We start from the raw sequence: 40,839 nt of genomic DNA, 5'->3' as shown, positions 1-40,839 counted from the left end.
ATAAATTTTCTTTTGAATCTTTGTCTAACTTTTTGGGGTCAGTTCAGTCAATGCAGAGTGCTTTTATTTTATATCATATTTTCAAGGAAAGCCACTGTCTTTGGATCGTATGTAAGATCCTGCGCTTCCATATCCTCGTCAAGCTGCCACAGCTTTGTTACTGCGAAAACTGACGATACAAAAAACGGCTGGCTGTTCAGATAGCCGAGGGTTATCTTTGCCGGAGTGTCCCCCGTCTGCTCGCTGAGCTGTTTTACCTTTGCAAGTCTTGCAAGATTAGCAGGACCTGCATACTGTCCCTCAGGGAGATTGTTTGCAGCGTCGCCCTTTGCAAGCTTTGCAAAAAAGCCCTTTGCCTGCGGAGAGAATGCCATAACAGGAAAATCATGCTTCTTGTACCAGCGGAACTCCTTTGTATCCATACAAACAAGAGTATTGTCGCCAAAAGTTTCAACGCTTGAATGTGCAAGGCTGTAGTTTATCTGACTGATCCTGATAGGCTCCATACCGTTTTCCTTTGCAAACTTATTTGCTTCCTCTATCCTCTGAGTTGTCCAGTTTGAAACGCCTATAAAATGTATCTTTCCGCTCTCATAAAAATCATTGAGAACCGGCATTATCTCTTCCACAGGTATCTTTGGATCGTCACGATGAAGAAAATAAATATCCACATAGTCAACGCCCAGCACTCTCAGGCTTGCTTCAAGATCCTTCGTAAGCTCTTCCCTGCTAAGACGGCTTTCGTCCATATGACCCATTTCAGGGTGACCGCCCTTTGTGGCAATACAAATTTTATCACGATTGTTTCTGGCTTTGAGCCATCTGCCTATTACGCCCTCGCTGGAATCGTGACCATTCTCCAGCCAGTCGCAGTAAACTCTTGCGGTATCGATACACCAGCCGCCAAGCTCTACATATTTGTCGAGAAACTCAAAATACACATCGTCACAATCGTTTCTCTCAAAACCTGCCGCACCAAAAGTCAGGGCAGGGACTTTCATTTCATATCTGTCGTTTTTCAACACATAGCTTATCATATACTCTTCCCCCTTGGCATACAATTTCCTATACTATTTATAATCACTATGTCTGTCAATTAATAATTATACCATATAAAAAGGACTTTTTCCACAGAATTTTGTTAAATTTTATTTTTTCATAAAAACCCCTTGACAAGTCGGTAAACTTGATATATAATTGTAAAGGTTTATGACTTTACAGAAATCCATTAGGAGGTAAGCGGTATGAGTAAAAATTTGCAAAACAGCGTTTTGCTCGACTTGTATGGCTGCCTGCTCACTGATAAACAAAACGAGATCATGGATCTTTATTACAATGACGATCTGTCGTTGGGAGAGATCGCCGCTCAGCTAGATATCTCAAGACAGGGCGTTCATGACGCTATAAAAAAATGTGAAACTGCAATGGCTGATTATGAAGAAAAGCTGGGTCTGCTAAAACAGCAGGAGGCTTATCTGGCAGAGCTTAAAGAGTTCAAGGCTCAGGCTATGGACGTTTTTAACGAGTGTAAAAAAAAGAATTATGCGAGAGATATCGCCGAAAAGGTGATAGTGCTTCTTGAAAATCTCGATTCTAAGCTTGATGAATTTGACAACGCAGAATATACCGAAGAAGAATAGATATAGATAAAAAAATTATACGGAGGACAGCTTATGGCGTTTGAAGGACTTTCAGAAAAACTAAACGGCGTGTTCAAGCGTCTTAAATCAAGAGGTAAACTTAGCGAAGCCGATGTAAAAGAGGCAATGCGTGAAGTTAAAATGGCTCTGCTTGAGGCTGACGTTAGCTACAAGGTAGTAAAGGATTTTATTGCCAAGGTAACAGAGAGAAGCGTTGGCGAGGAAGTGCTGAAGAGCCTTACTCCCGGTCAGCAGGTCATAAAGATAGTTAATGACGAGCTTATAAAGCTCATGGGCGAGGCTAACTCGAAGATAAACTTCCCTAACAAGCCGCCTTGCATCATAATGATGTGCGGTCTTCAGGGTTCAGGTAAAACAACACACGCTGCAAAGCTTGCGAAGATGTTCAAGAAAGAGGGCAAACGTCCTCTGCTTATAGCAGCCGACGTTTACAGACCTGCGGCTATTGAACAGCTGAAGGTTGTGGGAGAGAGAGCCGAAGTCGCAGTATTTGAAATGGGTCAGATAGACCCACGAAAGATAGTAAAAGAGGGTATCAAGCACGCCAAGGATTACGGCAATGACCTTGTTATCATAGATACGGCAGGACGTCTTCACATTGATGAGGAGCTTATGAACGAGCTTAAAGACATCAAGAAGATCGCTGAACCGAACGAGATAATGCTCGTTGTTGACGCTATGATCGGTCAGGACGCTGTAAAGGTTGCTTCAAGCTTTGACGAGGCTCTTGGTATCGACAGCGTTATCCTTACAAAGCTCGACTCTGACACAAGAGGCGGTGCGGCGCTTTCAGTGCTTGCTGTAACAGGTAAGCCTATCAAGTTCGTTGGTATGGGCGAAAAGCTTGACGAGTTTGAGGCTTTCCACCCTGAGAGAATGGCTTCAAGAATACTTGGCATGGGCGATATGCTCACACTTATCGAAAAGGCTACTCAGACAGTTGACGAAAAGGACGCCAAAAAGCTTGCAGAAAAAATGCAGGAAAAGGGCTTTGACCTTAACGACTTGCTTGAGCAGATGAAGCAGATACAGAAAATGGGTTCCATGAAGTCTATTATCAGAATGCTTCCAGGCGCAAACAAGGTAACGGACGAGCAGGTGGAGCAGGGCGAGGTTCAGCTGAAAAAAACTGAGGCTATGATAAATTCAATGACAAGGGCTGAAAGAGAAAAGCCTGCGATCATTGACCCTAAGAGAAAAAGACGTATCGCTGCCGGAAGCGGCACACAGGTATCTGACGTAAATCAGCTTCTTAAGCAGTTTGAACAGATGCAGAAAATGATGAAGCAGTTCGGTATCGGCGGAAATCTTCACGGAAAGAAATCCAGAAGAAACAGAGCGGCACTTCTCAAAGGACTTGGCGGCGGAATGCCGCAATAGTTGATAAGCTATCAGCAATCAAGTGATTGATTTGATATATGAAGTTTTTTATGGAGGTGAAAATACAATGGCAGTAAAGATCAGACTCAGAAGAATGGGTGCTAAGAAGGCTCCTTTCTACAGAATCGTAGTTGCTGATTCAAGATATCCAAGAGACGGACGTTTCATCGAAGAGCTGGGCTACTATGACCCAACTAAGGAACCTTCTGTACTCAAAGTTGACGACGAAAAGGCAAAGTCTTGGATCGCTAACGGTGCACAGCCAACTGATACAGTTAAGGCTCTTCTCAAGAAGAACGGCACTATCTAATAGCTGACAAGACAATTCAGACGGTGAGCTGCTTATCCCACCACTTCGCTTGCCGTTTTCGGCGGGGAAAACGCTTCCCTGCCGCATTTTCGTGGGAGAATGGAGATATTTTTATGAAAGAATTACTCGAAACTATAGTTTCTGAGCTTGTTGAAAACAAGGACGCTGTTGAGGTCGTTGTTGACGAGCCTAACGCAGAGGGTATCGTGGTTTATCATCTTCACGTTGCTCCGGACGATATGGGCAGAGTTATCGGCAAGCAGGGCAGGATCGCAAAGGCTATCAGAGTCGTAATGCGTGCCGGTGCTTCCCGTGTGGATCAGAAAATAATGGTAGAGATAGACTGATAGTTCAGTGAATAAATCATCACCCCGTACAGATAATAGTATGGGGTGATTTTTTTGCGTATAAATAAAAAATACTTCAATGCGCTCACAGGTATAGCCGTGGGGATATGCAACGGATTTTTCGGCTCGGGCGGAGGGATGATAGCAGTGCCTATGCTTGAAAAAGGCGGCAGTGAGCCAAAAAAAGCTCACGCCACGTCCATTGCCATAACGCTGCCGCTGTCTGTCATAAGCGGACTTGTATATTTCAAGGGCGGAAGCCTTGACTTTTCGCAGGCAGTGAAATTCATACCACTTGGGATAGTTGGTGCGGCAGTGGGTGCAATGCTCATGAAAAAGCTTTCAAACAGCCTGCTAAAACGTATTTTCGGCGCACTTATGATAATTGCAGGCGTGAGGATATTTATGAAATAGGGTGATATTACGGCTTGGTATACCATATGTGCGGTGGCTTTTCTCACCGGTATCTTTGCTTCCATGGGTCTTGGGGGCGGAATGGTGCTTATAGTTTATCTGACGGTCTTTGCAGGCTTTTCGCAACTAGCGGCGCAGGGGATAAACCTTGTGTTTTTTATCCCTATCGCAATAATAAGCCTTGTGCTTCACACGAAAAACAAGCTTGTGGAATGGAAAAAAGCCGTTCCCGCAGTTTTGTGGGGAACGGCTGCTGTTATTATATCAGCATGGCTTGCAAACAGGATAGAGCAAAGCCTGCTTTCAAAAACTTTCGGTATTTTCCTTATCCTAATGGGAATGAAAGAGTTATTTTTCAAGAGTGAAAAGCACGAGTTCAAAAGGGTCTGAGAAACGCTGTGTCCATCCACTATTACCTACTCCTCTTGACACCACAAGGGTCGTATCGTTCACGCTGTAAGTGCCGTCGGTGTATTTCGGGAACAGACCCTGACCAGGTGCATAAAGACCATTCACAAAGGGAAGCCTTATAAGTCCGCCATGTGCATGACCTGTGAAGTCGATATCAATATGCGTACCATACTGCACTGCCGTTTTGCTGAAATAGTTGCAATCCTCAGGATAGTGGTTTAGCAGTATGACAAAATCCTCTGTGACCTGAGAAAAAGCCTCGCTGTCATTTTCCATATTGTCAAAGCCCAGCAGACTTACAGTATCACCATTTCGTGTGAGTGTGGTATGCTCGTTATAGAGGACGTTTACACCATAGCTTTCACAGCCTGCAACAAACTTTTCCCTTTCCTCCTGAGAAAGATTATATTCGTGGTTGCCCATAACAAGATAGACAGGACATATGTCAGGGAGCTTTTTCATAAACTCAAGGGAACGGTCAACATCGGGGTAGATCTGATCTACGCTGTCCCCTGTAACAAAGATATAGTCAGGCTCGCAGTCTTTGACCTTTTCCGTCAGCCTATCTATATAGCCTTTGCCCCACTCATTGTGGAAGTCTGATATCTGAACTATCTTACAGCCCTCGAAGCCCTCAGGTAAGTTATCAAAATGCGCTGACAGCTTTTTGACCTCGATATAGGTATTAGACCACACAAAATCGGCTAATATCATTACTGCAAGCACTATTATCACTATGATGATATTTCTTTTCTGCTTTTTAGTCAGCCTGCTTTGCTTTTTTTCTTCTGTATTCAAGATAGCCCTCCAAAATTATCGTTGCGGCAACTGTATCTACAACAGCCTTTCTTGCCTTTCCCCTGACGTTTGTTTCGTTAAGGATATTGTGTGCTGTGACAGTTGTGGAACGCTCGTCCCACATTCTCACCGGCAGGTCGGTACGCTCTTTCAAAAGCTCGGCAAACGCCCTGCACTTCTCTGCTCTTGGGCCTTCCGTGCCGTTCATGTTTATAGGCAGACCTACTATTATCTCACCTGCACCGTATTCAGCCGCTGTCTGAGCCGCCTTATCTGCAAGCCTTTCGGCGTTTCTCTCAGGAACAGTGCCGATAGGAGAAGCAAGAAACTCAGAGCGGTCGCTTATTGCGAAGCCTGTTCTTGCGTCACCATAATCTATTGCCATTATTTTCATTTTGCGCACCTCTATATCAAGACTTTTCTTATCATTATATCATAACACTGTCTGTAAAACAAGTCCTAAAGCAGGATTTTGGGAATTAAACTGCAAAAAGCACAATGCAGAAGAGCTCTCTGCATACCATTTGCTTAAAAAAGTAAAATAGTTCCTTAAATACTGTGATTATTTGTGCATTATGGTTATTGATTTTTATTTTTTATTATGTTATAATGCTTTATTATCAGAGGGTATGCACAAATATCAGGGTTAAGTTTTGTGCAAAATTATATTATATAAGAATTTGAAAGGAAAAAGAAAAATGAAGAAATTTTTATCAGTAGCAATGTCTGCTATCATCGCCTGCGCTTCAATATTCTCATGCACACTGACAGCTTTTGCAGAAAACGCAGAAACAGAAGACGTTACTATCGACTGCTCTTCCGCAGAGACTTGTAGCAATTGGAAACAGTCTATCACTGTCGATCAGGCAACTTTCAACGCAACAAGGCTTACAAAGGATTCAGAGATAATCGTTACATTCAAGAGCGAGGAAATAAACGAAAAGGCAGGAAACAAATTCAATGCTGAGCTTATTTTCCAGAGCTGGGACAACACCACTACATCAGCCGCTCAGGACGGTGCGGTATGGGCAAAGGTAGCACCTGTGAAGTTTGACGATTCATCAGCTACATATGATTTTGAATCTATCGCAACTGCATACGGCACGGACGATTTCAGTCAGGTATACAACATCATAATCGGCGCAACTGACAGAGCGAAGATAACAGTAACAGGCATAACGGTAACGAACTGCAAGACAAAGACTTATGCAGAAAAGGAAGAAAAAGACTCAAAGGGAACAAACCCTATTATCATAGTTATTGCGATCATCGCAGGAATTGCTATCGCAGTTGTGGTAATTGTGATAATCATGAACAAGAAGTCAAGCGAAGCCTTTGACGTAAGCACCGGCAAGTTCGTTGACAAGAAAAATCTTTTTGATGAGCCTAAGAACGGTGAGGACGAGAAGAAATAAAAAATAACGCTATCAGCAGGAGGACGAGCAGTTCGTTCTCCTGCTTTTTTTATACCAGAAATATTGACTTATAGACGGAGTTATGGTATTATATTAAAAGGTATATTTAATAATTGGAGGCTATATAAAATGTCAATATTTAAACTTGATCCAGCATTTAAGGACTACATCTGGGGCGGTACCAGACTTAGAGATGAGTACGGCAAAAAGTGCGATTATGATAAGGTCGCAGAAAGCTGGGAGCTTTCTTGTCATAAGGACGGTCCAAGCGTTGTGGCTGACGGCGAATACAAGGGTCTGACACTCAACGAGTATATCGAAAAGGCAGGCAAGGGCGTTCTTGGCAAGAACTGCGAAAGATTTGAGAACTTCCCTATTCTTATTAAGCTCATTGACGCTAAGGACAATCTTTCTGTACAGGTACACCCTGACAACGAGTACGCAATGAGAGTTGAAGGCGAATACGGCAAGACAGAAATGTGGTATGTTGTTGACTGTGACGAGGGTGCAACTCTTCTCTACGGTTTCAAGCACGAGATAACAAAGGAAGAATTTGCAAGAAGGATCGCTAACAACACGCTTCTTGAAGTAACAAACGCTGTACCTGTTAAGAAGGGCGACGTTTTCTTCATCAAGTCAGGCACGCTCCATGCTATCGGCAAGGGTATCCTTATTGCTGAGATACAGCAGAACTCAAACACTACATACAGAATTTATGACTATGGCAGAGTTGGCAAGGACGGCAAGCCTAGAGAGCTTCACGTTGACAAGGCTCTTGACGTAACAAAGCTTGCTCCTGCTGAGCAGTATCCTGAGACACCTGTTGAGAAGAAGGACGGCTATGACATAAAGCTTCTTTCAAAATGCGAATACTTCACAACATACAGGGTGAACGTTGAAACAAAGGCTGAGCTTGACGCTGACGAAAACAGCTTCAACAGTATTCTTGTTCTCGAGGGCGAGCCTGTTATCAGCGGTGGCGAAACTGTTTCTGCAAAGAAGGGCGAAAGCGTATTCATTTCAGCAGGCACAGGCAAGTATACTGTTGAGGGCAAATGCACATTCGTACTCACAAAGATAGACTAAGGTGAGATAAATGCTTAAACTTGACCTGAAAAAGGAGATAGGTGAGCTTGGCGCACTTGTGATCGCTCTTATTATCGGATTTGTGGCAAGCTCATTTTGGATAGGTCTTATCAGCTTTGTAGTGCTGGAGCTTGTGTATCTTCTGGTATATGACGCCATAGCAAAAAAGGCTGAGGCCCAAAAGCCAAAAGAGGAAAAGGAAGAGATAAACTTTCACGAATATGACGATGACACTGAGAGCGATAACGCTCAGTAAGCTCAGAAAATAAAAGGGAGAAATTATTATGAAGTATTACATTGGTATTGATCTTGGCGGAACTAACATCAAAGCAGGTGTTGTAAATGAAGAATTTGAGATAATCGCAAAGGCTACCTGCAAGACCAATCTGCCAAGACCTGCAGAGGAGATCTGCGAGGATATGGCTAAGGTCGCTTTGGAAGCTGTAAAGAACGCAGGGCTGGAGATAGAGCAGATAGAGTCTGTAGGTATCGGCACACCTGGCACTGCAAATTCTGACACGGGTGTTATCGAGTATTCAAACAACCTTGGTTTTCTTAACTTCCACGTTGTTGACCTTATGAAGAAGTTTATCGACAAGCCTTGCTATGTTGAGAACGACGCTAACGCTGCGGCATACGGCGAGTATGTTGCAGGTGCAGCAAAGGGTGCGAACGACGCTGTTTGCATCACTCTCGGCACAGGCGTTGGCGGAGGAATAATCATTAACGGAAAGATATATTCAGGCTTCAACTTTGCAGGTGCTGAGATAGGTCACACTGTTATCGACCCTAACGGTCCGCAGTGTACTTGCGGCAGACACGGCTGCTTTGAGGTATTCTCTTCTGCAACAGGTCTTGTAAGAATGACAAAAGAGGCTATGTTTGAGGACAAGGACTCTATCATGTGGAAAATGAACGAAGAGGATGGCAAGGTATCTGCAAGAACTGCGTTCAACGCCATGAGAGCAGGCGATAAGGCCGGCAAGGAAGTTGTTGACAAATACATAAAGTATCTTGCTTGCGGAATCACAAACACAATAAACATCTTCCAGCCTGATATTCTCTGTATCGGCGGTGGCGTATGCAACGAGGGCGACCCTCTGCTTTTGCCACTGAAAGAGCTTGTGGCTAAGGAAGTCTACACAAAGAACTCAGAAAAGAACACTGAGATAGTTATTGCAAAGCTTGGAAATGACGCAGGCATAATCGGTGCGGCATTCCTTGGACTTTCACACAAAAAGTAATAAAAACATAAAGGGGTATTCAAAATGGGATTTTTCGACAAGATATTAAAAGGTGCTGTAGACGCTATCGACAACGCTGCGGCAAAAAACGGCAACGGTCCGACAGGACTTAAAGACCTGTTCAATCAGGCTATGGACAAGAAAAACGAGGCTATAAACGGCTCTTCAAGCACTTCCACTGCTTCAAGCACAAGTTCAAGCAAGAGAAGCAATTGTGCTTATACAAGACCGACATACTCCACACCGCAGGAAGTTCTTGACACAGCAAGTATCCCTGCAAAGCCGTCAAGAGAGATAACCTATGAGATATTCGACGGCAAGGACGCAGAAATAAGGGTGAAAGTATCATTTGACCTGAGCGGTGATTTCATCGAAACAGAATGTGACTTTGATTATGGCGCAATGTATCTGCCAAACTGTGATGATGATTTTGATGACAATTACTCTGACAGCAATACACCTTATTTTGAAATGGTAAGTGCGCCTGATGACGAGATATACTATATGATAGATAAATGTCGAAATGGCGGCACGCCTGACAATGCAATGATGTTCCTGCGTGTTGATGACATGGGGTCTAGGATACAGTTCAAAGCCAAGGTGAAAAACAGGTTTGGCAAGATAGAGTATTTTTATAACTGTCAATTCCATGATGAGTTCAACCCCCAAAGCTACATCGGCGTATGTTACAATGCTGATGTTGTTGGTACTCCACTTGAGAAAAAGCTTATGGCTGCTGTTGACGAAGCGGCACGCACATTCCGCAGAGAAGTAGTTGAAATAGAGGACAGACCATTCCGCTAAGGAGGACAAAACAAAATGAAGTTCAGTATAATAGGATTTATACCTACTTTGCTTTTGCTGATACCTGCGGTGATAGCCTGCTTCAAGACACCTGCCGACAAGCCTGAGCTTGAGGACGAGAACATTATCGTTTTCATTGCAAAGTGTGTGGGCAGATTTGGCTGCATAGGCTATATGTGCCTTGCTATCGGAGATTACGAGGTAGGCTTTTCAAGCAAGCTGCTTTTCATAATATGGGCTGTTGTTGCACTGCTCGTTATCGCACTTTATTGGGTGCTTTGGATAAGGCATTATAAAAAAGGCAATCATTTTGAAGATATTTACGGCACTGGGATCCCGCTTTTCATTATCCCTGCGGCATTCGTGCTTGTAACAGGTATCTTCTCAATGAATTTTATGCTTATCATATTCTCAGTGCTGGATATCGTTTGCGAATACTGCTCTGCATACGGTGTAAGAAAGCGTCTGCACCCTGCAAAGACAGAGGAAAGCTCAGACGAGGCTGAAACAAAAGAAAATGAGGACGGAGAATAATACCGCTCTCAGTAATATATTTTTCAAAAGAGGTAATAAAAATGGCGTGTAATTATTTTTGTGATGGAGTAGACAAAGCTCCACAGAGATCACTTTTCAATGCTCTTGGCATGACAAAGGAAGAAATGGACAGACCTCTCGTTGGTATCGTATCTTCATATAATGAGATAGTTCCCGGTCACATGAACATTGATAAGATAGTTGAAGCTGTTAAAATGGGCGTTGCAATGGCAGGCGGAACACCTGTTGTATTCCCTGCTATCGCTGTTTGCGACGGTATCGCTATGGGTCACATGGGAATGAAGTATTCTCTCGTTACCCGTGACCTTATTGCAGACTCAACAGAGTGCATGGCTTTGGCTCATCACTTTGACGCTCTTGTTATGATACCAAACTGCGACAAGAACGTTCCCGGTCTGCTCATGGCAGCCGCAAGAGTAAACGTTCCTACTATTTTCGTATCAGGCGGTCCAATGCTGGCTGGTCACGTTAAAGGCAAAAAGACTTCCCTTTCAAGTATGTTCGAAGCTGTTGGTACTTACAACGCAGGCAAGTTTACTCTTGATGACGTTGAGGAATTTGAGAACAAAGCCTGTCCGACCTGCGGAAGCTGTTCAGGTATGTACACTGCAAACTCTATGAACTGCCTTACAGAAGTTCTTGGCATGGGTCTTAGAGGAAACGGCACTATCCCTGCTGTATATTCTGAAAGACTCAAGCTTGCAAAGCACGCAGGTATGCAGGTAATGGAGCTTTACAAGAAGAACATCAGACCAAGAGATATCATGACAAAGGACGCTTTCATCAACGCTATCACAGCTGATATGGCGCTTGGCTGTTCAACAAACTCAATGCTTCACCTCCCTGCTATCGCTCACGAGTGCGGAGTAGAGCTTGACCTTGACTTTGTAAACGAGATATCAAAGAGAACGCCAAACCTCTGTCACCTTGCTCCTGCCGGTCACACATACATGGAAGATCTCAACGAAGCAGGCGGAGTTTATGCAGTTCTCAGTGAGCTTAACAAGAAAAACCTTATCAACACAGACTGCATGACTTGCACAGGCAAAACTGTCGGTGAGAACATCAGCGGCGTTGTAAACAAGAACCCTGAGCTTATCAGACCAATAGACAATCCATACTCACAGACAGGCGGAATCGCAGTTCTCAGAGGCAATCTTGCTCCTGACACCTGCGTTGTAAAGCGTTCAGCCGTTGCACCTGAAATGCTTGCCCACGAGGGTCCTGCAAGAGTATTTGACTGCGAGGAGGACGCTATCGCTGCTATCAGAGGCGGCAAGATAGTTGAGGGCGACGTTGTCGTTATCCGTTACGAGGGACCAAAGGGCGGTCCTGGAATGAGAGAGATGCTCAATCCTACATCTGCTATCGCAGGCATGGGTCTTGGCTCAACTGTTGCACTTATCACTGACGGACGTTTCAGCGGTGCTTCAAGAGGTGCTTCTATCGGTCACGTTTCACCTGAGGCAGCTGTAGGCGGCCCTATCGCTCTGGTTGAAGAAGGCGATATGATAGCAATAGATATTGACAACTGCTCTATCACACTTAAAGTATCTGACGAGGAGCTTGCTGAAAGAAGAAAGAACTGGAAACCAAGACAGCCAAAGGTAACAACAGGCTATCTTGCAAGATACGCTTCACTTGTAACTTCGGCAAACAGAGGTGCTATACTTCAGATAAAGGACTAATATCCGACACAAAATAGTAAGGGAGAAAGGCGGAATAATATGAAAAAATTCATTTCAGGCTTGCTTGGAATACTCTTTGTAGTTCTTGTAGTAGTAGGTGTTTTCATCTGCACATATGTATTCAATCAGCCGTCAAGATCAGGCGATTCAAGAGAGCTTATCTCTGGAACATGGACAGATAAGGACGCAAACATCACTTTTGAGTTCTCTGACGAGGGCGATTTCACTATCACTCACGCTGATGACAAATCAGTTATCGCAAAGGGCTGGTTTAAAATTCAGGAGGACGGGGGAAGCGGAAAGATACAGCTTCTTGTAAATCCGTCTGACAGAGATACAACTGTTGATATCGGTCTGAGAATGAAGTTCTTCTCGACTATTTCCTACAAAAACCTTTCTGTACCGTCTGAGGACGAGGGCGACAAGGTCGCTACCTGCAAGTTCATCTTCCAGAACTCTGACGGAGTTTACTCTTGCGAGAGAAAAGACTCTGACGGCTCATTCTATGACGGCAAATAACGAATTTTCAAGGGCTACGGCTGAACGATATGTTTAGCCGCAGCTTTTGTGCAGTAAAGACTTGATTAAGATAAAAAAGGAGTAAAAATGGAGCTACTGATCAAAAATATCCGTGCCTGCGACCCGCAGACAGGGCTTGACGGTATAACGGACATAGGCATTGACGGAGGAAAGATAGTCAGCCTTGGAAAAACTGACGAGCATGCTCAGAGAGTTATCGACGCAAAGGGCAAGCTTTGTGCATTGCCTGGGCTTTTCGATATGCACGTTCACTTTCGTGACCCAGGTCTTACCTACAAGGAGGACATCATCACAGGTGCGAACGCCGCAAAGGCTGGCGGTTTCACGGGCGTCGCTTGTATGCCGAACACAAAGCCGCCTATCGACTCCCCTGAGGGCGTGAAATACGTTTTTGAAAAGGCAAAGAAAACAGGTATCGACGTTTTCCCTATTGCCTGCGTTACAAAGGGCATGAAAGGTCAGGAGCTTTGCGACTATGACGCACTCAAAGCCGCAGGAGTTACCGCCATTTCAGATGACGGCAGACCTGTTGAGAACGCTGAGCTTATGCGTCAGGCTATCGAAAAGACTAACGAGAACGGTCTTATCGTGACTTCTCACTGCGAGGACTTGAAGATAATAAACGGTGGTATCATCAATAAGGGCGAGATATCCGAAAAGCTTGGAGTAAAGGGCATGGACAGAGCCTCTGAGGACTATATCACAGCCCGTGAGATATGCCTTGCAATGAGCTGCAATGCGAGAGTTCACATATGCCACGTTTCCACCAAAGGCTCTGTGAACATCATAAGAGCGGCGAAAAAGGACGGCGTTAAGGTCACCTGCGAAACTGCTCCACACTATTTCACATTCACAGATGAAAAGCTTTTAGCCCGTGACGCAGATTTCAGAATGTCGCCTCCACTTAGAACTGAGGAGGACAGGGCGGCTGTTGAGGAAGCTGTTCTTGACGGCACTATCGATTGCATCATCACCGACCACGCTCCACACTCCGCAGAAGAAAAGGCTGACTTTGAGAAAGCTCCAAACGGTGTTGTGGGACTTGAAACTTCCCTTGCAGCTACGCTTACAAAGCTTTATCACAGCGGCAAATGCGGTCTTGACAAGATAGCAGAGATAATGTCGGTAAATCCGAGAAAGATAATGGGACTTGAGCCTATCAAGATAGCAGTTGGCGAAAGATGCGACCTTTGTATCTTTGACCCTGACTATGAATGGGAAGTTATCCCTGCGGAGCTTAATTCAAAGAGCAAAAACAGCGTGTTCAAAGGCACAAGGCTCAAAGGCAAGGTAATGTACACAATATGCAGAGGAAAGCTCGTTTTTGAGCTTTAATATAAAAATATCCGAAAGGAAGATAAAAATGGCATTTGACAGACTTATTGAAAATATCGTAAAGACACAGAACCCGTCAGTAGTGGGGCTTGACCCAAAGCTTGACTATGTTCCTGAATACATCAAGGAAAAGAAGTTCAAGAAATACGGCAAGACGCTCAAGGGTGCGGCAAAGGCTATATGGGAGTTCAACAAGACTATAATCGACGAGATACACGATATCTGCCCTGCTATCAAGCCACAGGCTGCATACTATGAAATGTATGGCTACGAGGGTGTAAAGACCCTTTACAAGACTATACAGTATGCAAAGGAAAAAGGTATGTTCGTCATGACAGACGGAAAGAGAAACGATATCGGCGCAACTATGGAAGCTTACGCAACCGCACATCTTGGTCTTACAGATGTTGGCGGTGAGCTTGTGGAGGCTTTCGGAGCAGATGCTCTCACTGTAAACGGTTATCTCGGCTCAGACGGTATAAACCCGCTTCTTGACCAGTGCAGAAAATATGACAAGGGCATTTTCGTTCTTGTAAAGACTTCAAACAAGTCAAGCGGCGAACTTCAGGATCTTATGATAGGCAACAAGACAGTTTATGCCACAATGGGCTCAATGTGCGAGCTGTGGGGCAAGGACGTTATGGGCAAGTATGGCTACAGCGGTGTTGGCGCAGTTGTGGGTGCGACTTATCCTGAGCAGCTTGCTGAAATGAGAAAGGCTCTGCCGCACACATTCTTCCTTGTACCGGGCTACGGCGCACAGGGCGGCGGTGCTGAGGGCGTATCAAAGGCATTTGACGATCACGGACTTGGTGCTATAGTGAACTCCTCCCGTGGCGTAATGTGTGCTTACAAGAAAGAGGATAACTGTGACGAGCATGATTTTGCAAAGGCTGCAAGACGTGAAGTTATCAGAATGAAAGAGGATATAATCTCATATCTGCCAAAGATCACACTTGAATAAACACTAAAGGAGTGACTGAGTATGACAGCAAAGGGCGTTATATTGTTTACAGCGACGGTGGGAGCATTGCTTTTATGCTCCTGCGCAAAGAACGAGGATACAAGCTCTTTGACGGAAAGTCAGCAGGAGCAAAGCGATTTTCCAAGATGTATCGTAGGCGAGTGGAAATGCCAAGAAACGCCCCTTGACAACAGCGAGCTTTATTCGGGCTATCTCAGCCTTATTATCCGTTCAGACGGCAACTATCTCATGTATGACGCAGAAGCAGGCAATCCCTGCTTAAAAGGCACTATCGAAATGGACGGCGACGATCTTGATCTTATCTTTGTTGACGACAGCGGAGTGGATTTTGCGCCGCCTGCCGGTTGGGAGAATATGTCCAAAAGGCAGGAGATAGGCTATTTTGCTGACTCTTACACGCTAAAGCTTACTTATACTGATAATGATAACTCGGTCACTCTCGTTTTTGATGCGGTGAACGCTCCGAATGAAGTAAAGAACTAATACAGGGAGGATTTTTAATGTACAAGCAGGGTAAATACCCAATAGTTTCAAAAAAGACCCTTGCAAAAGGAATTTTTGACATTGAGATATGCTGTCCGCACATTGCAAAGGCGGCAAAGGCAGGACAGTTTGCACAGGTGCAGGCAGAGGGCTTTTTCCTCCGCAGACCTATCTCTATTTGCGATATCAACAAGGACAAGGGTACTATCCGCCTTGTTTTTGAGGTAAGAGGTCACGGCACTGACAAGATAAGCGAGCTTAACAAGGGCGACCTTGTTGACATTATTGCTCCGCTGGGTAACGGCTTCAAGGTGCTTGAAAAGGGCAAAAAAGCTGTCTGTATCGGCGGCGGCATCGGCACGCCTCCAATGGTGGGCATTGCAAAGGAATACGGCGAGAACGCCACTGCTATAAGCGGTTTCAGAAACGCTGCGGCGGTCATTTTGCAGGAGGACTTCAAGGCCATGGGCTGTGACGTCAAGCTTTGCACTGACGACGGCTCGGCAGGAAGAAAGGGCTTTGTGACTGACGCACTTCTTGACGTGCTTAAAAGCGAAAAGCCTGATATCGTTTATGCCTGCGGTCCAATGATAATGCTGAAAAATATCACAAAGATATGTGAAGAAAACGGCATTTACTGTCAGGTATCTCTTGAGCAGAGAATGGCTTGCGGCGTGGGTGCGTGTCTTGTATGCGTATGCCGCACTGTCAAGGACGGTCAGGAGTTCAATTCTCACGTCTGCAAGGACGGCCCTGTATTCGACAGCGAGGAGGTAGTGTTTGATGAATAGGATAAATGTGAATTTCTGCGGAGTTGAGTTCAAAAACCCTGTTATCCCTGCAAGTGGCACGTTCGGCTACGGCAGAGAATACGAGCAGTTCTATCCACTTTCAAAGCTGGGCGGAATATCCGTAAAAGGCACTACGCTTCACCGCCGTGAGGGCAACCCCGGTCCGAGAGTTGCGGAAACTCCAAGCGGTATGCTCAATTCTGTTGGACTTCAAAACGGCGGCGTTGACAAGTTCATAAACTACGAGCTTCCAAACCTTGTAACAAAAGACACAAGGATAATAGCAAACATAGCAGGCTCAACTATTGAAGAATGTGCAGAGCTTGCAGAAAAGCTCAACGGCACGGCTGTTGACATGATAGAGCTTAACATATCCTGCCCGAACGTAAAGCAGGGCGGAGCGGCTTTCGGCACTGACTGCAACGTTGCAGGTGCGGTCACAAAGGCTGTAAAGGACGTTACGGAAAAGCCTCTTATGGTAAAGCTTTCACCGAACGTTACAAGCATTGTGGACATTGCAAAGTCTGTTGAGGCAAACGGTGCTGACGCTGTTTCCCTTATAAACACGCTTCTTGGTATGCGTATCGACATAAAGACACGCCGTCCGATACTTAAAAACAACGTGGGCGGACTTTCCGGTCCTGCGGTGTTCCCTGTTGCCGTAAGAATGGTATGGCAGGTTGCAAACGCTGTTAAAATACCTGTTATGGGCATGGGCGGTATCGCCACATGGGAAGACGCCATTGAAATGATGATGGCAGGCGCAGGTGCTGTTCAGGTAGGTGCGGCAATATTTGCTGACCCTTATGCACCTGTGAAGATAGCCGAGGGTATGCAGAAATTCTGCGAAGACAACGGTATAAACAACATCTCTGAGATAGTCGGCACTGTTAAGCCTTGGTAATAACATAGTAAAATATCCGCCTTTTTACAGGGCGGATATTTTTATGGTATTTTTTCTTATGAATTTCTTAAATCCATTGAAAACAGCTTGCAAAAGTGCTATAATTTAAGTCGTCAGGAAAGGCTGACAGAGAAAGGGGAAAGATATGTTTCTTAGAATACTTTGCGTGATAACATCTGCACTTACAGTTCTTACCACGCTTTCAATGACATCATGCGGAGCAGACAACGCCATTTCGTCTGAGGCTTCCGAAAGTGCTGTTACATCTACGGCAGACAGCGGTAAAACTGCAAAGGATATCCTTTCGGCAATAGAGGGCGACCACATGGACGCTTCGACTTTTTACGGTGAGGACAGCTTCACAAAGAATACCGAAAAGCTTTATGGTATAGAAGCCGACAAGCTCAGCGACGGAGGAATACTTTACTCTTCTGACGGCAATTATGCTGACGAGATATCAATGCTCAAAATGGCTGACGGAAGCAGTGCAAAAAGCCAGCTTTCAGACAGGCTGAGCTACAGACTTAATCAATATGAAAACTACAAGCCTGAAGAAACAAAGAAAATACAGGCGGCAAAGATATTTCAGGCCGGAGATTACTGGGTGCTTGTTATCTCTGACAATGCTGACGAAATATCTGACGAGATAACAGACATGATAAATTAAAAAACGGAGGAAAGAAAATGACAACAGCGAAAAAAATACTTACCCTTGCACTTTGTCTGACCTGCCTTACAGCGGGTATGACAGGCTGTGCAAAAGATAAAAGCAGTTCTGATACTAAAATTGCTAAAAGCACATCATCACAATCAGAAAGCAGCGACAGCGAGAAGATAAAAGAGCTTAGCGACAAGCTTGAAAAGCTGGAAAAAACTCTTTCTAACATTCTGGGTGAGGATATATTTGATCCCGCAGACGGTGACGGCAACGTAAACGGTGAGATACACCCTATCTATGATGATACGGCAGTGGTTGAAGCTTACAAGTCGGGTGACGATTCAAAGCTTACTGACGATAAAGACAAATACATACTCAAAGAGCTTAAAAAGGCTGTAGGTGAGATAATCAAAGACGGCATGAGCGAATATGACAAGGAAAAGGCTGTTTATGATTATGTGTTCTCTCAAACCCACTTTAATGACGATTCTCTTGTGGCGATATCTGATGAAAGTGAAGATGACGAGTCATACAATCCTTACGGATTTTTTCATGACCACTCTACTATCTGTGTAGGAAACGCAACAACAATAAAGCTGTTTTTTGACGTTCTGGGTATCGACAGCAAGATAATACACTCAACAGAAAACGGCGAACACGCTTGGAACGTTGTGAAGATAGATGGCAAATGGTATCACCTTGATGTGACATTTGACGGCGGCAATGAAGCTCCTGACTACGCATACTTCAACGTACCTGACACTGCAAAGGACGACGGCTCTTATCCTTGGAACAAAGAGGACTTCCCTGAATGCACTGCCACTGACGATTGCTACATATGCAAGAATGCCAAGAAGCTTGACAGCGTTTATGATATACCAGAGCGCATAAAGGAAGCAATGTCAGACAAAGAAAAAACTGTATATATGTCACTGGACGTACCGGATGGTGCAGGCAGCACTGCTGTTGCGGAGCAGGTCACAAACATAATATCAAACTTTTACATTGACGATTACAACATCTCTTCCACGCCTGTTATTGACGCAGGGGACAAGGTTTGCTTTGGAATTTCTGTAAACTCGGCAGATGATGACGATTCGGATAATTCTTATGACACAGACAATGCACTCGGCATTGATTACGACAAGCTTTCAAAGGCATTCTCAGATGCTCTCGGAATAGATTATGAGTATGAGCCTGATCATTCTGATAATAACATAATGGGTTAAAGCTTATAAGGGGATTCTTTAATAAAAGCCGCAGGGCATACAGCGTAAAAACTGTATGCCCTGCGGCTTTTTATATCGGATTTGATCGAAGAAAGCTTGTTCATTGGGTCACACGTCAGCTTGCCTGACTGTCTGCCCTTTTCCGATTTTATATGTTTGAGAAATCAGTTCTCGAAAAGTGCTGTTGAAAGATATCTCTCACCTGTATCAGGGAGAAGTGCAACAATAGTCTTGCCCTTGTTCTCGGGTCTCTTTGAAAGTATCTCGGCTGCTTTAAGTGCTGCACCTGATGAAATACCAACGAGGATACCCTCTGTTTTAGCGAACTTGTTGCCTGTCTTGAAAGCGTCCTCATTCTCGATAGGGAGGATCTCGTCATAAACCTTTGTATCGAGGACGTCAGGAACAAAGCCTGCGCCGATACCCTGAATTTTGTGTGGACCTGATTTGCCCTGTGAAAGAACAGGTGAAGTTGCAGGCTCTACTGCAACTATCTTAACGTCAGGGTTCTTAGACTTGAGATACTGACCAACGCCTGTTACTGTTCCGCCTGTGCCAACGCCTGCAATAAAGATGTCTACCTTGCCGTCTGTATCTTCCCAGATCTCAGGACCTGTTGTTGCAAAGTGAGCGGCTGGGTTTGCCGGGTTTACGAACTGACCGAGAATAACTGAGTTCTCGATCTCGCCCTTAAGCTCGTCAGCCTTCTTGATAGCACCTGTCATGCCCTTTGCGCCTTCTGTGAGAACTATCCGAGCGCCATATGCCTTAAGAAGATTTCTTCTTTCGATACTCATTGTTTCAGGCATTGTAAGAATTACTTTGTAGCCCTTTGATACGCCCACAGCCGCAAGACCGATACCTGTGTTTCCTGATGTAGGCTCTATAATAGTTGCACCCTTTTTGAGAACGCCCTTCTTCTCAGCTTCCTCGATCATTGCAAGTGCAACTCTGTCCTTAACGCTTCCTGCCGGGTTGAAATATTCAAGCTTTGCAAGGATAGTTGCGTCAGCCTCTACTGCCTTTTCAAAATTAACTGCTTCGATTATTGGAGTTTTTCCGATAAGCTCCGAAACGCCCTTATAGATCTTTGACATTTTAATCTACCTCCGATATGAAAATTATTTTATGCGGTTTTCTGTACCGCTTATGTTTGCTATGGTTATACTATATCACTTTATTCCTACTATGTCAATAGGATTAATATGCTTTCTGCGTTTTATACAACAAAGTCAGCTTATTGCGAGTTTCGATTTGTGCATTATGACCTATAATCATACTCAGTAATGCAATATGGCTTATTATTTTCATCGCAAAGCTCCACAAATTTTCTGCCCTCATCGGTATAAACAAGAGCCTTTATTGCTTTACCACGCTTCAAGGGATTTTTATATTCCACACGGATACGCTTCACAGCAGACTCGTTTTCCACAAACTCGTCTGTTATGTCAAGATATCTCGCATTATTGACGTGTTCGTTCATGTCGATATAGCATTTCAGCACCGGGATATCCTCATACACCTGTGGCTCAGTATCAGGCAGGGCTATCTTTCTTGGAAGATACTCCATATCAAGCTTTGGATAGAGCTTCACCCTATCAACAAGCTCCTGTGGAACTTTTATAGGCCGCTGAGAGGTCTTGTCCATGAAAGCGCCAGAAGCTATAGACTTCACGCAGATATAACCGTTTTCGTTATATATAACTGTGTTTCTGTAGCCATACATTCTTTTTAGCTCATAGGTCCATGTTTTGACGGTGAGCTTTTCGTTCTGCTCAGGTCTGCGGACGATATCAAGCTGTCTTGACACAAGAAACATGACGCAGTTTTCTTTCTCAAAAAAAGGCGACATAACAGGGTGAGTGTCAAGGTGGATAACAGAGCAATCCTGCAAAAGGTCAACAAGGCAACTATTTCTTATTATGCCATGCGAACCTATCTGGCTGCAATTTACAGTGCGTTTCATTTCATACATATTGCTTTCCTCCATTCTGCTATATGATAATTATACAACTTATTGTCGCTTTTTTCAACAGCGAAACAGTTAAAAATGTTAGCAAGCATAATATTACTGCAAGTCTGAGTATGTTGTTATTGATGTTTCGGAGAATTAAATAGCAGGACAAAGCAAAAGGGTCAGCGAAAATGCTGACCCTTTAGTCTGTATCAGGGCTTTGAATGCTTTTCTATCGTGATTTTTTTCCAAAATGTTCATCTGCCTTTCGGGCGTTCGCTGTGTCGAAAAACGCTGTGTATAAAAGTTTAGCACAATGTTTACCCGTAGTCAAGCACCGAACTATTGACAAATCGCACTTGTGGATATATAATTTACCATGAAACTACACTTTGAAAAGGAGGTGCGGCAGTGACAAAGGTCATATATCCTGTTATCGGCAGGCAGACTACCCTGCCCTTTTATCTCACCGGAATAGGCATTTCCGACCCTGAATTTCACGTCACAAGGGACAAAGGGCTTGTTTCACATCAGCTTCTTTTTACCTCAGGGGGCGAGGGCAGACTAATTGTCGGGGGAGAAGAATTTGTGCAGACAAAAGGCTCGGCATTTTATCTGCCCCCTAGCGTTCCGCATGAATATTATCCTGCAAATGGGAATTGGATAACAAACTGGATAGTTTTCCGTGGTGAATTTGCGGGGCAAATGCTTGCAAACCTTGGCTTTGACAGCTTTAGATTCTCCCCTGAGATAAACACCCAAAAACCTGCTCAGCTTTTTGAGCGAATTTTAGTTGCCGCTGCCGACCCTGTGAATTGTGGCGAAAAAACTTCCGCACTTGTGTATGAATATATCCTTGCCATGAGGACTGCAATGCTTTTCCCTGACAGCCGAAACAACGTGGGAAGCATTACAAGGCAGGCACTTTTGTATATTGACAGCCGATACATGGAGGATATTACCGCAGAAACACTTGCAGGACTTTCGGGGGTGTCAGTACAACATTTTTGCCGTGTTTTTAAAGCAGAAACTTCAATGCGTCCCCTTGAATATATTGCAAAACGACGTATCTCTCAGGCAAAATCTCTGCTTCTTAACACCGACTCTGACATAGGCGACATAGGCAAGCAGGTGGGCTATGAGGACAGAAACTATTTCAGCATCGTTTTTAAAAAGCTGGAGGGCGTTTCGCCAAGAGAATACCGTCGTTCAAGAGGAACAGGTTTGTAATAATATTTTAAGCTTTATTAGAATTTTCTTAGCATATTTCAAAGCAAAATGTTCGTATCTTAATAATATGCAAAATATTTCAGATTGACCATACACTCCTTTAAGCTTATAATTGTCATAAGAAAACAAGAAGCCATGCTTTATGCAAGGAGGATAATTTATGACGATACTAAAAAGGAGTGCGTCAATGGTGTCAGCATTGGTCATGATGATATCTAGCGCAGGCGCTTACAATTGCAGTGCGGAGGGAACAACGGTGAACGATAGCAATACAAATAATACAAGAGAGATAGTTATTGACGGAACTACGGCTCAGCTCAAAGAAAATATGCGCTACAGGGGTGCAGGCATGGTGAGCGCAAACAACTCATCAAGGCTTCTGTTGGATTACAAGGCTGAACACCCTGAGGCATATAAACAGATAATGGAGTATATGTTTGGCAAAGAGGGTATCGGCATTACTCACCTTAAGTTGGAAATGGGTGCGGATATAAACTCATCATCAGGCACAGAACCGTCTGTAATGAGAACAGAGGACGAAAAGGCTGACGTCACAAGAGGTGCGGCATACCAGCTTGCCGCTGACGCAAAGAAGATAAATCCTGACCTCACATTGGATATGCTTTGGTGGAGCGAACCAAAGTGGGTATCTGACGCTTCAGACGTTTATGCCGCAAGATACAAATGGTATAAAAGCACCCTTGACGCCGCTTATGAAACATATGGACTTGAATTTGACTATGTAAGTGCAGTACAGAACGAACGTGGTGCTGACCCTGAATGGGTAAAATATCTTTCCTCACATCTCAAAAGTGAAAAAGGCACCCCTTATGACTACTCAAAGATAAAGATAGTCGGTGGAGAAGAGGTCTGCACATGGGGCTTTGCTGACAGAATGTATGAGGACAGCGAACTTATGAACGTTGTTGACGTGGTGGGAAGCCATTACACAAGCGAGTCCACCGAGAACGCACAGAAGCTTGCATATGAAGAAAACAAAGAGCTTTGGTTCAGCGAAGCAAGCTCGCCAATGGCATATGCTCAGGGCACATACAGATATGACGGCTCAGGTCTGACAGGCATAAACGGCACCCTTGATATTGCAAACAGAATAATCGGAATGTATCCAAACGGCAAAATGACACTATATGAGTATCAGCCTGTTGTATCGGCATACTATGACGGCGCTTGCTACTGTCAGAAACAGCTTATCTCAGCCTGCGACCCTTGGAGCGGTTATTATATGCTTGACAGCGGATTTTATATGTCTCTGCATTTTTCGCAGTTCATTGAAAAAGGCTGGGCGTTTGTTGACAGCGGCTGCTACAGCGACGGCAAAAAAGGCGGTGACGGCCACGCTATCGTCGACGCAGTTTACAGCTATATGACCGCCACAGACACAGAAACAGGCGATTACAGCACTGTTATCACAAACACTACAAGCGAGCCTATACAGTATGACCTCAAGGTATCAGGACTTGACAAGGCGTCAAGCAACGTGAGCGTATGGGAAACAAGAGGTCCTGACAGCATTGGTGGCAGCTATGATGATAATTATTTCAAGAAAACTGAGGATATAACCCCTACAGAGAACGTCGGAGCTTATACATACTCTGTGACAGTGAAGCCAAATTCTATTGTGACAATTTCTACTGTTACGCCTAAGCGCACAGAATACAAAAACGCTGACGAGAGCGAACGCACTATTTTGAAGCTTCCATATACGGACGATTTTGAGTATGCAGGCTATCCTGAGAATTATCTTTCATCAAGGGGCAATGCGCCAAGATACACAACAGATCAGGGCGGTGCTTTCGAGGTGGAAAAGACCGACAAGGGCAATATGCTAGTTCAGCAGATAACGGCTGACATGAAAGCCAACGAGTGGGGCTACACCCCAGAACCTGTGACTACATTTGGTGACGACAGGTGGTATAACTACTCTGTGAACGTTGACGCTGCTTTTGCGGCTTCGCAGGACGCAGGATCAAACTATGTGGGTGTTGGTCTGAGATACACGCTTGGCTGCAATTCATACAGTGGCTATTGGATAAAGCTTTATGAGAACGGAAGCTGGGAGCTTAAAGCAAATGACAGCACTCTTAGCAGCGGAAGCATAGACGGCTTTGACGGCACTGCTTCTCACAAGCTTAAAGTCGAGGTTGTAAACAACGTTATCCGTGGATATATTGACGAAAACATGGTGGCTGAATACACTGTGAACGAGGGCGAATCCCTTATCAGCGCAGGCAGAGCGGCACTTTTCAGCTCATACAACAAAAACAGCTTTGACAACTTCTCTGCTGAACCTGTAGAGGGCAGTGACACATATGTGACACGCTATGATGAAACAGACTCTTGCTTCACTTTTGAGGGCAACTGGGAACACAACCTTATGAGCAGTTTCAAAAATTACAAACGCACCTCATCAAAAGGCGCAGAAGGCGACTCCTTCACAGTAAGCTTTGAGGGAACAGGCTTTGCGCTTTCAGGTGAAACAAGAGAAAACGCTATACTTGGGGTATCAATAGACGGAGGCGATGAACAGCTTGTGACAGTTTCAAGGACAGGTCAGCGTGAGATATCATGTCATTTTGAAGGCTTGTCTGAGGGCGCTCACACCGCAAAGGTAACCATAAAATCAGGTAAATATACAATTGACGCTATGCAGATAACAGGCGGAAATATACCATTTGAGCAAGAAAAGCCTGCGAAATCTGAAAGCACTAAGTCAGGCAAAAGCAAGCTTCCTATAGCCGTAGGCGCAGGCGTTTGCGCTGCTGCGGCAGTTGGTGCGGTAATATACGGCATAGTGAGAAAGAAGCGTAAGGAAAATAATGACTAAAATAAGCAGAACAACAGACATGACACAAGGCAGTGAAATGCGGCACATAATAATGTTTTCACTGCCACTGCTTGCAGGAAATCTTTTGCAGCAGACATACAATATAGTGGACACTATGGTGGTGGGGCGTTATCTTGGCGATGACGCCCTTGCCGCTGTTGGTGCTACAGGCTCTATCACTTATCTTTTTTACACCCTTTGCATAGGGCTGTCGGTGGGTGCAGGAATAATTGTCGCACAGTATTTCGGTGCAGGCAAGAAAAAAGCCCTGCGGTCGGCAGTGTTCAATTCGGCGCTTGTTACGGCTATATTCGGCATTGTAATAAGCCTTTTATCCGTGCCTGCCGCAAGACCTATACTGGAGCTTTTGAAAGTTCCTGACAAGCTTATCGGAGATTCTGCGGCGTATATGCAGATAGCCTGCGGCGGAACGATAGCGGTGGCAGCATACAACTGGATAAACGCCATAATGAGGGCTTTGGGCGACTCAAAAACACCGCTGATATTCTTAGGTGCAGCAAGCTTGCTAAACGCCCTCCTTGACCTGCTTTTCGTGGTGGTATTCAAATTTGGCATAGCAGGTGCGGCATGGGCGACAGTACTTACACAGGCACTTTCCGCCATTTCTTGTATTGTGTACTGCTTTGCAGTGAGCGGAGAGATAAAGCTCACCGCCGACGATCTGCACGCCGACAAGGACATGATGAGCCGCTGTGTGAAAACAGGCGTGCCTATCGCCATACAAAACGGACTTATCTCGGTATCAATGGTGGCTCTCCAGCGTGTGACAAACGGCTTTGGCGAAACGGTCATGGCGGCATACACAGTTTCAATGCGTATCGAACAGTTCGTTCAACAGCCTTTTTCTTCACTTAATGCGGCGGTTTCAACATTCACAGGACAGAATATCGGTGCAGGAAAAGAAAAACGTGCGCAGAAAGGTCTTGCTTGTGCAATAAAAATATCGGTGATATTCTCGGCAGTGGTGCTTGTGCTGTTCACACTGTTCGGTGGAGCGATAACATCTTGGTTTGTCAAGGGCAAGACTGTTATAAGCATATCGGCAAAAGCGCTTATCATAACCTCACTTTTCTACTGGTCGCTGGGTATTATCCACACCACAAGGGGCTTTTTGAACGGCGCAGGCGACACAAACTATGCACTTGTAAACGGCATGGCGGAGGTAATATGCAGGATAGGTCTTTCACTTATCCTCACAAGGATAGCTTTCATAGGCTATTGGGGCATATGGTACACCACCGCCGCAACGTGGTTTGTGACCGCTATGGTGAGCCTTTTAAGATACAAGGGCGGAAAATGGAAGCTTCATGCCATAGTGAAATAGATTTTCATAACTGCTGTACCGATTGGGTGCGGCAGTTTTTTTTAGTTGAAACAGTTTCACATTATATATGAAATATTCATATGAAACCACATTGATTTTTCATAGTGCTGTGGTATAATAAAATAAAAGGAGTGACGAGAAATGAACATTACCGAATTTGCAAAAGCCGCAGGAGTATCAAAATCTGCTGTGAGCAGATATTTCAACGACGGCTATGTGAGCGAAGAAAAGCGCAGGCTTATTGAAGCCGCCATAGAAGCCACAGGCTATGCCCCAAGCGTTCAGGCGCAGAACGTGAGAACAAGGGTGACAAAGCTTGTGGGAGTTATTATACCGAAGCTTTCAAGCGAGAGCTGTGCAAGAGAGGTGGAGGGAATAAGTCAGGTACTCAGTGAGCAGGGCTATCAGCTTTTGCTTGTGAACTCTGCCAACGACCCAAAGAAAGAAGTGGAATATCTGGAGCTTTTCCGAAGCAATCGTGTTGACGGAGTTATCTTTTTGGCTTCTGTTTTCACTCCGCTCCATGATGCTGTGCTGAAAAAAATGCGTGTGCCGGTGGTAATTGTGGGACAGGAATACAAGGGTGCAAACTGCGTTTGTCATGACGATTACAAAGCCGCCTATACCGCAGAGAAGCTTATGCTTGACAAAGGCTGCAAAAAGCCCGCTTTTATCGGTGTTACCGAGCAGGACAAGGCGGCAGGTCAGGCAAGAAAAGACGGGTTTCTCCACGCCCTTTCTGATAACGGCATCAACATTGAAAAGTCTGATATGCAAACGGCTGAATTTAAAATGGACTCAGGCTACAAAAAAGCTTTGACATTACTGAGAAGTGGCAGAAGGTACGACCACATTTTCTGTGCCACCGACAATCTTGCCGCAGGCGCGCTCCTTGCCTGCCGTGAGCAGGGATTGAAAGTACCGGAGGATATACTGATAGCAGGTATTGGCGACTCTCAGCTTTGTAATGTCACGTCCACTCCCCTGACATCTGTGCATTTTCATTATCGCACCGCAGGCATAGAAGCGGCACAAATGCTGCTCAATTCTCTAAAGCGAGAAAGCTCTATACCAAGAACGCTGACGCTTGATTTCGAGCTGGAAGAACGTGAGTCCACAGAAAAATAATGTGAAACTGTGTGAAACATTATAATACCGCCTTGTAAGTTTATATTATTTGTCAATAGACAAATGCACTGCCATGGGTTATAATATAGTTAATGAAATCGGTATCACATAAATGATGAAACTGATAAAATAACATAGTTCGGACAAAATAATAATAATAAACAAGCAAAGGACGGGATATTATGGATCACAGAAGTTCAGCTCGTGAGATACTTTCTGCTATAGGCGGAAAGGAAAATCTGGTCAGTGCCGCACACTGCGCCACAAGATTAAGACTTATAATCGCAGACAACTCAAAGATACAGAAGGATACCCTGGAGAACATTGATGTTGTAAAGGGCGTTTTTGAAGCTTCTGGACAGCTTCAGATCATCATAGGCACTGGAACGGTAAACAAGGTCTATGATGAATTTATCGCAGAGGCAGGCGTGGAAGCCTCTTCAAAGGACGAAGTCAAGGCTCAGGTGGCTCAGAAGCAGAACTGGTTCAAAAGACTTATCAAAACTCTCGGCGACGTATTCGTACCTATAATCCCTGCTATCGTTGCAGGCGGTCTTATCATGGGAATAATGGAAGCCTTGAATTTCATGGCTTCAAACGGCTTTATATCTCTTGACACAAATGGATATGTTTTCACAATATTCAAACTGCTTTCAAATGCAGCGTTCACGTTCCTGCCCATACTTATTGGCTATTCTGCAACTAAGGTGTTCGGCGGCAACCCTTACCTTGGTGCGGTAATAGGAATGTTCCTTATCCACCCCGACCTGCAAAACGCTTGGACAGTTTCCACAAACGGATATGAGCAGACGTTCTCCATATTCGGTCTGTTCAACGTTCACATGGTAGGCTATCAGGGTCATGTAATTCCTATCATCATCGCTTCATTCATTCTTGCGACTATGGAGAAAAAGCTTCACAAGAAAGTGCCTGACATAATCGACCTTTTCGTTACACCTCTTGTGAGCCTTACAGTAACAGCTTTCCTCGTTTACACCTTTATCGGTCCTGTATTTGTTGCCCTTGAAAATGGCATTATCACAGGCGTTCAGAAGCTCATCACTATCCCATTCGGCATTGGTTCGTTCATAATGGGCGGTTTCTATTCAACAACAGTTGTTGGCGGTATACATCATATGTACACTGTTATCGACATTGGTCAGCTTGCTAAATACGGTGCGACCTATTGGCTGCCTCTGGCATCTGCCGCAAACATGGCTCAGGGAGCTGCCTGCCTTGCAGTGGCAGTAAGAAGCAAGAACAATAAGATAAGATCAATGGCTTATCCTTCTGCACTGTCTTGTATGCTTGGCATCACAGAGCCTGCAATATTCGGTGTAAACCTTAGATTTGTAAAGCCTTTCATATTCGGCTCTATCGGCGGCGCTTGTGGAGCAATGGTCGCTTCTATCCTCCACCTTGGCGCAACTGCAACAGGTGTAACAGGAATATTTGCAATACTTCTTACACTCAACCACCCAGTAAAGTATATAATCTCAATGGCTGTAGCAATGGGCGTTGCATTCACTCTTACTTGGCTTTTCGGCACGAACAACGAGCAGATAAAAAACGAGAACAAGCCTTCCGAAAACAAGACAGAAAAGGCTGAACAGCCTGCACAGGCTATCGAAACAAAGGCTGAAAATGCAGACGTAGCAGATGACGGCATTATCACAGCTCCGCTTAGCGGCAAGGCTGTAAAGCTTGAAAACGTTCCTGACCAGACCTTTGCGCAGGGCATACTTGGTCTTGGTGCGGCAATAGAACCTACCGAGGGCAAGATCGTTGCACCTGGCGACGGCAAGGTTGAAACGCTTTTTGACACTTTCCATGCAGTTGGTTTGACACTTGACAACGGCAAGGAACTTCTTATCCACGTTGGAATAAACACTGTTGAGCTTAAAGGCGAGGGCTTCAAGGCTTACGTTTCTGAGGGCGACAGAGTAACAAAGGGACAGACGCTTATCACTTTCGATATGGACTTTATAAAGAGCAAGGGCTATCAGACTATCACACCTGTTCTTGTGGGCAATTCAGACGAATTTACATCTGTTGAGGAGCTTGCAGAAGAAGGCACAGAAGTGACTATAGGAGATAAGCTAATAAAGGTAAACGCATAAAGCACAGAAAAACTGTCAATAATCATAATCAACGCATTAAAAGGAGAGGATATAAATGGATAACAAAGAAAAACTGGAAAACAGAGAAAGAATAAAGAACGCAAAATGGCGTCAGAGATTTCATATCGAACCGCCTGACGGCTGGCTAAATGACCCGAACGGTCTGAGCTTTTACAAGGGCGAATATCATGTTTATTTTCAGTACAGCCCAATAGCCGCTGACGGTCACACACCGAGAGGCTGGGGACATTATCACGGCAGCGACCTTATGCACATGACTTATGACAGAGCAGTTATGATGCCTGACATTCCTGAGGACAGCCATGGCGTTTACTCAGGAAGTGCCATTGAAAATGACGGTGTTCTGCATATTTTCTACACAGGTAATGTGAAGATGATAGGCGATTATGATTATGTCAAAGCCGGCAGAGGTGCGAACGTTATCCACGTCACCACCACAGACGGAAGCAAAATGAGTGAAAAGCAGGTACTTCTCAGAAACAGCGACTACCCTGATTTCTGCTCATGCCATGTGAGAGATCCAAAGGTGTGGAAAGAGGGCGACGCATGGAAAATGGTGCTGGGTGCAAGAACTTTTGACGACGAGGGCTGTGTGCTTGTATACGAATCTGACGATCTTATAAACTGGAAATACACCGGCAAGGTATACAAAGAGGGCTACGGCTATATGTGGGAATGCCCTGACTATTTCGAGATAGACGGCAAGGGTTTTTTAAGCACCTGCCCGCAGGGTATGCCTCACTATGAAACAAAGTGGCAGAACCTTAACGAATCAGGCTACTTCCCTGTTCAGGGCAAGCTTGAGGACAGCGTTCTAGGCGATTTCACCGAATGGGACATGGGCTTTGACTTCTATGCGCCGCAGACATTTCTTGACCCACAGGGCAGGAGAATACTCATAGGTTGGCTTGGCATGGATAACAAGGCATACGGCAATGCCACAACTGAGCTTGGCTGGCAGCACTGCCTTACCATACCGAGGGTCGTAACAGTTGCACCCAACGGCAAGCTCAGACAGCAGCCTATAGCTGAATTTGACGAGCTTAAAAGCAACGCACGCCGTCAAAGCAGCGGTCAATCTGCAGAATATCCTCTGCCATTTGAGCTTGACGGTGAGCCTGCGGACAGTTTCAGCATATTCCTTGACGGCAAGCTGGAACTTGGCTTTGATAAAGAGAAAAAGCTCTTTACAATGAAATTTACTGACGAAAAATACGGCTGCGGCAGAACGGTAAGAAACGCAGAGATAGACAACGTGAGAAACATAAGAGTTATCGCAGATATGTCAAGCATTGAGGTATATATCAATGACGGCGAAACTGTGATGTCAACAAGAATATATCCCGATAATGACAGCGTAAAGCTTAAAGTAAACGGCTTTGAGGCACAGGTCTGGGACATCTGAGAGGAGGAACTGCAATGGGAAACACACTTTTTGCCATAGGCGAAGCACTGATAGATTTTATCCCTGCACAGACAGGCTGTGCTTTTGAGGAGGTAACGGCTTTCAGCCCTAAAAGCGGCGGAGCACCTGCAAACGTCTGCGGAGCGTTCACTATCCTTGGCGGAAGCTCGAAATTTATCACTCAGCTTGGTGATGACCCATTCGGAAGAAAGATAGCAGGCGACCTTGCAAGGGCTGGAATCGACACTTCCCTTGTGAGCTTCACCGACAAGGCGAACACAGCTTTGGCTTTTGTGAGCCTTGAAAATGACGGCAACAGGACGTTCTCATTCTACAGAAAGCCCTCCGCAGATATGCTTTTTTCAGCGGAGCAGGTAAAAGAAGAATGGTTTGAGGACGCATACGCACTGCATTTTTGCAGTGTTTCCCTTGGAGATTTTCCGATGAAAGACGCACACAAAAAGGCTATCGCCTATGCACGTCAAAAAGGTGCAATGATAAGCTTTGACCCTAATCTGCGTTTTCCTCTTTGGAACGACAAGAAAGCTCTGCATGATACTGTGAATGAGTTTATACCAATGGCTGACATTGTGAAGATATCAGACGAAGAGCTTGGATTTATCACAGGTGAAAACGACATCAAAGCCGCTCTGCCAAAACTTTTCACGGGCAATGTGAAGCTTGTGATATACACCTGCGGCTCAGAGGGAGCATATGCTTTCACAAAGAACGCTCAGGCATTTGCAGAGAGCGAAAAAGTGAAAGCCGTTGACACAACAGGTGCAGGAGACGGATTTATAGGCTCGTTCCTATATGCACTGAAAACTCTCAGCGTGACCGCCGAAGGTCTTTGTGACCTTGACAATGCACAGCTAGAACGCTGTATAGCGTTTTCAAATAAATTCTGCGGTGAAAGCGTTAAACATCAGGGCGCTATCGACTCCTACAGAAAAATAGAATTTGTATAAATATAAATTTGTATAATAGTTATCCTTCCTATAATCAATTTCCTTATGACAAAGCCTTCCCCTATGGGGAGGGTTTTTGTTTTCGGCAAATTTTCACAAAACATTTTGCAGTATATGTAGGGGACGGCGCCCTCGACGTCCCGCTTTTGCGTTTTTGAAAGGCTTGTTTTTTAACACGTTTTAGCATAGTAATATGATACTTTGTGAAAATTTGACAAAAGATAAGATATACTATATAATAGAGATTGTATGACTATTTTTACAGGAGAATTATTATGAACGAAAATAAAAACAGAGCAACCTTTCAATCCCGATTGGGATTTATACTTGTGTCCGCAGGGTGTGCCATTGGTCTTGGCAACGTGTGGAAGTTTCCATACATCTGCGGACAAAACGGCGGCGGAGCTTTTCTGTTCCTATACATTATCTGCCTTGTGCTGTTGGGACTGCCAATACTCATATGCGAATTTGCCATAGGCAGAGGAAGCAGCCGAAGCCTTTCTCAGGCTTTCAACCGACTTGAAAAGCCCGGTAGCCGATATCACTGCACAAAATACACGAGCATTGCAGGAAACTATCTGCTCATGATGTTTTACACCATGGTCACAGGCTGGATGTTATACTATGCTTTTAAATACGCCACTGGCTCGTTGGACGCTTCAAGCACAGCGGCAACGGCTGAGGCTTTTAAGGATATGCAGGCTTCACCGTGGCTTATGCTCATATTCTCGGCTATCGTTATCATACTTTGTATCGGTGTTTGCGCACTGGGATTGCAAAACGGCATTGAAAAGGTAACGAAATTTATGATGATACTGCTTATGGCGCTCATGGTGGTACTGGCGGTGAACTCTATCAGGCTGAAAGGCGCTTCTGAGGGGCTTAAATTCTTTCTTGTGCCGGACTTTGACGTCTTTAAGGAAAAAGGCTTCACATCAGTGCTTTTCGCCGCAATGACTCAGGCGTTTTTCACACTAAGCATAGGCATAGGCACAATGGAGATATTCGGAAGCTATTTGAAAAAGGACCGCACTCTTGTAGGCGAGTCTGTGAACGTTATCGTTCTTGACACTGCCGTGGCTGTCGTTGCGGGACTTATCATAATCCCTGCCTGCTTTGCATACGGCATCGAGCCTGACTCAGGTCCGTCACTGCTGTTCATTACTCTGCCTAACGTTTTCCACCATATGGCTTCAAGCCGCTTGTGGGGAATATTCTTCTTCATCTTCATGTCATTTGCGGCGCTTTCCACCGTTATCGCAGTGTTTGAGAACATTATCACAATGTCGGTGGAACTGTGGGATTGGAGCAGAAAAAAATCACTTATTGTAAACCTTGTGATGATACTTGTGCTTACAATGCCTGCTGTGTTTGGTTTTAACCTGCTGAAAAATATCCAGCCAATGGGCGCAGGCTCGACTATCATGGACCTTGAAGACTTCTTGGTGTCGTCGAATCTTCTGCCACTTGGCTCTCTTGTGGGAGTGCTTTTCTGCGTTCGCAAAAACGGCTGGGGCTGGGAGAACTTCATCAAGGAAGCCAACACCGGCAAGGGCAAGCATATTCCAAACGGCCTTCGCAGCTACATGGCCTACGTTGTGCCTGCACTTATCTGTTTCATCTACCTCAAAGGATACTATGACACATTCTCAAACAGAAGTCTGCCTGTTCTTATTGGTTGGATGTGCTTTGCGGTGATACTTCTTGTGCTGATATTCTGGGCAGCTTTCTCAAAAAGCAAAAAAAATTTGGAAAATCCTATTGACAAATAGAAAGTTTGGTTATATAATAAACCTTGCGTGATGTTTCACAAAAATTCGTATAATGATAAACGCTATAAAAATAAACTGAAAGGTGGTGGGTGAAATGAGAAATATTCTTTTCGATCTTCTAAAGACTAACGAGAATATAGGCCTTGCAAATAATGTAAGTTCAATATGCCTTTCAGATGTCATTTTGCCTGCCCTTATTACCAAAAGCTAATGAGATTTTTATCAGCTTTCTGGATATTATACTGCAGAACTATTGCGACCTCTGATATCAGGTATCAGAGGTCTTTTTTTGACCTGTTATAGGCAGTTACATTATGCGAATTTACAGAATTATATCGGAAGAATATGAAATTTATCCCGAAAAGGAGGGAATACATGAAGTTTTTTGACGTTTTGCCACAGCTTGCAGAAAACGAACTGCTAAAGCGTGGAGTTATGACTGACGAGCTGCTTTACTGCGTAAAAGCTGACCTTGACGGTGAGGGCGGATATGTGGACGTATACATAACTTTCACAAAAGACACCCTTTGCATACTCCGTGGCTATGAAGAATACGGAAAAATGAAACGTGGGCAGAAGAGAAAAAATCTCGTAAGCTTCACAGTATCAGGCTATGATGAATACCCCATAGACAGCATTGAAGAAATGTTTGTTGACCGCTATGCAAATTCCGCAAGACTTATGATAAAGGACAAGTCCGACAAGGAGTTTCCTATAGCAAGGTTTTCACTTGGCTTTGCTGACAAATTCGAGAAATTCAGCCAGCGTGTGAACTGCACAGCCAAGAACGAGCCTATTGACGACCGCCTGCTGGAAGGAGTAAAGACCCACTGCCCTACCTGCGGTGAGCCTTATCCTGACCCTAACCGCCCTGTCTGTCCGAGATGTGTAGACAGACGCTCGGTGTTCAAACGCCTGCTTTCTATGTTCGGTGAATTTAAGGGTGCGGTATTTCTCATACTGCTCACCATAGTTTTAAGCAACGTTTTCGCAGTGCTTTCGCCGATATTCGGCTCTCAAATGCTCTATGATGATGTGCTTGCGGAAAACGGAAAATACTATGGCAAGATACTCATGATAGTAATGCTCATCGTGGGCATAAACATTGCAGGAATGATAATGCGTATCATTTCAGGCATTATAACCTCAAAGGTCGTGCCTGTTGTTACGCACCGGCTTAGGGTGAAGATATTCTCCTCAATGCAGCGGCTTTCCCTTGACTTTTTCACAAGCAAGCAGACAGGCTCGCTTATGTCAAGAGTTGACCGTGACAGCCAGAATATCTACTGGTTTTTCACGGATATAGTGCCGTATGGTCTTACAAACGTAGTAAAAATAGTGGGTATTGCAGTAATAATGCTCACAATTTCGCCACTTCTGTCACTTGGTATAATCCTCACTATCTCGGTGATAGAGATAGTTCAGCACCAATTTTACAAAAGCCAGCGCAAGCTTTACCGCAAATATGACGTTGCAATGCGTTCTGCAAACTCGGTGCTGTCTGACGTTATGAACGGTCAGCGTGTGGTAAAGGCTTTCGCCCGTGAGGACAGAGAGATAGAACGCTATAGGGTAAAAAACACTGACGCATTTTTAATAAACTCAAGGATAAACTCGCGAATAGCAAACACTATCCCTGTTATATGGACGTTCTATAGGATAGTGAACAAGCTTGTTTTCTGCCTCGGCGCAGTGCTTGTTATAAAAGGTCACATACTATTCGGCGCACTTTCAGCACTTATTTCCTATACCGAAATGGCTATGGATCCTATCAACTTTTTCACATGGATAGGCGACCGCTGGGCAAAATGTATGGACGCCGCGTCAAGAATGTTTGAGATAATGGACGCTCTGCCTACTGTAAAAGAGGACGAACACCCTGTTCACATGGAAAACATGAGGGGCAATATCGAGCTTAAAAATGTATCCTTTGAATATGAAGCAGGTCACCCTATCATAAAAAACGTTTCTTTCAAGGTTCAGGCCGGACATATGTTTGGAATCGTTGGTAAAACAGGCGCAGGAAAATCCACTATCATAAACCTTATGGCAAGGCTTTATGACGTAACAGGCGGTGAGATAACCATTGACGGTGTGCCTATCAGGAAGATAGCTTTTGACGATCTGCGCAGAAATATCGGTATAGTTTCTCAGGAAACTTTCCTTTTCATAGGGTCGATAGCTGACAATATCCGCTATGCAAACCCTGACGCCACCATGGAAGAAGTTATCGAAGCGGCAAAGTCCGCAAACGCACATGAGTTTATAACAAAGCTCCCTGAGGGCTATAACACTAAGGTCGGCGAGGGCGGAATATCCTTGTCAGGCGGTGAAAAGCAGAGAATATCTATCGCAAGGGCTATCATTCAGAAGCCTAATATACTTATCCTTGACGAAGCGACCGCTTCCATGGACACAAGGACAGAACGAAAGATACAAGCCGCTATCGACAATCTGAAACAGGGCAGGACGATTATTTCTATCGCACACCGCCTTTCAACTCTCCGTGACGCTGATATGCTCTGCGTTATTGAAAACGGCGAGCTTAAAGAAATGGGTACACATGACAAGCTCATAAAAGAAAAAGGCAAATATTTCGAGCTTTACAAACTGCAATCTGAAGCATTGCAGTTCATAAACGAATAGTAAGGAGATGAACACAATGGCTGAAAATATTACCGCTGAGCAGGAGGTTTATGAGGTCGATAAGCTTAATTTGCTTGACTGCAAAAAAATACGCCTTGCAAAGGAAGAAAGCGGTTTTCTTACCCTCGATTATGAGGGCAGGACTTATCACAAGGTAAACCCCACAAGACTCATACCATTTTACTCAAAGACCACCTACATAAGCCTTTCATACGAAAATACCGAAAAAGAATTCCGTGAGATAGGCGTTATAAAAGATATGGCGGAGCTTGACGATGAGCAATACAAGCTTCTTGACAGCTATCTTGAATACAAATACTATATGCCTGAGATAACAAAGGTCTACAGCATAAAGGACAATATGCGTGGTGCGATATTTGTCAAAGCTGACACCACTTCAGGACAGAAAACTATCTGTATCCGTGACTGGTATCAGAATTTCAGAATGATAGGCTATGATTATCTTTACGTCAACGACGCAGACGGCAACAAATATTTCTGTCCTGACATTCACAAGCTTGACAGAAAAAGCCGTCAGGTGCTTGAAATGTACACCTAAAAGGTGTTAGACCACGCTGAAAGGAGTGTGAAAATATGGATCTAAAAACTTCCCTGCCGCAGAATGCTCCGACAGACATTGTTTACTCCCTGCCTGCGAACTTCACCCGTGAGGGCGACAAAATGGACGGACATTTCTGTGTGACAAAAGAAAAAATATACGTTTACAGCGGCAGTGAGATAACACTTGAATACAGCATAGGCGATTTTTCCGAGTTTGAGTGCAGACAGCAGATAGGCACTTCAATGGCTCAGGGAACGCTGAAAAGCGGTGAAACTATCTGCTTCTGCGGTTTTTCGCAGGATCAGTTTCTCAGATACGCCGAGCTTATGAAGCTTCTTGACCACTGTTTGCGCACAGGCGAGCTTATGGAGATAACTGACACGGAAGAGCCTGTCTGCCCGAAATGCGGTCTGCCGCTGGAGGGCGCAAAGGAATGTATCTACTGCACAGGCAAGGGCAAGACAATGGTCAAGCTCATAAAACGCATTGCGCCATACAAGAAATATTTTGCGATCGCAGTTATATGCACGATACTTTCCGAGCTTATTTGGGTGCTTGCGCCATATCTTGACAGAGTTATAATCGACAAGTATGTTACCCCGAAAAACACCCATTGGGCAGGACTTGCAGGAGTTATCATCACTATCGTCACCCTGCTGCTTTTGGCAGGAGTGTTTGAGTTTTTCAACATGAAAAACAGCTTCAAGGTCGCACTCAATCTGGGACGTGACCTTAGGCAGGAGATATTTGAAAAGTCACAGCAGCTTTCCATGAACTCCATATCAAAGCGAACAGCAGGCGAGCTTATCAACCGTGTTTCAAGCGACGCCGCAAAGCTTGAGGACTTCATCACTGCAAACGGCAAGGACGCCATAGTAAAAATACTTTCCCTTGTGATAATAGGCATACTGCTTTTTATCATGGACTGGCGGCTTGCGCTTATGACAGTTTTGCCTGTGCCGATAGTTTTCATAATAGTGCAAAAGCTTTTTGACGCCATGGCGATACGCTACACAAAGGTATGGAAAAACGGCGTTTCTCATGGAGAAACTTTGCATGATATTTTAAACGGCATAAGAGTTGTAAAGTCCTACGGCAACGAGGTAAGGGAGATACAGCGCTACACAGAATGTTCCCAACGCTGGGCGAAAAGCTGCGTTCGTGCGGAAATGATGTGGTATCTCACCATTCCTGCCTCAGAATTTATCCTCACCATTGGTAACTTCTTCGTACTGTATTTCGGTGGAAACATGATTCTCGACCACACCATGACATTAGGTCAGCTTATACAGTTCACCACCTACGTTGCAATGCTTTACGAACCTATACGCTGGCTCATACAGATACCGAGAAATCTTGCGGACACCTCAGTTTCCGCAGGCAAGGTCTTTGAGATACTTGACGAGGACACTGACGTTCGTGATTGTGATGACCCTATTGACCTTGACATTCAAGGCGATATCGAATTTGACGGCGTTTATTTTGGCTACAAGGTATACAATCCTGTGCTGAAAGACATAACCTGCAAGATAAACAAGGGCGAAATGATAGGCATTGTGGGACACTCAGGTGTGGGAAAATCCACAATGATAAATCTTATTCTCAGGCTTTATGACTGCACACAGGGAGAGATACGCATTGATGGTGTTAACATAAAGGATATTGCACAGCACAGCCTGCGTTCACAGGTGGGCGTGGTGTTGCAGGAAACTTTCCTTTTTGACGGAAACGTACTTGAAAATATAGCATATGCAAAGCCTGACGCTACCTTTGAGGAGGTAATAAGGGCAGCGAAAATTGCGAATGCACATGACTTTATCACAAAGCTCCCTGACGGCTACAACACCCGAGTGGGCAACAAGGGCTATCAGCTTTCGGGCGGCGAACGTCAGAGAATTGCCATTGCAAGAGCGATACTCCATGACCCTAAAATAATAATACTTGACGAGGCGACGGCTTCTCTTGACACTCAGACGGAAAAGCAGATACAAGACGCTTTGGGCAAGCTCACAAAGGGCAGGACGACAATTGCCATTGCTCACAGACTTTCCACCCTCAGCAACGCCGACAGGCTTATCGTCCTTGACAAGGGCAGACTTGCAGAGTTCGGCACTCACGCTGAACTTATGCAGAAAAAAGGCGTATACTACAAGCTTGTTATGGCTCAGCGCCAGGCCACAAAAATGAAAAAAGTTCAACCGCAGACCTGTTAAGCACTTGACATTATCACGGCAATGTGGTAAAATACAATAGTAAAATCTCATATCGGGGAATGATGTTCTCCCCTGGGAAACCTAAACCGCTTATTAAGCTGATGACTTCTGTTTTTTACGCAGGAGTTGTCAGCTTTTTTGACTTTTGGGAGGTATAATTATGTTATTTTCACTGGCTGTGATCTTTCTTGTGGGGCTGTCAGCCGCCGCCATTTTTCAGGCTATCGGTCTGCCGAGGATAATCGGTATGCTTGCAACGGGCATCCTCACAGGCACTTACGTTCTCGATCTGCTGGATCCTAAGATACTTGGCATATCCTCAGAGCTTCGGCAGATAGCCCTTATCATTATCCTTATCAAAGCAGGGCTGTCACTCAATTTGTCTGATCTGAAAAAGGTGGGCAGACCTGCGGTCATGATGTCATTTCTGCCTGCAAGCTTTGAGATACTGGGATATTTTATCCTTGCTCCGCTGCTTCTTGGGATAAACCACACGGAAGCCGCTGTTATGGGTGCGGTGCTTGGTGCGGTATCCCCTGCGGTGGTAGTGCCGAGAATGGTGAAGCTTATGGAAGAAAAATACGGCACTGAAAAAAGCATACCGCAAATGATACTTGCGGGAGCTTCATGCGATGATATTTTCGTTATCGTGCTGTTCTCCACATTCGTAACAATGGCGCAGGGCGGCTCTGCAAAGGCGACGGATTTTCTCAATATCCCCGTGTCAATAATCCTCGGAGTGCTTCTCGGCTCGCTATCAGGGTTTGTGCTTTTCTATATTTTTGAAATATCCTACCGCAAAGGTAACAAAATAAGAAACAGCACAAAGGTCATCGCCATCTTGGGCTTGGCATTCCTGCTCATGTCAGTGGAAACATTTTTGAAGCCTTATGTGGCTGTATCGGGACTTCTTGCAGTTGTGGCAATGGCTTGCGTGATAAAAATAAAGGCTGACAAAAGCGTGTCTGCAAGGCTTTCAGAAAAGTTCGGCAAGCTTTGGATAGCCGCTGAAGCTGTGCTTTTTGTCCTTGTTGGTGCGGCAGTGGACATACGCTACACCCTTACGGCAGGTGCGGCGGCTGTGCTTCTTATTTTCGGAGCGCTTATTTTCAGAGCCGTGGGCGTATGGATATGTCTTCTCGGCACGAAGCTGACGCTGAAAGAAAAGCTTTTCTGTGTAACGGCATATATGCCAAAGGCGACAGTTCAGGCGGCTATCGGCTCAGTGCCGATGTCACTTGGTCTGCCCTGCGGAAAGATAGTGCTTTCTGTGGCTGTGCTTGCGATCCTTATCACCGCACCCCTTGGTGCAATAGGCATTGACCGCAGCTATAAAAGGCTTCTTGCACACGAGGAGTAAAGTGGCGTAAAATAGGCGATTGCGGCACTCTCTGCACATTTTATGAGTGAATAATTTTTGATTTCACACATTTTATGAGGGAATGATTTTTGATTTCACACATTTTATGAGTGAATAATTTGAGCATTTGCACATTTCACGAAATATTCTGATCACATTGCATAAAAAAATCGGCACGACCAAATCTGAACTGACCCCAAAAAGTTAGACAAAGATTCAAAAGAAAATTTAT

38 protein-coding genes and 1 riboswitch are annotated in these 40,839 nt (G+C 44.7%); of the genes, 33 read left to right on the top strand and 5 right to left on the bottom strand.

The window, feature by feature from the left end:
• Positions 1 to 68 precede the first annotated feature (68 nt).
• Complete coding sequence (locus DW015_RS11080) at positions 69 to 1,037, bottom strand: aldo/keto reductase (RefSeq protein ID WP_117905676.1); 969 nt, start codon at positions 1,035 to 1,037, stop codon at positions 69 to 71.
• Between the two features lie 207 nt (positions 1,038 to 1,244).
• Between DW015_RS11080 and ylxM the strand changes: the two genes are divergently transcribed.
• The 6 genes from ylxM to DW015_RS11050 all read left to right on the top strand — a co-directional run bounded on the left by ylxM (position 1,245) and on the right by DW015_RS11050 (position 4,502).
• On the top strand, positions 1,245 to 1,640 hold the full coding sequence (ylxM, locus tag DW015_RS11075; RefSeq protein WP_022286621.1) for a YlxM family DNA-binding protein: 396 nt from the start codon (positions 1,245 to 1,247) through the stop codon (positions 1,638 to 1,640).
• Positions 1,641 to 1,673: 33 nt separating this feature from the next.
• On the top strand, positions 1,674 to 3,041 hold the full coding sequence (ffh, locus tag DW015_RS11070; protein WP_022286622.1) for a signal recognition particle protein: 1,368 nt from the start codon (positions 1,674 to 1,676) through the stop codon (positions 3,039 to 3,041).
• A 67-nt stretch (positions 3,042 to 3,108) separates the two neighbouring features.
• Complete coding sequence (rpsP, locus tag DW015_RS11065) at positions 3,109 to 3,351, top strand: 30S ribosomal protein S16 (protein WP_022286623.1); 243 nt, start codon at positions 3,109 to 3,111, stop codon at positions 3,349 to 3,351.
• A 113-nt stretch (positions 3,352 to 3,464) separates the two neighbouring features.
• Entirely contained in the window at positions 3,465 to 3,698 is a 234-nt protein-coding gene (locus DW015_RS11060; RefSeq protein WP_022286624.1) for a KH domain-containing protein, read from the top strand.
• Between the two features lie 54 nt (positions 3,699 to 3,752).
• The gene (locus tag DW015_RS11055; RefSeq protein WP_242993274.1) at positions 3,753 to 4,112 is read left to right on the top strand and encodes a sulfite exporter TauE/SafE family protein; all 360 of its coding nucleotides are present in this window, start codon (positions 3,753 to 3,755) and stop codon (positions 4,110 to 4,112) included.
• 33 nt (positions 4,113 to 4,145) lie between these two features.
• Complete coding sequence (locus tag DW015_RS11050) at positions 4,146 to 4,502, top strand: sulfite exporter TauE/SafE family protein (RefSeq protein ID WP_147338154.1); 357 nt, start codon at positions 4,146 to 4,148, stop codon at positions 4,500 to 4,502.
• Here the strand turns inward: DW015_RS11050 and DW015_RS11045 are convergent.
• Positions 4,461 to 5,321 carry a metallophosphoesterase gene (locus DW015_RS11045; protein WP_117905674.1) on the bottom strand — a complete coding sequence of 287 codons (861 nt, stop codon included), beginning with the start codon at positions 5,319 to 5,321 and terminating at the stop codon, positions 4,461 to 4,463. The two genes, DW015_RS11050 and DW015_RS11045, sit on opposite strands and share 42 nt — an antisense overlap.
• Complete coding sequence (gene ruvX, locus DW015_RS11040; RefSeq protein ID WP_022286628.1) at positions 5,284 to 5,715, bottom strand: Holliday junction resolvase RuvX; 432 nt, start codon at positions 5,713 to 5,715, stop codon at positions 5,284 to 5,286. The genes DW015_RS11045 and ruvX overlap by 38 nt, the downstream gene beginning before the upstream one ends.
• A 304-nt stretch (positions 5,716 to 6,019) precedes the next feature.
• Here ruvX and DW015_RS11035 point away from each other — a divergent pair, with 304 nt between their 5' ends.
• From DW015_RS11035 to DW015_RS10965, 15 genes are all read left to right on the top strand, one after another.
• The gene (locus DW015_RS11035) at positions 6,020 to 6,736 is read left to right on the top strand and encodes a hypothetical protein (RefSeq protein WP_117905673.1); all 717 of its coding nucleotides are present in this window, start codon (positions 6,020 to 6,022) and stop codon (positions 6,734 to 6,736) included.
• 129 nt (positions 6,737 to 6,865) lie between these two features.
• On the top strand, positions 6,866 to 7,822 hold the full coding sequence (locus DW015_RS11030) for a type I phosphomannose isomerase catalytic subunit (RefSeq protein ID WP_117905672.1): 957 nt from the start codon (positions 6,866 to 6,868) through the stop codon (positions 7,820 to 7,822).
• A gap of 10 nt (positions 7,823 to 7,832) precedes the next feature.
• Positions 7,833 to 8,078, top strand: coding sequence for a hypothetical protein (locus DW015_RS11025; RefSeq protein WP_117863539.1), 246 nt, complete (start codon positions 7,833 to 7,835; stop codon positions 8,076 to 8,078).
• Positions 8,079 to 8,106: 28 nt separating this feature from the next.
• The gene (locus DW015_RS11020; RefSeq protein WP_117876845.1) at positions 8,107 to 9,066 is read left to right on the top strand and encodes an ROK family glucokinase; all 960 of its coding nucleotides are present in this window, start codon (positions 8,107 to 8,109) and stop codon (positions 9,064 to 9,066) included.
• A gap of 24 nt (positions 9,067 to 9,090) precedes the next feature.
• Positions 9,091 to 9,870 (top strand): hypothetical protein, encoded by a 780-nt coding sequence (locus DW015_RS11015; protein ID WP_117905671.1) that lies wholly within the window; start codon positions 9,091 to 9,093, stop codon positions 9,868 to 9,870.
• 15 nt (positions 9,871 to 9,885) lie between these two features.
• Complete coding sequence (locus DW015_RS11010; protein ID WP_117905670.1) at positions 9,886 to 10,404, top strand: hypothetical protein; 519 nt, start codon at positions 9,886 to 9,888, stop codon at positions 10,402 to 10,404.
• 41 nt (positions 10,405 to 10,445) lie between these two features.
• Positions 10,446 to 12,113 (top strand): dihydroxy-acid dehydratase, encoded by a 1,668-nt coding sequence (gene ilvD / locus DW015_RS11005; protein ID WP_022286635.1) that lies wholly within the window; start codon positions 10,446 to 10,448, stop codon positions 12,111 to 12,113.
• A 39-nt stretch (positions 12,114 to 12,152) separates the two neighbouring features.
• Positions 12,153 to 12,632: a hypothetical protein gene (locus tag DW015_RS11000; protein ID WP_117896427.1), complete on the top strand. Its 480-nt coding sequence runs from the start codon at positions 12,153 to 12,155 to the stop codon at positions 12,630 to 12,632.
• 87 nt (positions 12,633 to 12,719) lie between these two features.
• Positions 12,720 to 13,988, top strand: coding sequence for a dihydroorotase (locus DW015_RS10995; RefSeq protein ID WP_046440457.1), 1,269 nt, complete (start codon positions 12,720 to 12,722; stop codon positions 13,986 to 13,988).
• Positions 13,989 to 14,016: 28 nt separating this feature from the next.
• Positions 14,017 to 14,952, top strand: coding sequence for an orotidine-5'-phosphate decarboxylase (gene pyrF / locus DW015_RS10990; RefSeq protein WP_022286638.1), 936 nt, complete (start codon positions 14,017 to 14,019; stop codon positions 14,950 to 14,952).
• Positions 14,953 to 14,973: 21 nt separating this feature from the next.
• Positions 14,974 to 15,456, top strand: coding sequence for a hypothetical protein (locus tag DW015_RS10985; protein ID WP_117905669.1), 483 nt, complete (start codon positions 14,974 to 14,976; stop codon positions 15,454 to 15,456).
• A 17-nt stretch (positions 15,457 to 15,473) separates the two neighbouring features.
• Complete coding sequence (locus DW015_RS10980) at positions 15,474 to 16,247, top strand: dihydroorotate dehydrogenase electron transfer subunit (protein ID WP_117905668.1); 774 nt, start codon at positions 15,474 to 15,476, stop codon at positions 16,245 to 16,247.
• The gene (locus tag DW015_RS10975; RefSeq protein ID WP_038671065.1) at positions 16,240 to 17,151 is read left to right on the top strand and encodes a dihydroorotate dehydrogenase; all 912 of its coding nucleotides are present in this window, start codon (positions 16,240 to 16,242) and stop codon (positions 17,149 to 17,151) included. Before DW015_RS10980 ends, DW015_RS10975 begins: the two co-directional genes overlap by 8 nt.
• 145 nt (positions 17,152 to 17,296) lie before the next feature.
• Complete coding sequence (locus DW015_RS10970) at positions 17,297 to 17,818, top strand: DUF4358 domain-containing protein (RefSeq protein ID WP_117905667.1); 522 nt, start codon at positions 17,297 to 17,299, stop codon at positions 17,816 to 17,818.
• Between the two features lie 17 nt (positions 17,819 to 17,835).
• Entirely contained in the window at positions 17,836 to 19,038 is a 1,203-nt protein-coding gene (locus DW015_RS10965; protein ID WP_117905666.1) for a transglutaminase domain-containing protein, read from the top strand.
• 164 nt (positions 19,039 to 19,202) lie between these two features.
• Here DW015_RS10965 and cysK read toward each other — a convergent pair whose 3' ends face one another.
• Both cysK and DW015_RS10955 read right to left on the bottom strand, forming a co-directional pair.
• The gene (gene cysK, locus DW015_RS10960; protein WP_117905665.1) at positions 19,203 to 20,135 is read right to left on the bottom strand and encodes a cysteine synthase A; all 933 of its coding nucleotides are present in this window, start codon (positions 20,133 to 20,135) and stop codon (positions 19,203 to 19,205) included.
• A 164-nt stretch (positions 20,136 to 20,299) separates the two neighbouring features.
• On the bottom strand, positions 20,300 to 21,013 hold the full coding sequence (locus DW015_RS10955; RefSeq protein ID WP_117905664.1) for an acyl-ACP thioesterase domain-containing protein: 714 nt from the start codon (positions 21,011 to 21,013) through the stop codon (positions 20,300 to 20,302).
• A gap of 390 nt (positions 21,014 to 21,403) precedes the next feature.
• Here DW015_RS10955 and DW015_RS10950 point away from each other — a divergent pair, with 390 nt between their 5' ends.
• The 12 genes from DW015_RS10950 to DW015_RS10895 all read left to right on the top strand — a co-directional run bounded on the left by DW015_RS10950 (position 21,404) and on the right by DW015_RS10895 (position 40,607).
• A complete protein-coding gene (locus tag DW015_RS10950) occupies positions 21,404 to 22,222 on the top strand; it encodes an AraC family transcriptional regulator (RefSeq protein WP_117905663.1) in 819 nt (272 codons plus the stop codon).
• 160 nt (positions 22,223 to 22,382) lie between these two features.
• The gene (locus tag DW015_RS10945; protein WP_117905662.1) at positions 22,383 to 25,067 is read left to right on the top strand and encodes a glycosyl hydrolase family 59; all 2,685 of its coding nucleotides are present in this window, start codon (positions 22,383 to 22,385) and stop codon (positions 25,065 to 25,067) included.
• Positions 25,060 to 26,412 (top strand): MATE family efflux transporter, encoded by a 1,353-nt coding sequence (locus tag DW015_RS10940; RefSeq protein ID WP_117905661.1) that lies wholly within the window; start codon positions 25,060 to 25,062, stop codon positions 26,410 to 26,412. Before DW015_RS10945 ends, DW015_RS10940 begins: the two co-directional genes overlap by 8 nt.
• 141 nt (positions 26,413 to 26,553) lie before the next feature.
• Positions 26,554 to 27,540, top strand: coding sequence for a LacI family DNA-binding transcriptional regulator (locus DW015_RS10935; RefSeq protein ID WP_117905660.1), 987 nt, complete (start codon positions 26,554 to 26,556; stop codon positions 27,538 to 27,540).
• A gap of 182 nt (positions 27,541 to 27,722) precedes the next feature.
• Positions 27,723 to 29,660, top strand: a complete 1,938-nt coding sequence (locus tag DW015_RS10930) for a PTS beta-glucoside transporter subunit IIBCA (RefSeq protein ID WP_117905659.1) — start codon at positions 27,723 to 27,725, stop codon at positions 29,658 to 29,660.
• 55 nt (positions 29,661 to 29,715) lie between these two features.
• Positions 29,716 to 31,086: a glycoside hydrolase family 32 protein gene (locus DW015_RS10925; RefSeq protein ID WP_117905658.1), complete on the top strand. Its 1,371-nt coding sequence runs from the start codon at positions 29,716 to 29,718 to the stop codon at positions 31,084 to 31,086.
• A gap of 14 nt (positions 31,087 to 31,100) precedes the next feature.
• Complete coding sequence (locus DW015_RS10920; protein ID WP_117876811.1) at positions 31,101 to 32,054, top strand: carbohydrate kinase; 954 nt, start codon at positions 31,101 to 31,103, stop codon at positions 32,052 to 32,054.
• A 275-nt stretch (positions 32,055 to 32,329) separates the two neighbouring features.
• The gene (locus DW015_RS10915; protein WP_117905657.1) at positions 32,330 to 33,826 is read left to right on the top strand and encodes a sodium-dependent transporter; all 1,497 of its coding nucleotides are present in this window, start codon (positions 32,330 to 32,332) and stop codon (positions 33,824 to 33,826) included.
• Positions 33,827 to 34,201: 375 nt separating this feature from the next.
• The gene (locus tag DW015_RS10910) at positions 34,202 to 36,472 is read left to right on the top strand and encodes an ABC transporter ATP-binding protein (RefSeq protein WP_117905656.1); all 2,271 of its coding nucleotides are present in this window, start codon (positions 34,202 to 34,204) and stop codon (positions 36,470 to 36,472) included.
• A 16-nt stretch (positions 36,473 to 36,488) separates the two neighbouring features.
• Positions 36,489 to 37,031, top strand: coding sequence for a DUF1854 domain-containing protein (locus DW015_RS10905; RefSeq protein ID WP_181979911.1), 543 nt, complete (start codon positions 36,489 to 36,491; stop codon positions 37,029 to 37,031).
• 35 nt (positions 37,032 to 37,066) lie between these two features.
• Positions 37,067 to 39,247 (top strand): ABC transporter ATP-binding protein, encoded by a 2,181-nt coding sequence (locus tag DW015_RS10900; RefSeq protein ID WP_117905654.1) that lies wholly within the window; start codon positions 37,067 to 37,069, stop codon positions 39,245 to 39,247.
• Positions 39,248 to 39,293: 46 nt separating this feature from the next.
• Positions 39,294 to 39,365: riboswitch (Fluoride riboswitch) on the top strand.
• 42 nt (positions 39,366 to 39,407) lie between these two features.
• A complete protein-coding gene (locus DW015_RS10895; protein ID WP_117905653.1) occupies positions 39,408 to 40,607 on the top strand; it encodes a cation:proton antiporter in 1,200 nt (399 codons plus the stop codon).
• Positions 40,608 to 40,839: the final 232 nt, after the last annotated feature.

The sequence above is a fragment of the Ruminococcus sp. AF37-20 genome (assembly GCF_003460465.1).
Lineage (GTDB): Bacteria > Bacillota > Clostridia > Oscillospirales > Ruminococcaceae > Hominimerdicola > Hominimerdicola aceti.
The sequence above is the reverse complement of the archived record's forward strand: the minus strand, read 5'-3'. Positions and strand labels throughout refer to the sequence as shown.

What these genes read in the sequence shown, in the direction of transcription:
- DW015_RS11080 (WP_117905676.1), bottom strand. Translation starts at nt 1,037, where the DNA reads ATGATAAGCTATGTGTTGAAAAACGACAGATATGAAATGAAAGTCCCT.
- ylxM (WP_022286621.1), top strand. Translation starts at nt 1,245, where the DNA reads ATGAGTAAAAATTTGCAAAACAGCGTTTTGCTCGACTTGTATGGCTGC.
- ffh (WP_022286622.1), top strand. Translation starts at nt 1,674, where the DNA reads ATGGCGTTTGAAGGACTTTCAGAAAAACTAAACGGCGTGTTCAAGCGT.
- rpsP (WP_022286623.1), top strand. Translation starts at nt 3,109, where the DNA reads ATGGCAGTAAAGATCAGACTCAGAAGAATGGGTGCTAAGAAGGCTCCT.
- DW015_RS11060 (WP_022286624.1), top strand. Translation starts at nt 3,465, where the DNA reads ATGAAAGAATTACTCGAAACTATAGTTTCTGAGCTTGTTGAAAACAAG.
- ruvX (WP_022286628.1), bottom strand. Translation starts at nt 5,715, where the DNA reads ATGAAAATAATGGCAATAGATTATGGTGACGCAAGAACAGGCTTCGCA.
- DW015_RS11035 (WP_117905673.1), top strand. Translation starts at nt 6,020, where the DNA reads ATGAAGAAATTTTTATCAGTAGCAATGTCTGCTATCATCGCCTGCGCT.
- DW015_RS11030 (WP_117905672.1), top strand. Translation starts at nt 6,866, where the DNA reads ATGTCAATATTTAAACTTGATCCAGCATTTAAGGACTACATCTGGGGC.
- DW015_RS11025 (WP_117863539.1), top strand. Translation starts at nt 7,833, where the DNA reads ATGCTTAAACTTGACCTGAAAAAGGAGATAGGTGAGCTTGGCGCACTT.
- DW015_RS11020 (WP_117876845.1), top strand. Translation starts at nt 8,107, where the DNA reads ATGAAGTATTACATTGGTATTGATCTTGGCGGAACTAACATCAAAGCA.
- DW015_RS11015 (WP_117905671.1), top strand. Translation starts at nt 9,091, where the DNA reads ATGGGATTTTTCGACAAGATATTAAAAGGTGCTGTAGACGCTATCGAC.
- DW015_RS11010 (WP_117905670.1), top strand. Translation starts at nt 9,886, where the DNA reads ATGAAGTTCAGTATAATAGGATTTATACCTACTTTGCTTTTGCTGATA.
- ilvD (WP_022286635.1), top strand. Translation starts at nt 10,446, where the DNA reads ATGGCGTGTAATTATTTTTGTGATGGAGTAGACAAAGCTCCACAGAGA.
- DW015_RS11000 (WP_117896427.1), top strand. Translation starts at nt 12,153, where the DNA reads ATGAAAAAATTCATTTCAGGCTTGCTTGGAATACTCTTTGTAGTTCTT.
- DW015_RS10995 (WP_046440457.1), top strand. Translation starts at nt 12,720, where the DNA reads ATGGAGCTACTGATCAAAAATATCCGTGCCTGCGACCCGCAGACAGGG.
- pyrF (WP_022286638.1), top strand. Translation starts at nt 14,017, where the DNA reads ATGGCATTTGACAGACTTATTGAAAATATCGTAAAGACACAGAACCCG.
- DW015_RS10985 (WP_117905669.1), top strand. Translation starts at nt 14,974, where the DNA reads ATGACAGCAAAGGGCGTTATATTGTTTACAGCGACGGTGGGAGCATTG.
- DW015_RS10980 (WP_117905668.1), top strand. Translation starts at nt 15,474, where the DNA reads ATGTACAAGCAGGGTAAATACCCAATAGTTTCAAAAAAGACCCTTGCA.
- DW015_RS10975 (WP_038671065.1), top strand. Translation starts at nt 16,240, where the DNA reads ATGAATAGGATAAATGTGAATTTCTGCGGAGTTGAGTTCAAAAACCCT.
- DW015_RS10970 (WP_117905667.1), top strand. Translation starts at nt 17,297, where the DNA reads ATGTTTCTTAGAATACTTTGCGTGATAACATCTGCACTTACAGTTCTT.
- DW015_RS10965 (WP_117905666.1), top strand. Translation starts at nt 17,836, where the DNA reads ATGACAACAGCGAAAAAAATACTTACCCTTGCACTTTGTCTGACCTGC.
- cysK (WP_117905665.1), bottom strand. Translation starts at nt 20,135, where the DNA reads ATGTCAAAGATCTATAAGGGCGTTTCGGAGCTTATCGGAAAAACTCCA.
- DW015_RS10955 (WP_117905664.1), bottom strand. Translation starts at nt 21,013, where the DNA reads ATGTATGAAATGAAACGCACTGTAAATTGCAGCCAGATAGGTTCGCAT.
- DW015_RS10945 (WP_117905662.1), top strand. Translation starts at nt 22,383, where the DNA reads ATGACGATACTAAAAAGGAGTGCGTCAATGGTGTCAGCATTGGTCATG.
- DW015_RS10940 (WP_117905661.1), top strand. Translation starts at nt 25,060, where the DNA reads ATGACTAAAATAAGCAGAACAACAGACATGACACAAGGCAGTGAAATG.
- DW015_RS10935 (WP_117905660.1), top strand. Translation starts at nt 26,554, where the DNA reads ATGAACATTACCGAATTTGCAAAAGCCGCAGGAGTATCAAAATCTGCT.
- DW015_RS10930 (WP_117905659.1), top strand. Translation starts at nt 27,723, where the DNA reads ATGGATCACAGAAGTTCAGCTCGTGAGATACTTTCTGCTATAGGCGGA.
- DW015_RS10925 (WP_117905658.1), top strand. Translation starts at nt 29,716, where the DNA reads ATGGATAACAAAGAAAAACTGGAAAACAGAGAAAGAATAAAGAACGCA.
- DW015_RS10920 (WP_117876811.1), top strand. Translation starts at nt 31,101, where the DNA reads ATGGGAAACACACTTTTTGCCATAGGCGAAGCACTGATAGATTTTATC.
- DW015_RS10915 (WP_117905657.1), top strand. Translation starts at nt 32,330, where the DNA reads ATGAACGAAAATAAAAACAGAGCAACCTTTCAATCCCGATTGGGATTT.
- DW015_RS10910 (WP_117905656.1), top strand. Translation starts at nt 34,202, where the DNA reads ATGAAGTTTTTTGACGTTTTGCCACAGCTTGCAGAAAACGAACTGCTA.
- DW015_RS10905 (WP_181979911.1), top strand. Translation starts at nt 36,489, where the DNA reads ATGGCTGAAAATATTACCGCTGAGCAGGAGGTTTATGAGGTCGATAAG.
- DW015_RS10900 (WP_117905654.1), top strand. Translation starts at nt 37,067, where the DNA reads ATGGATCTAAAAACTTCCCTGCCGCAGAATGCTCCGACAGACATTGTT.
- DW015_RS10895 (WP_117905653.1), top strand. Translation starts at nt 39,408, where the DNA reads ATGTTATTTTCACTGGCTGTGATCTTTCTTGTGGGGCTGTCAGCCGCC.